Genomic DNA, 57671 nt, shown 5'->3' with positions numbered 1-57671 from the left:
GGTGCTGGCCAGCGCGCTGCCCGAGAAGATCCCGGCGCGCGACGCCGAGACACCCGACGCGGCCGATGCGCCGGTGTCGCTCGCCGCGAACCAGCCCCAGGCCGCGCCACAGCCGGCGGCACGCGCGATCGCCCTGCCGGCACCGCCGGTGCGTCTCGCCACCGGCCGCCCGCACACCCAGCCGGGCATGGTGCGGATGGCCGAGGCCACCTCGCGCTCGAGCGGCATCATCGACCCGACCGCCGCCGAGGACACCGCCGAACCCGAGGCCGCGGACGTCCCGAAGGCACCGGCCGACGCCACCGCCCCCGCCGATTCCGGACATCATGCCAAACCCCCGGTCCGGCCGGTGCAGCTCGCCCGCGTCGCACCCGCCCACCCCGCGGCCGAACCCGCGCGCCCGCTCCTGGCGAGCGCGGCCCGGCGCCCGGCGGCGCACCCCGCCCCCGCCCTCACCCAGGTCGCCTGGCACCCGCGCCCGGCGGCGACACCGGTCGTGCGCACCGTCGCCTGGCACCCCGCCAGCGCACCGGCGACGCCACCGCGCGAGGCGGTCGCCCCGGTCGGGTTCAGCTCCGCCCTCGGCGGCGCCCACACCGCGCTGCCGCCACCGGTGCCACTCGGCGGCTAGGACGCGAGACAGGGCGGCACGGGCACTGATGCCTTGACGCAGACGAGACTTTGAACGACGGGACGGCCGCATGAGCGACCCGCAGGGTAGAGAATCGAACGGCAGAGAGACGGTCCAGGCCGCACCCCAGGGTGCGGCCGCTGCTGCTTTCGGCACCGACGTCAACGTCACCGGCGGCGAGCTGCGCCAGCGCGCCCGGCTGGAGCGCATGCACACCCGCCTGCTCGCCCTGTCGGGCGGGTTCTGCCTGATTTTCGGCGCGGTGGGCGTCAAGCTCGCGCTGGCCACCATGCTCGCCCCGATGGCGCCCGCCGCGCGCCAGATCGCCCCCCAGGTGCCCCCGATCCCGAAGGTCGAGCACGGTGCAGCACTGGCCGGCGACATCGACATCCCGACCGTGCACCGCGCCACCATCACCGACCGCAACGGCCAGATCCTGGCCATCTCGCTGCCGCTGGCCTCGGTCTACGCCAACCCGCAGGAGATGATCGACCCGGCGGAGACGGTCGACAGGCTCGCCTCGGTGCTGCCGAAGCTCAACCGCGCCGAGATGCTGGCCCGGCTGCAGTCGAAGAAGCAGTTCGTCTACCTCGCCCGCGGCATCACCCCCGACCAGGAGCTGCGGATCAACGATCTCGGCATTCCCGGCATCTATTTCGAGCCCAGCGAGAAGCGCCACTACCCGCTCGGCCGCACCGCGACCCAGGTGATGGGCGCGGTGGATATCGACGATCATGGCGTCGCCGGCGTCGAGCGCGCCTTCGACCGCCGGCTGACCGCCGACCGCACGCCGCTGCGCCTGTCGCTCGACATCCGCGTGCAGGCGGTCGCGCGCGAGGAGCTCCAGGCCGCGCTGACCAACTTCAAGGGCATCGGCGCCTGCTCGATCGTGATGGACGTCAACACCGGCGAGATCCTGGCCATGGTCAGCCTGCCGGACTACGACGCCAACGAATTCGGCAAGGCGGACCCGAACGACCGCTTCAACCGCTGTGTCACCGGCATGTACGAGCCCGGCTCGACCTTCAAGCTGCAGACCGCGGCGATGGCGCTGCAGGACAACGTCGTCCATGTCTGGGACCGGTTCAGCTCGCGGCCGATCCATGTCGGGCGGTTCACCATCTCCGACATGAAGACCGACCATTTCGCGCCCTGGCTGTCGCTGCCGGAGGTGCTGGCCTACTCGTCGAACCCGGCCTCGGCGCATATCGCCCTCGACGTCGGCGCGAAGCGCCAGCGCGAGTGGCTCAAGATGATGGGCTTCCTCGACCGCGTGCCGGTCGAGCTGCCGGAGGCCGGGCGCCCGGTTGTGCCGGGGCTGTCGAACTGGGGCCAGGTCGCGGTGATGACGATCGGCTTCGGCCATGGCGTCGCGGAATCGCCGCTGGCCATCGTGCGCGGCACCGCGGCGACCACCAATGGCGGCTTCCTGCTCAAGCCGACCGTGCTGGCCCGGCCGACCCCGCCCGACGGCCTCGCGCCGGCCGCCGTGCAGGCGGTGAGCGACAAGATCGACGACAAGGCGCCCGACGCCTCCGTCCAGCCCGCGATCGACGACACCGCCAGTGCCGCGCAGACCGGCAACGCCGGCATCGGCAATCCCGCCGACGCGCCGGGCGCCGAGCGGGTGATCTCTCCGCAGAACGCCGAGCTGCTGCGGCGCCTGCTGCGCCTCGACGTCACCAAGGGCACCGGCAAGACCTCCGAGGTCGAGGGCTATCTGGTCGGCGGCAAGACCGGCACGGCCGAGAAGGTGGGTGCCAACGGACGCTACCTCAAACACCTCAACATCGCCGCCTTCACCTCGGTGTTCCCGATGAACAGGCCGCGCTACGCCGTCTACGTGATGATCGACAGCCCGGTCGCCACCAAGGAGACGCATGGCTGGACCACGGCCGCGTGGGTCGCCGCCCCCGTCGTGCGCCAGATCATCTCGCGCGCCGCCCCGATGCTGGGCCTGTTTCCGAAGCCGCCCGCCGAAGCCGCCGCGCTCGATGCCGCACTCGCCATCCCGCTGGAGCCGTCGATCCCCAGCGGCACCCGCTCGCTCGGCCCGGGCAACGATCCGGGTGATCCGGGCGAGGGCGCGAGCCCGAAACCGGGCCGCGCCCGCGTCGCCGACACGGCCCCGCGCCCACATCTCGACGCAAAGCTGCGTCATGAAGCCGCCTGGATTCCCGGCCGCACGGCCGCGGACAGCAGCGGAGCCGCGACCCGATGAACCTCGCCACCCTGTGTGACGCCAGCGGCATCGACGCCGTCCCCGCCGAGGCGTCCTCGGTGGAGGTCGCCACCATCACCGCCGACAGCCGCCGCGTCGGACCCGCGACCCTGTTCGCCGCCCTGCCGGGCGCGCGTGCCGATGGCCGCGCCTTCATCGGCGCCGCGGTCGCGGCCGGTGCCCGCGCGGTGCTCGCCCCCGCCGGCACCGAATGGCCCGCCGGCGTGCCGCCGCGCCCCCTGCTGGAGACGGCGAACCCGCGCCGCGCGCTCGCCCTTGCGGCCCGCGCGCTCGCCGAGACCCGGATCGGGCCGGCCCCCGCCCAGGTGGTCGCCGTCACCGGCACCAACGGCAAGACCAGCACGGTCGATTTCCTGCGCCAGATCTGGGCCGCGCGCGGCCATCGCGCCGCCAGCCTCGGCACGCTCGGCCTGCTCGGCGCGCCCGCCGAACTGCTGGCCGGGCCGGTGCTGACCACCCCGGACAGCGTCGCCCTGGCCGAGACGCTGGCGCTGCTCGCCCGCTCCGGCGTGCAGCACGTGGCCCTCGAAGCCTCCTCGCACGGGCTCGACCAGTACCGGCTCGACGGGGTGTCGATCGCGGCCGCCGGCTTCTCCAACCTCACCCGCGACCATCTCGACTATCACGGCAGCGAGGCCGCCTACCGCGCCGCCAAGCTGCGCCTGTTCGCCGAGCTGCTGCCGGCCGGTTCGGTGGCGGCGGCCAATGCCGGCATGGACCCGGCCACGCTCGAGGCCCTGCGCGGCATCGCCGCCAGCCGCCGTCTCGACCTGCGCCTGGTCGGCGAGGCGGGCGATGCGATCCGGCTGCGGTCGGCCGTGCCGCATCCGGGCGGCCAGCACCTCTCGCTCGACGCCTACGGCCGCCATCTCGAGATCGATCTGCCCCTGCCCGGCCGCTTCCAGGCCGACAACGCCCTGCTCGCCGCCGCCCTCGCCGATGCCGGCGGCGAGACCGACGCCCTGACCTTCCTGCCGCATCTGCACGGCGTGCGCGGCCGCATGGAACTCGCCGTGACGCTCGACAACGGCGCGAGCGCCTATGTCGACTACGCCCACACGCCCGACGCGCTGTCGCGCCTGCTGTCGGCCCTGCGCCCGCATGCGACGGGGCGGCTGATCGTGGTGTTCGGCGCCGGCGGCGACCGCGACCGTGGCAAGCGGCCGATGATGGGCGCGATCGCCGCCCGCGAGGCCGACATCGCCATCGTCACCGACGACAACCCGCGCTCCGAGGCGCCGGCCGCGATCCGCGCCGAGATCCTCGCCGCCCTGCCCGGCGGCATCGAGATCGGCGACCGCGCGCGTGCCATCGCCGAAGGCCTGGCGATGCTGCGTCCCGGCGACGTGCTGGCCGTGGCCGGCAAGGGACACGAACAGGGCCAGACCATCGCCGGCACCACCCTGCCCTTCGACGACGCCGACACGATCCGCCGCGCCGCCGGCGCCTCCCTGCGGGTGGCGTCATGACCCGCGCGCCCCTGTGGACCCTGGGCGAGATCGCCCACGCGCTGGGCATCGCCTGCGCGGCCGACCTCGCCGACACGGCGGTCGGCGGCATCTCGATCGACAGCCGCACCCTCGCGCCGGGCGACCTGTTCATCGCCCTGGTCGGCGAGAACAGCGACGGCCACGCCCATGTCGCCGCCGCGCTGGCGAAGGGGGCCGCCGGCGCGCTGGCCCATCGCCCGTTCGACGATCCGCGCGTGCTGCACGTCGCCGACACGCTGGCCGGTCTGACCGCGCTCGGCGCCGCCGGACGGGCGCGTTTCGACGGGAAGCTGGTCGCGGTCAGCGGCAGCGTCGGCAAGACCACCACCAAGGAGATGCTGCGTACCATCCTCGCCGCCTCCGGCCTCACCCATGCCGCCGACGCCTCCTACAACAACCACTGGGGCGTGCCGCTGACGCTGGCGCGGATGCCGCGCGACGCGGCCTTCGCGGTGATCGAGATCGGCATGAACCATCCCGGCGAGATCATCCCGCTCGCCACCCTCGCCCGCCCCGATGTGGCGGTGCTGACCACCGTCGCCTCCGCCCATATCGGCCATATGGGCTCGCTCGAGGCCATCGCCCGCGAGAAGGCGTCGCTCTACGCCGCCCTCGGCGCCGACGGCATCGCCATCGTGCCGGCCGACGCCCCGCACCGCGACATCCTGCTCGCCGGGGCCGCCCATGCGCAGGCCTGGCTGGTCGGCGACGCGGACGCTGCCCGCGCCCGCTTCACCCGCCTGCGCGGCGGTGCCGACGGCAGCGAGTTCGCCGCACTGATCGACGGCACGCCTGTCGCCGCCCATCTGCACGCGCCGGGCGGCCACATGGCGCGCAACGCCCTGCTCGCCCTGGCCGCCGCCGCCGCCCTCGGCGCCAACGTGGTCGCCGGTGCGGCCGCGCTGTCGTCGTTCCGCCCCGGCGCGGGGCGCGGTGCGTGGCGCCTGCTCGCCCTGCCCGAGGGCGGGCGCGCCGTGCTGCTCGACGAGAGCTACAACGCCTCCTCCGCCTCGATGCGGGCCGCCTTCGAGGTCCTGGCCGCTGTACCCGCGCGCCGGCGCCTCGCGGTCCTCGGCGACATGCGCGAGCTCGGCAGTTTTGCCACCGCCGAGCATCTCGGCCTCGCCGAACCGCTCACCCGCGCCGCCGACCTGCTGTGGTGCTGCGGCGAGCACATGGGCGCCCTGTTCGACGCCGTCCCGCAAGCGATGCGCGGCGCCCATACGCCGGACGCCCGCACGCTCGCCCCGCTGCTCTGCGCGGAGCTGCGCGACGGCGATGCGGTGCTGGTGAAGGGAAGCTTCGGCTCGCGGATGCGCGACGTGGCGGCCGCCCTCGATGCGCTGGCCGCGCACAGCCACGCGGAGGGCGTCGGCTGATGCTCTACGACCTCGTCCACGGCCACGAAGACCATTTCGCGCTGTTCAACCTGATGCGCTACATCACCTTCCGCGCGGGGGCCGCCTGCGCCACCGCGCTGCTGGTGAGCCTGCTGCTCGGCGATCCGGTGATCCGCTGGCTCAAGTCCAAGCAGCGCCAGGGCCAGCCGATCCGCACGCTCGGCCCCGAGCGCCACATCACCGAGAAGGCCGGCACGCCGACGATGGGCGGCGTGCTGATCCTGGCCGCCCTATTCATCTCCACCCTGCTGTGGGCCGACCTCACCTCGCCCTTCGTCTGGGCCGCCCTGCTGGTCACCGGCGCATTCGGCTGCGTCGGCTTCTTCGACGATTTCCGCAAGCTGACCAAACGCAGCCACATGGGCCTGAGCAAGCGCGCACGGCTTGGCGCGGAGTTCGGCGCCGCCCTGGCCGGCGCGATCATCATCCAGCTCGCCACCCCCGCCCCGCTGGCCGGCGCGCTGGCGTTCCCGTTCGTCAAGGACTGGCTGCTGCCGTTCGGCTGGTTCTTCCCGCTGTTCGCGATGTTCGTGATGGTCGGCAGCGGCAATGCGGTGAACTTCACCGACGGGCTCGACGGTCTGGCGATCGGCCCGACCATCATCGCCGCCCTGGTGTTCGCGCTGATCGCCTATCTGGTCGGCAACCGCGTCTTCGCCGACTACCTCCAGCTCCATCCCGTCCCCGGCACCGGCGAACTGTGCGTCTTCCTCGCCGCCCTGATCGGCGCCGGGCTGGGCTTCTTGTGGTTCAATGCCCCGCCCGCGCGCGTGTTCATGGGCGATACCGGTTCCCTCGCGCTCGGCGGCGCGCTCGGCACCGTGGCGGTCGCGGTCAAGCACGAGATCGTGCTGTGCCTGGTCGGCGGGCTGTTCGTGGTGGAGACGCTGTCGGTCATCATCCAGGTCGCGTATTTCAAACGCACCGGCAAGCGCTTCTTCCTGATGGCGCCGCTGCATCATCATTTCGAGAAGAAGGGCTGGTCGGAGCCCACCATCGTGATCCGCTTCTGGATCGTCTCCATCATCCTCGGCCTGGCCGGGCTGGCGACGCTGAAGATCCGATGAGCGGCACCTTTCCTCCCACCCTGTTCGCCTCCCGCCGCTACGCCGTGCTCGGCCTCGGCCGCAACGGTGCCGCGGCCGCACGCACGCTCGCCGCGATGGGTGCGCAGGTGCAGGCCTGGGACGACCTCGCCGGCTCGCGCGCCATGCTCGACGACACGCCCGCCGTGCGCGTCGCCGAGTTCACCTCGCTCGACGGCTTCGACGCGCTGGTGCTCTCTCCCGGCATCCCGCACACCCTGCCGAAACCGCATCCCGTCGCCGCCATGGCCCGCGCCGCCGGCGTGCCGATCCTGTCGGACGCGGAGCTGCTGTTCGAGGCCGTGCGCCTGTCCGGCTCGAAGGCCCGCTTCGCCGGCATTACCGGCACCAACGGCAAATCCACCACCACCGCGCTGCTCGCGCATCTGCTCGACAGCACCGGCCACCCGGTCGCCGCCGGCGGCAATCTCGGGACCGCCGCGCTCGCCCTGCCCCTGCTGGGCAATGACGGCACCTACGTGCTGGAGATGTCGTCCTACATGCTGGAGCGTCTGCGCACGCTGCGCTTCGACGTCGCCAGCCTGCTCAACCTCACCCCCGACCATCTCGACCGCCATGGCGACATGGCCGGCTATGCCTCGGCCAAGCTGGAGATCTTCGCCCGCCAGCAGCCCGGCGACACGGCGGTGGTGGCGATCGACGACGCGCATGGTGTCGCACTCGCCGCCCGCCTGCCAGGCTGTGTGACGGTCTCCGGCCGCGACGTGCCGGCCGACATCCGCACGGTCGGCACCGTGCTGACCGACGCCGCCGGCCCGATCGCCGATCTCGCCGGCATCAATACCCTTCTCGGCCAGCACAACGCCCAGAACGCGGCCACCGCGGTGGCCCTCGCGCTCGCCCTCGGCGTCGCGCGCGACGCGCTGCCGGCCGCCCTCGCCTCCTACCCGGGCCTGCCGCACCGCCAGCAGCGCGTCGCCACCATCGACGGCATCGCGTTCATCAACGACAGCAAGGCGACCAACGCCGACGCCGCCGCCTGGGCGCTCGGCTGCTACGACCGCATCGTCTGGATCGCCGGCGGGGTGGCCAAGGCCGGCGGCATCGACACGCTCGCCCCCTTCTTCCCGCGCATCGACACCGCGCTGCTGGTCGGCGAGGCGGCGCCGGCCTTCGCCGAGACGCTCGCCGCGCACGGCGTGGCGCACCGCATCGTCGATCGCCTGCCCCAGGCGGTCGAACAGGGCTTTGAGCTCGCCCGCGCGCACGGGGTCGGCGTCGTGCTGCTCTCTCCGGCCTGCGCGAGCTTCGACCAGTATCCGAACTTCGAGCTGCGCGGCACGCATTTCTCCGCCCTCGCCCGCCTGCTCGAAGCCGAAAGGGCCGTCTGATGTCCGGATACACCCGTCTCGACAACTCGAAGCTGGCGCGCTGGTGGTGGACCGTCGACCGCTGGACGCTGGCCTGCATCTTCATGCTGATCGGGCTCGGCTACGTGCTGATGCTGGCGGCCTCGCCTGCGGTCGCCGCCCGCATCGGCGCCACCCGCGACATGTTCATCTTCAAGCAGGTGGTGTTCCTCGCCATCGCCGGTTCGGTGGTGCTGGCGACCTCGCTGCTGTCTCCCAGGGGGGTGCGCAACCTCGCCTTCATCGGCACCGTGCTCGCGATCGGTGCGACCGCGATGACGCTGGTGCACGGCATCGAGATCAAGGGCGCGCGGCGCTGGATCGCGCTGCCGATGATGTCGGTGCAGCCGAGCGAGTTCCTCAAGCCCTGCTTCGCTGTGCTCACCGCCTGGCTGCTGACCAGGCGGGTCGCCGGACGCGCGCTGCCGGGAATGATCGGCGCCTTCGCCGTCTACGCGGTGATCCTGCTGCTGCTCAAGTCGCAGCCCGATATCGGCATGCTCTCGGTCATCACCACCGTGCTGCTCGCCCAGCTCTTCATCGACGGGCTCAACCTGATGCTGGTCGGCGCCGGCGCGGGCGGCATGGTCGCGGCCTTCATCGGCGCCTATGCGGCGTTCCCGCATGTGCGCTCGCGCGTGCAGCGCTTCCTGCACCCCGACAAGGGCGACCACTACCAGATCGACACCGCGCTCCAGGCCTTCGGCAATGGCGGCCTGACCGGGCGCGGCCCCGGCGAGGGCCGGGTCAAGGACCTGCTGCCCGACGCGCATGCCGATTTCGTGTTCGCGGTGGCCGGCGAGGAGTTCGGCTTCATCCTGTGCGCGATCATCATCTGCATCTTCTGCTTCATCGTGGTGCGCTCGCTGCTCAAGCTGATCGCCGAGGACGACCCGTTCGTCATCATCGCCGCCACCGGGCTGGTGACCGGCTTCGGCCTGCAGGCCTTCGTCAACATGGGCTCGACTTTGCACCTGATCCCGACCAAGGGCATGACGCTGCCGTTCATCTCCTATGGCGGCTCCTCGGCGATCTCGGTCGCACTCACCCTGGGCATGCTGCTCGCCCTCACCCGCCGCCGCACGCGGCCGGTGGTGCGCGCAGGCGCTGCGGTGTACGCATGACCGCGCCGATCGTGATCGCCGCCGGCGGTACCGGCGGGCATTTCTTCCCCGCCGAGGCGCTGGCCGCCGCGCTGATGGCGCGCGGGCATCGCGTGGTGCTGATGACCGACCGCCGCACCGGCGCGCGCACCACCGGCGCCTTCGCCGGCTGCGAACAGCACGTGCTGTCGGGTGCGGGCCTCGCCGGGCGCAGCCTCGCCCGCGCGGCGAAAGGTGCGATGCAGCTCCTCGCCGGCACGCGCGAGGCGCGCAGGCTGATGCGGCGGCTGCGACCTGCGGCGGTGATCGGCTTCGGCGGCTACCCCTGCGTGCCGCCGATGCTGGCCGCCCGCATGCTCGGTCGCGCGCGTCCGCTGCTGGTGCTGCACGAACAGAACGCCGTGCTCGGTCGCGCCAACCGGCTGCTGTGCCGGCTGGCCGACCTCCTCGCCCTCGGCTTCGACGGCACCACGCGCGTGCCCGACGGGGTGCAGACGCGGGTGGTGGGCAATCCGGTGCGCCCCTCGGTGCTCGCCGCCGGCCCCTGGCGCGACCCGGCCGCCGCGCCCGATGCGCGGCTCGATCTGGCGGTGTTCGGCGGCTCGCTGGGCGCCTCCATCCTCGGCGAGGTGGTGCCCCGCGCGGTCGCCCTCCTCCCGCCGGCCCTGCGCGCCCGCCTGCACGTCACCCAGCAATGCCGCGCCACCGATCTCGAGGAGGTGCGCGCGCTCTATGCGGCGGCCGGGGTGGAGGCGCATCTCGCGCCGTTCTTCGACGACATGGCGGCGGTGTTCGGCCCGGCCGCACTGGTCATCAGCCGCGCGGGCGCATCGTCGATCGCCGAGCTGACCGCATTGGGCCGACCCTCGATCCTGGTGCCGCTGCCCCATGCGATCGACGACCACCAGCGCGCCAATGCGCACGCGCTGTCGGAAGCCGGCGGCGGCTGGATGATGACGCAGGACATTTTCACGCCCGCAGCACTGGCCGAACGGCTGGAGCTGCTGCTGTCGCGCGAGCCGGACCTGCTCGCCCAGGCGTCGCGACGCTCCGCGCGACTGGGGCGAGCGGAATCCGCCGACATGTTCGCACAGCTCATCGAACACCGGCTCGCGCGCCGCCTCGATGATGGAAGCGACGTGCCCGATGACGGCAGACCGGCAGAAAACATGAAAAACACGTCACCGGACGAGGCAGCGAATCGCCGAATCGGGAGACAACCGCACCCTGCATCCGTACACTCCGTTTTCGAATCGAGATAGACCCCATGCGCGCCCTGCCCCTCAATATCGGAACGATTCATTTCGTCGGCATCGGCGGCATCGGCATGTCCGGAATCGCGGAGGTGCTGCACACGCTGGGTTATTCCGTGCAGGGCTCGGACATCTCCGAAAGTGCCAATGTCGCAAGGCTGCGCCGCGCCGGCATCAGGGTGTCGATCGGGCACATGGCGGAGAATCTCGGCGCGGCGCAGGTGGTGGTGATCTCCACCGCCGTCAAGCGCGACAATCCCGAAGTGGTCGCCGCACGCTCGCGGCTGATCCCGGTGGTGCGGCGCGCGGAAATGCTCGCCGAGCTGATGCGGCTGCGCTGGTCGATCGCCATCGGCGGCACGCACGGCAAGACCACCACCACCTCGCTGGTCGCCGCCGTGCTCGAATCCGCGCGTCTCGATCCCACCGTCATCAACGGCGGCATCATCGAGGCCTACGGCACCAACACCCGCATGGGCGCGGGCGACTGGATGGTGGTCGAGGCCGACGAGAGCGACGGAAGTTTCCTGCGCCTGCCTGCAACGATCGCGGTCGTCACCAACATCGACCCCGAGCATCTCGATCACTGGGGCACCGCGGAGGCGATGGCCGCGGGCTACGACCAGTTCGTCTCCAACATCCCGTTCTACGGTTTCGCGGTGCTGTGCATCGACCATCCCGGCGTGCAGCAGATGATCCCGCGCCTGTCGGATCACCGCATCATCACCTACGGTTTCTCGCCGCAGGCCGACGTGCGCGCAGAGCGCGTGATCACCGACAAGCGTGGTGCCACCTTCGAGGTTGCCGTCACCGACCGCAACCGCAACCGCACCCGCAGGATGGGTCCGTTCCGCCTGCCGATGCTCGGCCAGCACAACGTGCTCAACGCGCTCGCCGCCGTCGCGGTGGGTGTGGAGATGGAGATTGACGACGCCACCATCCGCAGCGCGTTCGCCGATTTCCGTGGCGTCAAGCGCCGTTTCACCCGCACCGGCGAGATCGGCGGCATCACCATCATCGACGATTACGGCCACCATCCGGTGGAAATCGCCGCCGTGCTGAAGGCCGCGCGTCAGGCTGGCGCGCGCGACGTCATCGCGGTCGTGCAGCCGCATCGCTACTCGCGCCTGCAGACGCTGTTTGCCGATTTCTGCACCCACATGAACGATGCCGGCACCGTCATCGTCGCCGATGTCTACGCCGCCGGCGAATCGCCGATCGAGGGTGTGGACCGCGACGCGCTCGTCGACGGGCTACGCGCCGCCGGCCATCGCTCGGTGGTGCCGCTGCCGGGCCCGGAGCATCTCGCCGAGATGATCGCCGCCATCGCCAAGCCCGGCGATTTCGTGGTCTGCCTCGGCGCGGGCAACATCACCGCCTGGGCGCAGGCGCTGCCCGAACAGCTCGGTGCCCTGCTCAAGCCCCGCAACGGCCATGCGGCATGAACGCGCTGTCGCCCCTGACGGAGCGCGCGATGCAGGGCGGTGAGATCGCGCCCCTGCTGCCGCCCCTGCGCGGCCGCATCTCCCAGCATGCGCCGCTCGGCCCCAGAAGCTGGTTCCGCGTCGGCGGCCCGGCGGAGGTGCTGGTGCAGCCCGCCGATGCCGAGGATCTGGCCGCCTTCCTCGCCGCCCTGCCGCTGGAAGTGCCGGTGCTCACCATCGGCGCGGCGTCGAACCTCATCATCCGCGACGGCGGCATCGCCGGCGTGGTGATCCGGCTGGCGCGCGGCTTCACCGACATCACCGTCGAGGAGGACGGGCTGGTCGCCGGTGCCGCCTGCCTCGACATGACCATAGCCGAGACCGCCGCCGAGGCCGGGCTGGCGGGGCTGGAATTCCTCGCCGGCATCCCCGGCTCGCTGGGCGGCGCGGTGGCGATGAATGCCGGCGCCTATGACAGCGACACCGCCGCGGTGCTCGACTGGGCCGAGATCGTCACCCGCGAGGGCGCGCTGGTGCGGGTCGAGAACGCGAAGCTGCGCTTCGGCTACCGCCACTCCGCACTGCCGCCGGGGGCCGTGGTGGTGCGCGCCCGCCTGCGCGCGATCCCCGCCCCGCGCGAGACGGTCGCCTCCCGCATCGCCGAGATCCGCGCCGCCCGCGAGGCGTCGCAGCCGGTGCGCGCCCGCACGGGTGGCTCCACCTTCCGCAATCCCGATGCGGTGCTGTCGTCGAAGAAGGCCTGGGCGTTGATCGACGAGGCCGGCTGCCGGGGCCTCACCCTCGGCGGCGCGCAGGTCAGCGAGAAACACTGCAATTTCCTGCTCAACACCGGTGCTGCGACCGCCGCCGATCTGGAATCGCTCGGCGAGGAGGTCCGCAGGCGGGTGCGCGCTGCGACCGGCGTGCAGCTCGACTGGGAAATCAAGCGCATCGGCCGCCCCAGCGCCGCAGGGCGCACCGCTCCCGGCGCGGGAGACCCGGCATGAAGCATGTCGCCGTGGTGATGGGCGGAATGTCGTCGGAACGCGAGGTCAGCCTGTCCTCGGGCCGCCAGGTCTGCGGCGCGCTGCGCGCGGCCGGCTACGAGGTCACGCCGATCGACGCCGGACCGGATCTCGCGGCCCTGGTCGGCGCCATCGACGGCGCCGGGGCCGACGGCGCGCGCCCCGACGTGGTGTTCAACGCCCTGCACGGGCCGTTCGGCGAGGACGGCACCATCCAGGGCGTGCTGGACTGGATGGGCATCCCCTACACCCATTCCGGCCTGCGCGCCTCGGCGGTGGCGATGGACAAGCAGGCGGCCCGCGCGGTGTTTGCCGCCGCCGGACTGCCGGTGGCCCCCGGCGGGCTGGTGGAGATCGCGGCCCTCGAGGCCACCGATCCGCTGCCGCTGCCCTATGTCATCAAGCCGGTCAGCGAGGGCTCGTCGGTGGGGGTGGAAATCATCCGCGCCGGCTCCAACCGCCGCGCCGAGATCGCCCGCGGCTGGCGCTTCGGCAGCCACGCCCTGGTCGAGGAGTTCATCCCCGGCCGCGAGCTCACCGTCGGCGTGCTCGACGACCGCGCCCTCACCGTCACCGAGATCGCGCCCACCATCGAAGGGCACGATTTCTACGATTACGAGGCCAAGTACAGCGAGGGCGGCTCGCGCCACGTCCTGCCCGCACCCGTGCATCCCGACGTCATCGCCGATGCCAAGCGCATCGCGCTCGCCGCCCATCGCGCGCTCGGCTGCCGCGGCGCGAGCCGGTCGGATTTCCGCTACGACGATACCGCCGGCGAACCGGGGCGGCTGGTGCTGCTGGAGGTCAACACCCAGCCCGGCCTGACCGCGACCTCGCTGCTGCCCGAGCAGGCCGCCGCCTGCGGGATGGATTTCGCCGCGCTGTGCGCCTGGATGGTGGAGAACGCGACATGCCGCGTGTGAGCCGCTCCCGCGCCCGGCCGATGGACCGGCCCTCGCGGCTGGCGATCCTGCTGCGCCGCAGCCGCCGCCTCGCCGGCCCGGCGGCGGTGGCCGGCGCCTGCCTGGTGCTGCTGGGGGCGGGAAGCTGGACCATCCATGCCTTCGCGCCCGGCCATGTGCTCTCGCCGCTGCGCGCGAGGCTGACGCGCACCGCGCATCTCGAGGTCGCCCACATCGTGGTGAGCGGTCGCGACATGACCTCGCAGGCCTCGCTCGACGCCGCCCTCGGCGCGCGTATCGGCGACGACATCATCGCCTTCTCGCCGCGCGCGGCGCAGGCCAGGATCGACGCGCTGCCCTTCGTCGAGACCGCCTCGGTGGAGCGCCGGCTGCCGGACACCATCGTGGTGCGGCTGGTGGAACGCACCCCGTTCGCGGTCTGGCAGGACCGCGGCAATTTCGTGCTGATCGACCGCGCCGGCAATCCGGTCGCCGGCCAGGGCATGAACGGCAAGGACGCCGAGGCCTTCGCGCGTCTGCCGCTGGTGGTGGGCACGGGGGCGGCCAGGAACGCGGCTGCCCTGCTCGACCTGCTCAAGGCGACACCCGAGGTCAACGCGCATGTCATGGCGGCGGTGCGGGTCGGCGACCGGCGCTGGAACCTCTCCCTGCGCAACGGCACCACCGTGATGCTGCCCGAGGGCGAGGAAGCACCCGCCATCGCCCGGCTGGCGAAATACGAGACCACCATGGCGCTGCTCGACCGGCCCATGGCGGCGATCGACCTGCGCCTCGCCGACCGCATGGTGGTGCGGCCGCTCCCCACCCCGCCGTCCGATCCCGCCGCCGCGCCGTCCACCGGCAAGGCCGCGACGGCGCACGCGACCCCTGCTTCACCCGACACCGACACGGCGAGGAAGCCGGCATGAGCAAGCCCGCACGTCCCCGCCGCGGCCTGCTGCGCCGCCCGGTGGTCAGCCAGGAGCCGGTCGCCCTGCTCGGCTACGACGGCGCCGAGGCGCCTGCCGGCGACGCTGCGGAGGCGGGCGCGCTGGCACTGGCGCACGACCAGCCGATGCGGCGCGAGCCGTCCCCGCCGGGGGTGCCGTCGCTGCCGGGCCTGTTTCGCGACCCGGCCCCCGCCCGTGCGCCCGCATCAGCCCTGGCCCCCGCGCCGCGCCGGCAGGGCGTGCTCGCACTGGCCACCCCCGCCGCCGCAGCAGGGACGGAGACGGCGCTCGCCATCGTGCCGCCGCCGGTGCGTCGCCGCCGGCTCAAGGGCGGCACCTTCGGCGCGCTCGATATCGGCAGCACCAAGATCACCTGCCTGATCGGCCGTGCCGACAGCGCCGGCAACATCAAGGTGATCGGGCATGGCTGGCAGCGCTCCCGGGGGGTGCGGGCCGGCGGCATCGTCGATCTCGACGAGGCGGAGCGCACCATCCGCGCCGCGGTCGGCCAGGCCGAGGAAATGGCCGATCACCGGCTGCGCTCCGTCACCGTGGGCCTGAGCTGCGGCCAGCCGGAAAGCCGCATCTTCAACGTGCGCTGGCCGGTCGGCGGCCAGGTGGTGGGCGATGCGGATGTGCGCCGGGTGGTCAGCGAGGGCCGGCTGCGCGCGCAGACCGAGGGCCGCGACCTGGTGCATGCGCTGCCGCTGACCTTCGCGGTGGACCAGACCACCGGGGTGGACGACCCGCGCGGCCACCATTGCGAACAGCTCACCGCGCGGCTGCACGTGATCGACGCCTCCACCATGGCGCTGCGCAACCTGCGCGCGACCCTGGCGCGCTGCGATCTCGACGTCGCCACCCTGGTCTCCACCCCGCTCGCCTCCGGCCTGTCGGTGCTGACCGAGGACGAGCGCGAGCTGGGCGCCACCGTGGTCGATCTCGGTGGCGGCACCACCCAGATCGCGGTGTTCGGCGAGGGCCAGATGCTGCACACCGCGCTGCTGCCGGTGGGCGGGCTGCATGTCACCAAGGACATCGCCGGCATGCTCTCGACCCGGCTCGAAAGTGCCGAGCGGCTCAAGGTGCTCTACGGCAACGCCGAGCTGAGTGCCGAGGACGAGCGCGAATACCTCCCCGTGCAGCTCATCGCCGGCGAGGACGACCAGTTCGCCCGCGTGCCGCGCAGCATGATCGTCGGCATCATCCGCCCGCGCCTCGAGGAGACGTTCGAGCTGGTGCGCGACCGTCTCGACGGGGCCGGCATCGGGCTCGCCGCCGCCTCGCGGGTGGTGCTGACGGGTGGTGCCAGCCAGCTCGACGGCGTGCCCGAGCTCGCCGCCCGCATCCTCGGCCGGCAGGTGCGCGCCGGCCGGCCGGGACGCATCACCGGCCTGCCGGACAGCGCCTCGGCACCGGCCTTCGCCACCGCCTCGGGCCTGCTGGCCTTCGCCGCCGGCGACGGCCAGGTGCTGCCCGACATCGATTTCAACGAGCCCCGCCCGCCCGGCCTGATGCGCCGGGTGGTGGGCTTCCTGCGGGAGCGCATGTGACGGCCCCGCTCACCGGCCCCGCATAACGCCCCGCTCCCGCACGGATATTTTTTCGGAGACAACGTCCATGACCCTCAACCTCACCATCCCGCAGCAGGCCTACTCCGATTTCTCGCCGCGTATCACGGTGATCGGCGTGGGCGGCGGCGGCACCAACGCCGTCGACAACATGATCCAGCTCAACCTGCAGGGCGTGGAGTTCGTCGTCGCCAACACCGACGCCCAGCAGCTCACCCACAGCCGCGCCGACCGTCGCATCCAGCTCGGCCCGCACCTGACGCAGGGTCTCGGCGCGGGGGCCAAGCCCGAGATCGGCCGCGCGGCCGCCGAGGAGGCTTCCGACGAGCTCTCGCGCCATCTCGACGGCGCGCACATGGTGTTCATCACCGCCGGCATGGGCGGCGGCACCGGCACCGGTGCCGCCCCGGTGATCGCGCGCATGGCGCGCGAGCGCGGCATCCTCACCGTCGGCGTGGTCACCAAGCCCTTCACCTTCGAGGGCGTGCGCCGCGCCAAGGCGGCCGACACCGGCATCGCCGAGCTGCAGCAATATGTCGACACGCTGATCGTGATCCCCAACCAGAACCTCTTCCGCCTCGCCAACGAGCGCACCGGCTGGAAGGAAGCCTTCAAGATGGCCGACCACGTCCTCTACATGGGCGTGCGCGGCGTCACCGACCTGATGGTCGCCCCGGGCCTGGTCAATCTCGACTTCGCCGACATCCGCACCGTGATGGCCGAGATGGGCAAGGCGATGATGGGCACCGGCGAGGCCGACGGCGAGAACCGCGCCATCCGTGCGGCCGAGGCGGCGATCTCCAACCCGCTGCTCGAGGATACCTCGATGGCCGGCGCGCGCGGCCTGCTGATCAACATCACCGGCGGCGAGGACATGACCCTGTTCGAGGTCGACCAGGCCGCCAACCGCATCCGCGAGGAAGTGGCCGAGGACGCCAACATCATCTTCGGCTCGGCGATCGACGAGAACCTCTCCGGCCGGGTGCGCGTCTCTGTGGTCGCCACCGGCATCGACACGCCGATCCTCGCCGAGGCCGCGCGTCCGCGTCTGGTCGCGGTCGGCGGCGGCAGCGAGGAATGGGTGGCCCCCTCCGGCGCCCAGGCCCAGGCCCAGACTCAGGGCCAGCCCCATGCGCAGCCGGGTCTCGCCGCCGCCCAACCGTCGGTCGCCGCCTTCCAGCCCGGCGCGGCGCCAGCTCCGGCCGCCGCCCACGCCGCCCATGCCGTCCACGCCGCGCCGGCCGGCGAGCCGGTCGAGCAGGCCGCCCCCTCGCCGGCCGCAGCACCCCGCCAGGTGCCGCTGTCGCAGCGCGTGCCGGGCGGTCGCGGCCTCTACACCGAGCCGGCGCGCCCGCCGGAGCCGGCGCCGCGCAGCTCCCTGTTCGGCCTCGTCACCGGCGCCCTGCGCCGGTCCGGCAGCCCCGCCCCGGCCCCCGAGCCCGCCCCGCGCGCCGAGCCGCAGGTGCAGCGCGAGGACTCCCGCGCCTCCGTCACCGCCGACGAGGCGGGGCTGGAAATCCCGGCCTTCCTGCGCCGCCAGTCCTCGTGACCGGAGCCTCCCCGGAGGTCTGAAACGAAGCCGAAACGACCGCCCGCCGCCGCAGCCCCGCTGCGGCGGCGGTGTTCGTTGTTGACATAAATATGTCGCAATTTCATGGGCTTAGGTCGAAATACTCGGAAATAAAGCTTGAATGGCACTGGCCAATGGGGCCGGCCTAGTTTGACGCTGACAAAGGGGCTGCATCGGCATGACGCCGGCAGTTCCGATAATGATCTGATGATCCGGGTAATGATGCGGGCCTGCGGCCCGGTCGGGAGGACGGCCTGATGGATGGGTTTGCCGGCGCGCTGGTGATCGATCGTGATGAGATCGAAAGCATCGCGCCCGAGGACCGTCCCGCCGCCGCGCTGCGCACCGGGCTGCCGGCCGGGACCGCCCGCCAGCACACCCTGCGCCAGTCGATCCACTGCCGCGGTGTCGGCCTGCACAGCGGCCGCGAGACCTGGCTGCGCCTGGGTCCGGGCCCCGACGAATCGGGCATCGTGTTCCGCCGCACCGATCTCGGCATCGACCTGCCGGCCCGCTACGATTTCGTCACCGACACCCGCCTGTGCACCCTGCTGGGCGTGACCACGCCCGACGGCCGCCACGCCACGGTCGGCACCGTCGAGCATGTCATGGCGGCCCTCGCCGGTGCGGGGATCGACAATGCGGTGATCGAGCTCGACGGTCCCGAGGTGCCGATCCTCGACGGCTCCGCCGCCCCGTTCAGCTTCCTGATCGCCTGCGCCGGCCGCGTCGCACAGACCGCGCCGCGGTTGACCATCGAGGTGCTGCGGCCGGTGCGCGTCAGCCATGGCGAGGGCGCCGATGCCGCCTGGGCCGAGCTGCGCCCGACCAGCGGACGCGGCCTGGAGCTGTCCATGGAGATCGAATTCGCCTCGCGTGCGATCGGTCGCCAGTCGGCATCGCTGTCGCTGTCGGAGCACAGCTTCGCCGGCCAGATCGCCGACTGCCGCACCTTCACCGAGGCCGCCGAGATCGAGCGCGCCCGCGCCGCCGGTCTCGCCCGCGGCGGCTCGCTCGACAATGCGGTGGTGGTCGATGCCGATTCGGTGCTCAATCCCGGCGGCCTGCGCCGTCCGGACGAGTTCGTCCGTCACAAGCTGCTCGACGCGGTGGGCGACCTCGCGCTTGCCGGACGGCCGCTGCGCGCCGAATTCGTCGGCCACCGTTCGGGCCACGCGCTCAACAACCGCCTGCTGCATGCGCTGCTCGCCGATGCCACCGCCTGGCGTCTGCGGCCTGACTTCCTCCGGTCCGGGAGCATGGTATAAGGCTGCCGAACGAGGGCATCGCGCCCGGCTACTGCAAGACAGGTGTGATGCTGCGCTCCGATCCTTTCCGCCCCCGCAAGCTCGTCGTCTCACTTGCCGCGACGCTGCTGCTGTCGGGCTGCGGTCTGTTCGGCCACGAGAAGCCGCCGATCGACCTGTCCACCCAGCAGCCGGACGTGCTGTACAATCACGGCATCGATTCGATCCACGACAAGAGCTACAGCCAGGCGATCACCCAGTTCGAGGCGATCCAGCAGTTCTACCCCTATTCGCCCTACACGGCGAACGCGCAGCTCATGGAGGGCTACGCCTACTACAAGCGCGACGAGTTCCCCGACGCCATCAGCCAGCTCGACCGCTTCCTCCAGCTCCACCCGACCAGCCCCGACGCGGCCTATGCCTACTATCTGCGCGCGCTGTGCTATTATGAGCAGATCGCCGACATCCAGCGCGACCAGCAGGGCACCGTGCAGGCGATGGCGGCGTTGCAGGAGGTCGTCGCCCGCTTCCCCAACACCGACTACGCCCGCGACGCCGCACTCAAGATCGACCTCTGCCGCGACCACCTCGCCGGCAAGGAGATGCTGATCGGCCGCTACTACGAGCGCCAGCATTTCTACGAGGCGGCGGTCAACCGCTACCAGCGCGTCGTGCAGGACTACCAGACCACCAACCACGTCGCCGAGGCGCTGCAGCGTCTGGTCGAGGTCTATCTCAAGCTCGGCCTGGTCGACCAGGCCCGCAAGACCGCCTCGGTGCTGGCCTACAACTATCCCGGCAGCATCTGGTATTCCTATGCCTATGACCAGCTGCGCCGCACCCATTCGCTCCAGCCGGGCGACCAGATGCCGGCCCCGGCAAAAGGCGGCCTCATCAGCCGCACATGGAACTCGGTGTTTTGAGATTTTCCCGCCTCTGACACGAGAAAATCCAAAACCGCCCCGTTCGCCCCCTATGGGCGTGTACACCCCCGTGTACACATGCTGACCCGCCTCGGCATCCGCGACGTCGTGCTGATCGACCAGCTCGACCTCGACCTCGCCCCCGGCCTGACGGTGCTGACCGGCGAGACCGGCGCGGGCAAGTCGATCCTGCTCGACAGCCTCGGCCTCGCCCTGGGCGAACGCGCCGCCGCCTCGCTGCTGCGCAGCGGCGCCGAGCAGGCCAGCGTCTCCGCCAGCTTCGACCTCGCCCCCTCCCACCCCGCCTTCGCGCTGGCCGCCGAGCAGGGCCTCGCCATCGAGCCGGGCGAGATGCTGGTGCTGCGCCGGGTGGTGCTGCGCGACGGCCGCTCACGCGCCTTCCTCAACGACCAGCCGGTCGGCGTCGCCCTGCTGCGCCAGATCGGCGCCACCCTGGTCGAGATCCAGGGCCAGCACGACCAGATGGGCCTCGCCGACCCCGCCCTGCATCTCGGCCTGCTCGACGCTTTCGGGGTCAAGGCGACGCTGCGCGATGCGGTCGGCGAGGCCTGGCGCCGTCTGGACCGCGCCCGCAGCACGCTGGCCGAAGCCCAGGCCGCACTCGCCGCGGCCGCGAGCGAGGAAGACTGGCTGCGCCACGCCGCCGCCGAGTTGACCGAACTCGCGCCCGAGCCCGACGAGGAACTCGCCCTCGCCGCCCGCCGCCAGGCCCTGCAGCAGGGCGAGCGCCGCGCCGAGGCGGTCGCCGCCGCGATCGGCGAGATCGCCCCCCGCGACCGCCGCAACGGTGGTCCGGCCGCCAGCCTGCGCGCCGCCTCGCGCGCCCTGCAGAAACTCGGCCCACCCCCCGAGGATGCCCCCGCCGGACAGGTCGAGGCCGCCCTCGCCGCCCTCGAGCGCGCCGAGGACGCTTTGGCCGAGGCGGAAACCCTGCTCGGCCGTCTGGCCAATGACTGGGAAGCCGATCCGCGCGGTCTGGAAGCGACCGAGGAGCGGCTGTTCGCGCTCCGTGCCGCCGCCCGCAAGCACACCACCACCGTCGACGCCCTCCCCGCCCTGCTCGCCGGCTTCACCGCCCGCCTCGCCACCATCGACAGCGGCACCGACGCGCTGGTCGCGCTCGAGGCCGAGCTGGACACCGCCCGAGCCGCCTATCTCGCCGCCGCCGAGGCGCTGTCGGCCGCACGCGCCAAGGCCGGCGGCCGGCTCGCCAGCGCCATCGACGCCGAACTCGCCCCCCTGCGTCTGGGCCGGGCCAAATTCTCCGTCGCCCTCGACCGCCTCCCCGAGACCGGCTGGGGGCCGCGCGGCATCGACGCCGCCCAGTTCATGATCGCCGCCAACCCGGGCGAACCCCCCGGCCCGCTCGGCCGCGTCGCCTCGGGCGGCGAACTGTCGCGTCTGATGCTCGCGCTCAAGGTGGTGCTGGCCAGCGTCTCGACCGTGCCGACGCTGGTCTTCGACGAGGTCGATTCCGGCGTCGGCGGTGCGACCGCGGCCGCGGTCGGTGAGCGGCTGGCGGCGGTGGCCAAGGGCGTGCAGACCCTGGTCGTCACCCACTCGCCGCAGGTCGCCGCCCGTGCGGCCGCCCATCTGCGCATCGCCAAGTCGGTCCGCGCCGGCCGCACCACCACCTCCGCCGCCCCGCTTTCGGGCCACGAACGGCGCGAGGAGCTGGCGCGGATGCTGGCCGGCGAGACCGTCACCGACGCCGCCCGCGCCGCCGCCGATGCGCTGCTCGCGCAAGGCGGGTCGCAACTCGGACTCTTCGCCTCATGACCCGCGACATCGACAGCCTCACGCAAGCCGATGCCGCGGACGAACTCGCCGATCTCGCCGCCCGGATCGCCGCGGCCGACACCGCCTATCACGGCGCCGACGCGCCGCTGATCGACGATGCCGCCTATGACGCGCTGCGCCGGCGCGCCCAGGCGATCGAGTGTCGCTTCCCCGCCCTCGCCCGCGCCGACGGCCCGATCACCCGCGTCGGCGCCACCCCCGATGGCCGCTTCCCCAAGCACCGGCACCGCACGCCGATGCTGTCGCTCGACAATGCGTTCGACGCGACCGATTTCGACGAATTCATCGCCCGTATCTGCCGGTTCCTCGGCCTCAAACCCGAAGCCCAGACCGCCCTGCGCATGGTGGCCGAACCCAAGATCGACGGGCTGTCGCTCTCACTGACCTACGAGCACGGCGAACTGCGCACCGCAGCGACGCGCGGCGACGGCCAGACCGGCGAGGACGTCACCGCCAATGTCCGCGTCATCGACGCGATCCCGAAGCGGCTTTCCGGCGACCCTCCCGAGCTGATCGAGATCCGCGGCGAGATCTTCCTCTCCAAGGCCGATTTCCTCGACCTCAACCGCCGCCGCGAGGCCGAGGACGAGCCGGTCTTCGCCAATCCGCGCAACGCCGCCGCCGGCTCCCTGCGCCAGCTCGATGCCTCGATCACCGCCTCACGGCCCCTGTCGTTCTTCGCCTATGCGCAGGGCGAGAGCAGCCAGCCGGTCGCCACCACGCACTGGGACTATCTCGCCCGGCTGCGGGAGTGGGGCTTCGCGGTCAACCCGCTCAACACCCTGATCGACACGCCCGAACAGGCCGCCGCCTTCCGTGAGCGGCTGACCGTCGAACGTGCCGATCTCGCCTATGACATCGACGGCATCGTCTACAAGATCGACGATCTGGCGCTGCAGACCCGTCTCGGTTTCGTCGGCCGCGCGCCGCGCTGGGCGATCGCATGGAAATTCGCCGCCGAGCAGGCGATCACCCGTCTGGAGGACATCCGCATCCAGGTCGGCCGCACCGGCGCGCTCACACCGGTCGCCTGGCTGGAGCCGGTCAATGTCGGCGGCGTCATCGTCACGCGTGCGACCCTGCACAATGCCGACGAGATCGCGCGCAAGGATGTCCGCGTCGGCGATCGGGTGGCGGTGCAGCGCGCCGGCGACGTGATCCCGCAGATCCTCGGCGTGGTCGACGAACCCGGCAGGGATCGCGGCGCGGCTTACGTCTTCCCCGATCACTGCCCGGCCTGCGGATCGCGCGCCGAACGCCCGCCCGGCGAGGTGGTGGTGCGCTGCACTGGCGGTCTGATCTGCCCGGCGCAGGCGGTGGAGCGGCTGATCCATCTCGCCTCGCGCGATGCGTTCGACATCGACGGGCTCGGGGAGAAGACCGTCGTGGAGTTCTTCGAGGCCGGGCTGCTGCGCGCCCCGGCCGACATCTTCCGGCTGCACGAACACGAGGCCGACATCCTCGGCCGGCGCGGCTGGAAGCCGACCTCGGTGCGCAACCTTCTCGGCGGGATCGAGCAGCGCCGCCGCATTCCGCTCGACCGCTTCATCTACGGCCTCGGCATCCGGCGGATCGGCCAGACCAACGCACGGCTGCTCGCGCGTCACTACGGCACCTTCGCCGACTGGCGCGCACAGATGCTGGACGCGACCATAATCGGCTCGGACGCACGGCTCGCATTGGGCAGCATCACCGGCATCGGCACCACCATCGCCGAGGAACTCGCACAGTTCTTCTCCGAGGCGCACAACCGCGCGGCACTCGACGATCTCGCAGCACAGCTGACGATCGAGGCGCTCGAACCCGAATCCGCCTCGGGTGCCCTGTCTGCCCGGACGCTGGTATTTACCGGCACGCTGACCACGATGACCCGCCCCGAGGCGAAGGCGATCGCGCAGCGGATGGGTGCGAAAGTGACCGATTCGGTCTCGAAGAACACCGACCTGGTGATCCTCGGCGCGGAGGCGGGCTCCAAGGCGAGGAAGGCTGCCGAGCTCGGCATCGAGACCACGGACGAGGCGGGCTGGCGCCGGCTCGCCGGGCTGCCGGAGATCGACACACCCTGATCCGGCCAAAAAAACCGCCCTCAAGGGCGGAACAGAGGGAGAAACGAATGAACCGGACCGACCACACACCGTCACGACACGGCGCCGCTGGCAAGATCATCCGCATCGCCTCGGGCAACATGCTTGAGATGTATGATTTCATGATCTTCGGCTTCTATGCGTCAGCGATCGGGGCCGCATTCTTCCCCGGCGGCAGCAAGACCACGCAGCTGCTCTCCGCGCTCGCCACGTTCGGCGCAGCGTTCATGATGCGTCCTCTGGGTGCGGTCCTGCTGGGCGCGTTCATCGACCGACGCGGACGGCGGATCGGCCTGCTGGTCACGCTGGGACTGATGGCGATCGGCACGCTGACGATCGCGCTGACCCCGCCCTATGCGCAGATCGGTCTGCTCGCACCGGCATTGATCGTGTTCGGCCGGCTGGTGCAGGGATTTTCGGCCGGTGCGGAGCTGGGTGGCGTCTCGGTCTATCTGGCCGAGATCGCCCCGCCCGGACAGCGGGGCCTGTATGCCAGCTTCCAGTCCGGCAGCCAGCAGATCGCGGTGATGATTGCCGCCCTGCTGGGTTTCTCGCTGGATGCATGGCTGGCGCCGGCACAGATGAACGCCTGGGGCTGGCGCATCCCGTTCCTGATCGGCTGCCTCGTCATTCCGTTGATCCTGCTGCTGCGTCGGGGGCTGGAGGAAACCGACAGCTTCGAACACGCGCAGCATCCCTCGCTCGGACAGGCGATGCGCATCCTGGGCGACAATATCGGCACCGTGCTGCGCGCGATGATGCTGGTGGTGATGACGACGGTCAGCTTCTACACCATCACCTCCTACACGCCGACCTTCGGCACGCGCGAGCTGCATCTGTCGATGACAACCGCCCTGCTGGTGACGCTTATCGGCGGTATCTGCAATTTCACCATCCTGCCGATCGGCGGCAGCCTGTCGGATCGCATCGGCCGGCGACCGGTGCTGTTCGGTGCTGCGATCGCGATGGCGTGCCTGGCGTGGCCGGCAATGGCCTGGCTGACCACGGCGCCGTCGCTGCCGCGCTTCATGACCGTCGAACTGGTGCTCGCGGTGATCTATGCGACCTATAACGGCGCACTGATCCCCTATCTGGCAGAAACGATGCCGGAGAATCTGCGCGTCACCGGTTTTTCGCTCGCCTACAGCCTGGCGACGGCACTGTTCGGCGGCATGACACCCCTGATCTGCACCGGGATGATCGCGAGAACCCATGATGCGGCGATGCCCGGCCTGTGGTTGACGATCGCCGCGCTGATCGCGCTGCTATCGCTGCTGATCACACCGCGCGCCGCATCCCCGGTCGCCCAGCGCGGGAGGCAGGCGGCCTGACGCGATGATGACCTGGATCCCATGCCGCCGGGTGACCGAAGGCGGTACTGGCGCTTCCATGACGGTCGGCGCACCGGGTCCGGGCCAGCTCCGGCCCGAACGTCGAGCGGGACTGGGCAACCACACGGACACGGCGTCGTTGAACACCTTGCCTTGGCGTTCGCACCGCGGACGCGGGCTCGAAAGGTTGCCTCGATGTTCGGTATCTCCGCCCTCGATCTCGCCCGTTTCCAGTTCGCCTTCACCGTCGGCTTTCACATCCTGTTTCCGGCATTCTCGATCGGACTGGCGGCCTATCTCGCCGTCCTCGAGGGGCTGTGGCTGAAGACCGGTCGGCAGGTCTATCTCGACATCTTCCGTTACTGGCTCAAGATCTTCGCCATCGTGTTCGCGATGGGCGTGGTCTCCGGCATCGTAATGAGCTACGAATTCGGCACCAACTGGGCGCGCTTCGCGCAGAAGGCCGGCCCGATTCTCGGCCCGATGCTGGCCTACGAGGTGCTGACCGCGTTCTTCCTCGAGGCCGGTTTCCTCGGCGTGATGTTGTTCGGGATGAACAAGGTCGGACGTCGGCTGCACTTCGCCGCCACCTGCGCGGTGTCGGTCGGCACGCTGATCTCGATGAGCTGGATCCTGGCGTCGAATTCGTGGATGCAGACGCCGCAGGGCTACGTGATCGACCCGGCGACGGGACGCTTCCTGCCGGCGGACTGGCTGGCGATCATCTTCAACCCGTCATTTCCGTTCCGGCTCGTGCATATGGGGCTGGCGGCGTTCCTCTCCGTCGCCTTCACCGTGGGCGCGGTGGGCGCATGGCATCTGATCCGCGACCGCCGGGCCGGACGGCGAGCAAGCGAGCCGGTGCGGGTGATGTTCTCGATGGCGATGTGGATGGCGGCGCTGGTGGCACCACTCCAGGTGCTGGCCGGCGACGCGCACGGGCTCAACACACTGGCTCACCAGCCGGCGAAGATCGCGGCGATGGAGGGCGACTGGACCAGCGAGGGCCGCGCGCCCGAGCTGCTGTTCGGCATTCCGAACATGAAGGAGGAGCGTACCGACTACAAGGTCGAGATCCCGCTGCTCGGCTCGCTGATCCTGACCCACAGCCTCGATGGCAAGGTTCCGGGGCTGAAGGATTTCCCCGCCGCCGACCGTCCCTATTCGCCGCTGCTGTTCTTCTCGTTCCGCATCATGGTCGGCCTGGCGATGCTGATGGTGCTGCTGGGGCTGTTCAGCCTGTATCTGCGCTGGCGCGGCACGTTCTTCGAGAACCGCTGGCTGCAGCGTTTCGCGCTGGTGATGGCGCCCTCGGGCTTCGTCGCGCTGCTGTGCGGATGGGTCACCACCGAAGTCGGCCGCCAGCCCTATACGGTCTATGGCCTGCTGCGCACCGCCGACAGCGCCTCGCCGATCGCAGCACCCGGCATCGCCGCGTCGCTGATCGCCTTCATCGTGGTGTATTTCATCGTCTATGGCGCCGGCCTGGCCTTCCTGCTCAAGCTGATGGCGCAGCGCCCGGAGAGCGGCGAGCAGGGGCCCTCCCCCGACGAGGTAATCCGCACCGCGGGCATCCATCCCGGACCGGCGCGCCATCACGGCACCGCCGCCGGCGTGGCGGAGTAGACGCGCCATGCTGCACGCCACCCACCTGCTGCCGATCATCTGGGGCTGCATCGCCGCCTTTACCGTCCTGGCCTATATCGTGTTGGACGGGTTCGATCTGGGCCTGGGCATCCTGTTCGCGGTCGAGAACCACCGTGGCGACCGCGACGTGATGGTCAACACCATCGCGCCCGTCTGGGACGGCAACGAGACCTGGCTGGTGCTGGGTGGGGCCGCCCTCTACGGCGTGTTTCCTGTCGCCTACGGCACCATTCTGCCGGCATTGTATCCACCGATCATCGCCATGGTGCTGGCGCTGATCTTCCGCGGCGTCGCCTTCGAATACCGTCCGCGCGCACAGAGCGTTCAGACGCGCAAGGCCTGGGATTTCGCCTTCTTCGCCGGTTCGCTCACGGCCTCCTTCATGCAGGGCGTCATCCTCGGCGCGCTGATCCAGGGCATCCATACAGTGGATGGCGAATATGCTGGCGGCTGGTTCGACTGGCTCAGCGGCTTCTCGATCTTCTGCGGCATCGCGGTGGTGATCGGCTACAGCCTGCTCGGCGCGTGCTATCTGGTGTGGCGCACGCAAGGCGACCTGCAGGCGCGTGCCCGGCGGCATGCGAAGATCCTCGCCGCCATAACGCTGGGGCTGATCGTGGTGGTCAGCCTGTGGACGCCAACGCTGCAACTCCATTACCTGCGCCATTGGAACACCTGGCCGCGCATCGTGTTCGTCGCACCGGTGCCGATCCTCGTCGCAGTGCTCGCTTGGCGGTTCGCGCGCACCATCGACGACGAGGCCCACCACGTCACCCCGCTACTGTGTGCGCTGGGCTGGTTCTTCCTGTGCTTCACCGGGCTGGGCATCAGCCTATGGCCATGGATCGTGCCACCCTCGATCGACATCTGGCAGGCCTCGTCGCCGCCGCAGAGCCAGTGGTTCCTGCTCGCCGGCGCGATCGTCCTGATTCCGATGGTGTCTGCTTACAGCGCGTATTCATACTGGGTGTTCCGCGGCAAGGTCGGCACGGAGACGCACTATCACTGAGCTTCCCCCCGACCCCGCCGCCGCGAGGCCGCTGGGGCGGCGGCTGCTCTGGTTCGTCGCCATCTGGGCCGCCAGTGTGGTCGTGGTCGCCGTGGTGGCGGAGGGGATGAAACGGATGATCCTCGGCTGAGACGCCGGCCGGGACCGGTCGCGGCCACGGTGACCGTCAACCACAAGATGACATCCGAAGGAGAATTATCCGCTTTTTCGGCTTGGTGGTTTCGCCTTCGATAGCTCTCTGACAGGAGCATCGATGCACGCAGACACCATCCTCATCGACCTCATGACGTTTGCGGCCGATGCCCCCATCGCGCCGGTCGGTCCGTTCGGGGACGGGCTCTGCCATGAGCTCTGAGCTTTGTTTCGCCTCCGCGCGGGCGCTGGCGGGCTCGATCGCCAGCGGAGCCCTGCGGGCGACGGAGCTGATGGAGGCAACCCTTCGTCAGGCCGAACGCGTCGAGCCGCAGATCAACGCGCTGGCCCACAGGGCCTTTGACGCGGCCCGCCGGTCGGCGGAAGACGCCGACGGGGCATCTGCCGCAGGCGCCCCTGTGGGGCCGCTGCACGGACTTCCGATCACGGTCAAGGACGGCATCGCGATCAGCGGCCTGCCGAATACCTCCGGCTCGAAAGCCTGCCGGGATGTCATCGCCTCGAGCGACGACATCGTCTGGGCACGACTGCGCAACGCCGGCGCAATCCTGATCGCCAAGACGACCACACCGGAATTCTTCTCCAAGGTGCTCACCGATTCCGCGGCCTTCGGCGTGACCACGAACCCATGGTCGCCGATGCACTCGCCCGGCGGATCCAGCGGCGGCGCGGCGGCGGCGCTGGCCGTCGGTGTCGGCGTGCTGGCTGTCGGATCCGACGGCGGCGGCTCGCTCCGCTGCCCCGCCTCGTGCACGAACACCGTCGCCATCAAGCCCACGCTGGGCCGCATTCCCAACAGCGGCGTGCCGGACACCTTCGCCAATTTCGCCTCCATCGGGCCGATGGCACGACGGATCGACGACCTCGAACTGCTCTATGGCGTGATGACCGGGAGCGATCGCGACGATGCGCAGAGCCTGGGCGCATCGCCCATGGCCCGCCGCCACACGAATGCACCCGTCCGACGCATCGGCTGGCTTGAGGGCACCCATCTCGACGCGTTCGACCCCGATCTCGTCAGGCTCACCCGCGAGGCGACCTTCGCCCTGGCCGGACGCAACACCGACATCGTCCGACTGGACGGAGACTTTCTCGACAAGGTCTTCGACATCTACTCGGTCATCTCCTGCACGGGCCACGCCGCGCGGTGGGCCGGACTGCCCGAGGCCGTCCGGCATGACGTCACGCCCGCCTTCCTCGACATCGTGCGGCAGGGTCTGGGCTACTCGGCCGTCGATTTCAAATGTGCCTCGAACGATCGCACCTCCCTCTTTCGCCGGATCCAGAAGATCTTCGATGACGTCGGCATCCTTGCCATGCCGGCGCTGTCGGCACCCGCGCAGCGGATCGATGCGGGCGGCGCGATCAACAGCCGCCTTTTCGCCGCCTGGGCGCGGAACCTCTATCCGTTCAACCTGACCGGGCATCCCGCCCTGGTGGTTCCGTGCGGCTTCAGCCCTGATGGCCTGCCGGTGGGCCTGCAGCTCGTCGGCCGCTGGCACGAGGAGGCCGCCCTGTTCTCGGTGGGCCGATCGATCGAGGCGGCCGCCTGCCTCACGGAGCGCCATCCATGCCTCTAGATCGGCCCCATGCACCGCCGGGCATCAGGCATGCCCGAAGCGCCTCTGAAGCGCGCAGTCCTGCTCGGAAGTTGTGCAATTCTGCACCCGTAACTTTTTTTGTTGACGGTTTTTCGATGCTCTGGGTAATAAACAGGCAGCGAGTAGAAGCGGTCAGGTGCATGACGCACCCGGGCATTGCTCCCAACGATGTCGGTCTGTCGTTCGGGTGCCGTGCTGTCGCTTGTGGTCTGCTGCAGACCCATCGCACCGCGCACGTCCGGCTGACCGACAGGCAGCCAAGAGGATGTGCTTGACATGACAATCAACTCCGACATGCCCGCCGGCAATGCCGACGGCTACGCGCTCGAGGAACTCCGCCGTGAATCCACCATCGGGGGCATTGGCCAGACGGTCGAGCGCCAGATTCCGCGCATCGACCTCGCGGATTTCGACCGCCGCCGCGCCGAGATCACGCAAGCCCTGTGGGAGGCCGCGACCAGGATCGGCTTCTTCCAGGTCTACAATCACGGCATTCCCGAGACCTTGATCGACGAAACCTTCGATCAAGCCTGGAAGTTCTTCGAACTGCCTACCGAGCAGAAATCGCTCTATCCGCTGCGCCCCGGCACCAATGCGGGCTGGGAGTTCCGCGCTCAGGTGCGGCCGTCCACCGGTACGCCCGACCACAAGGAAAGCTACCAGGTCACCCGCCCGAACATGAGCGGCCTGTGGCCGTCCGAAGAGACGCTGCCGGGCTTCCAGGCGACGATGGCCGAGTTCGAGCGCCACAACTGGACGCTGGGCATGCGGGTGCTGTCCTGCTTCGCGACCGAGCTCGGCTTCGAGGAGGATTTCTTCACCAAGCGACACGATCCCGACGCCTCCGACTACCAGTCGACCGTGCGGCTCATCCACTATCTCGGCATGGAGGATGCCAAGCCGGAGGACTTCAACTCGTGGCGCGCCGGCGCGCATACCGATTTCGACTGTCTGACCCTGTTGCACCAGCGCCCCGGCCAGGGCGGCCTGCAGCTCTGCCCCGGCAAGGAGCTCGACAGCGGCAACTGGACCGACGTGCCTCCCGAAAAGGGTTACGTCACCTGCAACATCGGTGACATGCTGATGCGCTGGAGCGACGATCGACTGCTCTCGACGCTGCATCGCGTGCGCATGCCCCGTCCGGGCGAATACATGGGCAAGCGCCTGTCGGTGCCGTTTTTCTGCCAGGCCAACAAGAGCGCGATCATTGCCGGACCCGAGGGCAAGTATCCGCCGATCAGTGCGGCCGACTACCTGCGCGAACGCCAGAACGCGAATTTCCGCGGCTGATCGGGCACAGATGGCCAGCGCCTCCCTCATCGCCGACACCGCACCTCGCACCGATGTGCCGCCACGTGCCGCGATCCTGATCCCGCAGGCGATCCAGCATGCGCTGGTGATGTATGCGGGCGTGGTCACGGTGCCGCTGCTGATCGGGCGTGGTCTCGGGCTGACGCCCGAACAGATCGTCCAGCTTGTCGATGTCAGCCTGCTGACATCGGGGATCGCGACGCTGATCCAGTCGCTGGGCCTGGGCAATGTCGGCGCGCGGCTGCCCCTGGTGCAGGGAACCTCGTTCGGCTGCGCGATGCCCCTGCTGCAGATCGCGAAAGTGACCGATATTCCGACGATGTTCGGTGCCGCCCTCGGCGCGGGGCTGGTTGCGTGGCTGCTGGCACCGCTGCTGGGCCGGATGATGCGGCTGCTGCCGGAGGTCGCCAATGGCTGCGTGATCGTCGCCATCGGGCTGATGCTGGTGCCGATCGCCGGCAACTGGCTCGGCGGCGGCGCGCAGCTCGACGCGGCACATTTCGCAGCACCGGGTGCGATCGCGCTGGGCCTCGCCACCGCGGTGATCACCATGCTGCTCTATGTCGGCGCGCGGCGCAGCTTCGCCTCGGTCGCGATCCTGGCCGGGATGATCATCGGCTGCGTGCTCGCCATCCTTACCGGCCAGCAGGACATCCGCCACGTCGTGCAGGCACCTCTGTTTGACCTGCCTCCGCTGCTGCCGTTCGGCCGGCCGCAATTCCATCTCGTGCCCATACTGATCATGAGTTTCGCGATGTCGGTCCTGCTGTCGGAGACGATGGGCAACTGCGTCGCCGTGGCCCGGCTGATGGACGTGCCGCTCACCGAGACGCTGCTGGCGCGCGCCTTTCGCGCCGACGGTCTGGCGACCGCGCTCGGCGTGATGTTCGGCGGCTTTCCCTACAATGCCTTCACGCAGAACACCGCGCTGGTGGCGATGAGTTCGGTGCGTTCGCGCTTCATCGTCGCCGGAGCGGGCGCGGTCCTGGTGGTGCTGGGCTTCTGCCCGCGGCTCGGCGCCTGGGTTGCGACGATCCCGGCCTGCGTGCTCGGTGGCGCCGCACTGGTGATGTTCGGCACCATCATGGTCGCCGGTCTGCGCGAGATCGCCCACCACGACCTCTCCTCGCGCCGCAACGCCACGCTGACCGCCGCCGGGCTGATCGCGGCGGCACTGCCGACGGCCTGCCCACGCCTGTTCGCGAATCTTGCGCCACAGGCACGCATCTTTCTCGATAACGGGCTCGTGCTGTGCGCGCTCGTGCTGATCACCCTGCACCTCATCCTTCCACGCGACGCCGCACGCGGCGACTGACCTTCGAGGACCCTGCCAGATGTACCGCACCGCCCTGCTGGCCTCCGCCGCCGGCCTCAGCTTCCTCGTGCTCGACGACCAGGCCATCGCCGCGACGAAGACGAAACACCATACGGCCCGACATGCTTCCGCGGCAGCCTCGGCCGCCACTACTGCGGCCGCTCCGACGGCGACCGCCGCACCGGTGCGCAGCAGGCCCGCACCTGCCGTCGCGGCCGACAATATCGTCGTCACCGGCGCGCGCCGAAACGCCGGCGGGGGCATGATGCGCGTCGAGACCGCGCCGCACGCGGTGCAGACCGTCACCCGCGCCTATATCGACATCCGCAGCCCGACTTCGAGCCCGCTCGACCTGATCCGCAATTTGCCGTCGGTGTCGGTCTCGACCCCCGACCCCGCTGGTATCCAGGGCGGCGCGATCCAGAGCCGAGGCCTGACCGATGGCGACATGGGCCTGCTGGTCGACGGCGCACCGGCTTCGGGTGCGAAGTTCATCGCGCAGAACATCGACGCCGAGGATGTCGGCGCCGTCACGCTGACCCCCGGTTCGTCGGCGATTTCCGTTCCCACCACGTCGGCCGCCGCCGGCGTGCTCGACCAGCAGACCCGCGACCCGTCGACCAAGGCGGGCGGCTTCGTCGATGGCAGCTACGGCACCAATAACACCTCGCGCGAGTATATCCGCCTCGAGAGCGGCCTGATCGGCAACAGCGGCGTGCGCTCCTATGTCAGCTTCTCCAACACCCATGCGCGTTCGTGGATGACCGCGGGCATCAACGACCGCAAGCATGTGGATGTCGGGCTGCTCAAGACCACCGCCGCCGGCTCCTCGGCGAAGCTGTTCTTCGGCTGGAACGAAGCCGACTTCGTCATCAACACCTACCCGACGGAAGCGAAGTTCTTCACCTACAAGCATACCGGCCAGGGATATGGCCGCTCCGCGGATGCCGCCTCGACCAACTACTGGCAGAACTACATCAACCACTGGAACCAGTTCATCTCCACCGCACCGATCCACCTGGTCGGCAACGAGGCCGTCTCGCTCGACATCGATCCGTATTTCATGTTCGGGCATGGCTGGTCGTCGTCGTCGCGCGGCCGCGCGGCGGCGGGCGCCTACACCTACTACGACGGCAGCCCCGTTGCCGCCGGCACCCGGCTGACCGGCTACTACAACGCCCAGCACCAGCGCGACGGCGGCGTGACGGTGAAGGCCAACACCCGGCTCGATGCGCACAACACGCTGACCTTCGGCTGGTGGTACGACAACAACTCCAACCTGGTGAGTTTTCCCGGCAGCGTCACCAAGCCCGACGGCGCGGCGGCGAGCCCGCTCGATCTGACTTACGCCTACTACAACAAGGGCGTGCGTTCGAGCATGGTCGATGTCGGCTACACGCTGAATGCACTGTTCGTCGAGGATGCGGCGAGCTATCTCGGCGGCCGTCTGAAGATCACGCCCGGCTTCAAATACGCGATGTCGAACCAGTTCTATTACGTCAACACCGGCCATGTGGGCGCGAACGTGACCGCGCCGCTGCCGCATCTGTCGATTTCCTACCAGCTCACGCCGCGCGACCAGATCTACGTCAACGCCGAGGGCGATTACCGACAGCCCTCACCCGGCGACACCGGCAACACCGTGTTCGGCAACAAGCTGCCCACCAACCAGTATTCGATCTCCGAGCAGCTCGGCTATCGGCATTCCGGGCGCGTGCTGATCGTCGATGTCTCGGCATTCAACGACAACATCGTCCACCGGCTGCTGTCGCGCTATATCGGTTCGAACCTGTATTCCGTCATCCAGGCCGGCAGCCAGACGATGCGCGGCATCGATGCGATGGTCTCGACCCAGCCGGTGGCGGGCTTCTCGCCCTATGCCTCGGTGGAGTACCTGCACGCGACCCAGGATTCCGATGTCGCCGTGGGTGGCTCGTGGCTGCCGACCAAGGGCAAGCAGGCGGTCGCCGCACCCAGGGTGCTGGCAAATTTCGGCCTGACCTATGACCATGCCGGTTTCTTCGGGAATTTCTCGCTGCACTATTCGGGGCCGCAGTCGGTCACGCTGATGAACGACCAGCGCATGCCCGGTTTCGTCACCGACACGCTGGCGCTGGGCTACCGGTTCCACATGCCGGCCGGTTCGCGCTTCGCACCCGTCATGCGGCTCAATTTCGGCAACCTGACCGGCGCGATCGTGCGCACCGGTCCGATCGGGGTGATCTACAACGCCCGCGCGACGCGGCTGGCCGACGGCACCATCCTCGCCGGCCAGACCACTTCGGATGGGGCGGGCAACTCATTCATCGTCGAGCCGCGCTTCAACATGCTGGCGACGCTCTCGACCAGCTTCTGAGCCGGCGACGTTTTCTCATGCGGCGGACCATGCATAGATGGCCGCCATCATGAGTTCGACCAGCACCATCGCTCGGCATAGCGCCGGAACCTCGCGTCCCCTCGCGGTCTCGCTCGACAGCCGGTCGCACGCGGTCTTCGGCGGCGAGGACCATCGCTATCGCTACCGGCTTTCGCGGATCTGGGACGCGCAGGCGCCGCCGGTGCTCTGGGTGCTGATGAACCCGTCGATCGCCACCGATCTGGTCAACGACCGCACAGTGGCAAGATGCGAGACCTTCGCCCGGGGCTGGGGTCATGGCGGCATCCTGATCGCCAACACCTTCGCCTATCGGGCCACGGATCAGTCGCGCCTGCTGGAGGTCGACGATCCGGTGGGGCCGCAGAACGACGAATACATCCTGCAGATGGCCGCGGAGGCCGCGCTGATCGTGCTGGCCTACGGCTCGCCCAATCATCCATCGCTTCTCGCCCGCGGCCCTGAGGTCGAGGCGATGCTGCACGCGGCAGGGTATCCGCTGCACGTGCTGGCGGTGACCAAGGGGGGGCGCCCGAAACATCCGCTCTATCTGGCGGGTACCCTGTGCCCGATCCGCCGACCAGGAACCTGAGCGCCGCTCAGTGACACCCGCCGCCGTCGCAGTTGCGACAGCCGCCGCAGCTCGACGGACGGGCGGCGTCGCCCGCGGCGGCCACCGGCCGCGTCCGCGGCAGCAGGCGCCGGCCCCAGTAAAGCGCGCAGGCCAGCACGATCAGGCCGACGACGACATATTCGAGCACCAGACCCAGGTTGGTCATCATCCCCCTCCGAGTGCGACCGCGATCTGATAGGTGGCGAGCGAGGCGAGATAGGCAAGGCCGAACAGATAGGCCGCCGTCACCAGCACCCAGCGCACCGATCCGGTCTCGCGACGGATCACCGCCAGTGTCGACAGGCATTGCGGCGCGAACACATACCAGGCGAGCAGCGACAGCGCGGTCGCCATTGACCATTGCGCCGACAGCAGAGGGGCGAGCTTCGCCGCCGCGTCGTCCTCGCTGGCGCCGACCGCATAGACCGTGGCGAGCGCGCTGACCGCGACCTCGCGCGCGGCGAGGCCGGGGATCAGCGACACGCAGATCTGCCAGTTGAAGCCGATCGGGGCGAACACCAGCATCATCGCATGCCCGATCCGGCCGGCGAAGCTGTAGTCGATCGCCGGGCCCGCTGCACCCGGAGGCGGCGCTGGAAAGGTGGACAGCGCCCACAGCAGCACGTTGAGCGTGACGATGATGGTGCCGACGCGGGAGAGGAACATCGTCGCGCGCTGCCACAGCCCGAAGCCGATATTGCGCAGGGCGGGACGGCGGTAGCTCGGCAGCTCCATCAGCAGCGGATGCTCCTCCGCCGCGCGCCCCCGGGTCATCAGCTTGGCCAGCACCATGCCGCTGACGATGGCGAAGGCATACAGGCCGAACAGCACCAGTCCCTGCAGGCCGAAGATGCCGAGCACGCGGTGGGCGGGAATGAAGGCGGCGATCAGCAGCGTGTACACCGGCAGCCGTGCCGAGCAGGTCATCAACGGCGCAATCAGGATGGTGACGAGACGGTCACGCGGGTTGGTGATGGTGCGCGTGGCCATGATGCCGGGGATCGCGCAGGCGAAGCTCGACAGCAGCGGGATGAACGACCGTCCCGACAGCCCGCACGACGCCATGATTCGGTCGAGCAGGAACGCTGCGCGTGGCAGGTAGCCGCTCTCCTCGAGGGCGAGGATCCACAGGAACAGGATCAGGATCTGCGGCAGGTAGACCACCACCGTGCCGGCCCCCGCGATCACCGCATCGACGATCAGGCTGCGCAGGATGCCGTCGGGCAGCAACTGGCCGACGAGCGCGCCGAGCTGGTTCATCGCCGCCTGCAGCCCGTCCATCGCCGGCTGCGCCCAGGAGAACACGGTCTGGAACATCACGAACAGCACCGCGAGCAGGATCGCCGGACCGAGCACGGGATGCAGGAAGACACGGTCAAGCCGGTCGCCGACATGCTGGCGGGTGCCGTCCGTTCGGCGCAGATGGGCGGCGAGCAGGCGGCGCACCTCGGCGTGCAGGTCGATGCCGTCCGGCAGCGGTAACGGCGCGGGTGGCAAGGGCCGATCGAAGCTGTCGCGCAGCGCATCCGCACCGCCTCGGCGCACGCCGACCGCGCCCACCACCGGCATGGTCAGGGCCGCGGACAGGCCAGGCATGTCGATCACCAGCCCCTGCCGCTCCGCCTCGTCCATCATGTTGAGCACCAGCAGCATCGGCAGGCCGAGCTGGCGCAGTTCGAGCGCGAAACGCAGGTGCAGACGCAGATTGGTCGCGTCCACCACGCAGACCAGCAGCTCCGGCCGCGGCTCGGAACGGTGCCGGCCGAGCACCACGTCGCGCGTGACCGCCTCGTCCGGGCTGGTGGCGTCGAGCGAGTAGGCCCCCGGCAGATCGAGCAGGCGGATCACGCGCCCCTCGGGCGAGACGACGCGGCCCTCCTTGCGCTCGACGGTCACGCCCGCGTAGTTGGCGACCTTCTGCCGGCTGCCGGTGAGCAGGTTGAACAGCGCGGTCTTGCCGCAGTTCGGGTTGCCGACCAGGGCCGCGCGCAGCGCCGATGGCGGCGCGGGTGGGGCCTCGTCGGGCCGTGCGACGGCCGGATCGACGACACGTTCGGCGAGCAGCGTATCGGCCATCAGCTTCGCTCCACCCGCACCCGCGCGGCTTCCGCCCGGCGCAGCGCGAAGCGGGTGCCGCCGAGGCGGACCGCCAGCGGATCTGCGCCGAAGGGTCCGTGCGCGATCATCTGCACCGTCTCGCCGGGCACGAAGCCGAGCTCCACCAGACGGCGCGCCACCGGATCGTCCGCGGTGCGGAAATCCACCGACTCGATCACGGCGATCGCACCACGCGGCAGGGCGTCGAGCAGGACCACACCCGCATCATCGCTCACCGCCATCTCGTCATGTGGAAAACGCGCACCGCCCAGCCTGTCCCGTCACTCTCTCGAGTCTGCAAAGTAGTAAGAACGACTCGCAATCTCAATGGCCGGGCAGGATTGCTCAGTAGTCGTAACGAAGCGCGCCGAGAAAGCTGCGCGGCTGGGCGTAGAAGGCCTGCCCGTATTCGAGCGTGCCGAGATATTTCGTGTTGCCGATGTTCCGCACGTTGAGGCTGGCATGCAGATGCGGCGCGACACGGATCGCGGCCAGCAGGTCGACCACCACGTAACCGGGCTGGCGGATCGGGATGTCATTGCCCGCGGAGTCGAGGATGCCGGAGGTGGTGCGGATGCCGCTCTGGTAGCGGAACTGCGCGCCGAGCCTGAGATCGCGCCACGTGGGGATCTGGTAGGTCGCCGAGAGCTTGAGGCTGTTGCGCGGGATGAAGGTGCGCGCGGCATGGCCGTCGGGATCGTGCAGCGAGAGGTGGGTGAAGCCGCCGGCGAGCATCCAGTGATCGGTGACGCGGCCGGAAACCTCCACCTCCTCGCCCTCGGCGATGGTGTCGAGCCCGGTATAGTAGCTGGTGCCGACCGGACCGGCATCGTCGCCCGCACCGAAGGTGCCGGCATAGGTGGCGAGCCCGTTCTGGCGGGCATGGAACCAGTCCGCGCTGGCATAGAGGCGGCCGCCGAGCCATTCGCCCTTCAGCCCCGCCTCGATCGAGCTGCCCTTGGCCGGATCGAGGCGGCGGTCGGTGGCGTCGACCTCGGTCTGCGGATTGAAGATGGTCAGATAGCTGCCATAGGCGGTGATGTGGCGGGTGAGGTCGAACAGCAGCCCGGCATAGGGGCTGACCTTGCTGGCATCGCGCGCCTGGTCGACGCCGTAGGAATAGCCGGTGGTGGTCAGCCACATCGCCGAGGCGCCGACCAGGCCGTGCAGCCGGTCGGTGAAATTGAGGTGGGCCGCGCCATAGAGGCGGATCAGCCGATCGTTGATGTCGGCCTGCTTGACCAGATCGGCGAAATCCGGCTCGGCGGGATCGAAATGCGCGAGCTGGCGGATGTCGCCGTAATCGATGACGCTCTCGCCAACGCCCTCGTACTGGACGTTCTTCGACCAGCCGCTGGCGACCCCGAAGGCGAGCTGGTGGCGACGGCCGAACGCCATGACGCTGCCGGAGGCATAGGCATCGGCCATGTATTGCCGGTAGCGCGACGGGTACACACCCGCGGTGCCCGTCACGCCGAGACCGGTGGAAGGGTCCGGCGCGCCATAGGCGTAGAGCAGGCGGGCATCGGAATCGAGCTGGTGGTAGGTGTACACACCGCGCACCGACCAGTCGCCCGGCAGGCGCCAGACCAGCTCGGAAAAGGCGGTCTGGTCGAGATTGTTCCAGTAGGTCCAGGGGGCGGTGGTGGAGGCGGAACGGGCATAGGGGATGCGGCTGCCGTCGGAATAGACCAGCGGCAGCGCGCCCCACAGCACGCCGCGCGCCTGGTTGTCTGCGCGCGCATAGCCCAGGGTGGCGGTCAGGTTCGGGGTGATGTCCCAGGCCAGCAGGGCGGCGCCGACCTCCCGATCGGTGTGGTTGTGGTCGAGCCAGGAGCCGTAATCGTCGCGCGCCCCGATCAGCCGGCCGCGCAGCGTGCCCGACGCGTTCAGCGCCCCGGAGACGTCGCCCTCGCCGCGATACTCGCCGAACGAGCCGGCCTCGATGGTGATCTCGCCTTGGGTCTTCGCCGTCGGGCGCTTGCGCACGTAATCGACCGTGGCAGACGGATTGCCGATGCCGGTCATGATCGCGTTCGCACCCCGCACCACCTCGACGCGGTCGTAAAGCACGGTGTCGAGCGCGCCGTTCTGGATGCTGTAGAACAGCGGCAGGCCGATGCTGTCGACCTGGAAGTTGGTGATGTCGAAGCCGCGCGAGGTGTATTCCGTGCGGTCGGTCTCCTCACGCTCGACGGTCACGCCGGCGACGGTGCTGAGCAGGTCGTTGACGTTGGTAAGCTGGAAATCGGTGATGCGCTGCCGGTCGATCACGCTCACCGATTGCGGGGTCTCCTTCAGCGACAGGTCGATCCCGGTGGCCGATCCGCTCTGGTTCAGCGCGGCCGCCCCCACGCGCGCACCGGTGACGATGATGTCGCTGCTGCCGCCCGCCTCCTGGGCGCGGGCGACGGGCAGCATTGTGCCAGCGAGGCAGGCGAGGGTCGCAAGCGGCAAAAGACGTTTGGGATCGGACATCGAAGCGGACTCACATGCTGGTCACGCGTCATGACGGCAGTTGCGTCTGATAGTCAATCGCAACAACGAGCATGCTTGTCATGCGCCGGCCGGTTCGGGTTCATGCTGTCTGCGACATTTTCCTGGAGGAGCGGATGCTTGCGCGCGTGTTGGGCTGTGCATTGCTCGTGTCGCTGCCGGCCGGCGGCGCCAGTTGCAGGGCCGCGCCGGCGATGGAGACCATCTCCTACGGTCCCGCCCCTGCCCAGCAGGCCGATCTGCGTCTGCCGACGGGCAAGGCGCCGTTTCCGGTCGCGATCCTCATCCATGGCGGCTGCTGGCGCGCCGCGGTCAGCCGCAGCGACACGGATGCGCTGGCCGCGGCCTTGACCCGAAGGGGGATCGCCACGCTCAACATCGAATACCGCCGCGTCGGCGATCCCGGCGGCGGCTGGCCCGGCACGTTCGCCGATATCGCCGCGGCGAGCGACCACCTGGCCGCGATCGCCGCGGCGCAGCATCTCGATCTGCGTCGGGTGACGATCATCGGCCATTCGTCCGGCGCGCATCTCGCCCTGTGGGAGGCCTCACGGCCGCGCCTGCCGGCGCCCTGGTCGGCGGTCGCGCTGCATCCGGTGAGCGTGGTGGCGATCGACGGCCCGGCGACCCTCGCGCCCTTCGTCGGGCGAGACGCCCAGGCCTGCGGCGGTCCGGCGATCGTGCCGCTGATGGGCGGCACGCCGACGCAGAAACCTCGGGACTACCGGCTCGCCTCGGCCGCCGACCATCTGCCGCTGGGCGTTCGGCAGCTTCTGATCGAAGCCGTCTTCGCACCGATCATGCAGCCCTATGCCGCGCAGGCGCGGGCCAGCGGCGACACGGTCGATGTCCTCACGCCGCCTGGTGCGACACATCACGACATCATCGAACCCGGCACGCCGAATGGCGCGGCGGTGGTGGACTTCATCGTCTCGAAGGCCTTCCCGCCGCCCGGTCGCTGAACTGCCGGGCCGTCAGCCGCCGAGCAGCATGCGCCGGGTGAGGTCGACGAGCCGGCCATAAGGCGGCCGCACCAGGCGCGGCAGGTCGAGTCGACCCTGCGCGAAGATGCCCTTCGCGTGGCTCATCGAGCGGAATCCCTCGATGCCGTGATAGGCGCCCATGCCGCTCGGACCGATACCGCCGAACGGCAGGTCGTCCTGGGCGACATGCAGCAGGGTGGTGTTGATGCCGACGCCGCCGGACGTGGTCCGCCGCAGCACCGCCGCGCGATCGGCATCGTCGGGGCCGAAATGATACAGCGCCAGCGGGCGCGGACGCGCGTTGATGTAGGCGATCGCGTCGTCGATCCGGCGATAGGCGCGTATCGGCAGGATGGGGCCGAAGATCTCGTCGCACATCACGCCGGCGTCGTCCGGCGCGTCCAGCACCAGCAGCGGCGTCATCTTGCGGGTGTTCGACGCGCCCTGCCGCGGTGCACCGATCTCGATCACCCGTGCGCCGCGGCGCCGCGCCTCGTCGGCCAGACCCGAGAGACGGGCGAGATGCGCGTCGTTGATGATCGCGGTGTAGTCATCGGAGTCCGGCCCGGCCGGATACAGCCTGCGCACCGCCGCATCGTAGCGGGCGGCGAAGGCGTCGATCTCGTCCTCGTGCACCAACGCGTAGTCGGGGGCGACGCAGGTCTGGCCACCATTGGCGAGCTTGCCATAGGCGATCGCCGCGACCGTCCTGTCATCCACCGCCCCGGGTGCGACGACCACCGGCGACTTGCCGCCCAGTTCCAGCGTCACCGGCACCAGGTTCTCGCTCGCCGCCCGCATCACGTGGCGGCCGACGGAGGTGCTGCCGGTGAACAGCAGGTGATCGAAGGCGAGTCCGCTGAAGGCTGCACCGATCCGGGCATCGCCCGACACCACCGCCACCTCCTCGGCTGCGAACGTCGTGCCACACAGCGCCTCGATCGCCGCCGTGGTGCGCGGCGTGTGCTCCGACGGTTTCAGCATCGCCCGGTTGCCGGCGGCGAGTGCGGTCGCGAGCGGGATCATGGTCAGCGAGAACGGGTAGTTCCACGGTGCCATGATGCCGATCACGCCTTTCGGCTGATGGACGACCCTGGCCTGGCCGAGCCGGTAGGTGGCCGCGACATGCCGGCGCTCGGGGCGCATGAAGCGCGCGAGCCGATGGCGCAGGTAATCGATCGCCTGCAGGGTCGGGACAATCTCCAGCAGGTCGGTCTCGGGCGCGGCGCGATGGCCGAAATCGGCGCTGATCGCCTCGACCAGCGCTGCGCGGTTCGACAGCACCGCCGCCCGCAGCCGCGCGAGTGCGGTACGGCGGGCGCGCAGGTCCGGCGGCCCGTCGCGCAGGAAGGCGGCACGCTGCCGGTCGAGCAGGCTGGCCATGGCGCCAGCCTGCGGGTCGACATGGATGCCGTCAGCCACGGATGAAGGCGAGGATGTCGGCGTTGATGGTGTCGGCATGGGTGGTGTGCATGCCGTGTGGGTAGCCGTCGTAGATCTTGATCTGGCTATTGGCCAGCAGTTCATGCTGCTTCAGCGCAGCCTCTTTGTAAGGCACGACCTGGTCGTCATCGCCCTGCATCACCAGCACCGGGACGGTGATCGCCTTGAGGTCCGCGGTCTGGTCGGTCTCGGAGAAGGCCTTGATGCCCTCGTACTGCGCCTTGGCGCTACCCATCATGCCCTGCCGCCACCAGTTGCGGATGGTGCCCTCGGAGGATTTCTTCAGCAGCCGATTGAAGCCGTAGAACGGCCCGCTCGGCACATCGAGATAGAACTGGGCGCGGTTGGCGGCGAGCTGGGCGCGGAAATCGTCGAATACCGACATCGGCACGCCATCGGGATGCGACGGCGTCTGCACCATCAGCGGCGGCACCGAGCTGACCAGCACCGCCTTGGCCACCCGCCCCTGGGGCTGGCCGAACTGCGCCACGTAGCGAGCGACCTGGCCGCCGCCGGTGGAGTGGCCGACATGCACGACGTTGCGGAGGTCGAGATGTTCGACCACGGCGGAGGCGTCGGCGGCGTAATGGTCCATGTCGTGACCGTCGCTCACCTGGGTGGAGCGGCCATGGCCGCGGCGGTCATGGGCGACGACGCGGAAACCCTGGCCGATGAAGAACAGCATCTGCGCGTCCCAGTCATCGGCCGACAACGGCCAGCCGTGATGGAAGTGGATCGGCTGCGCGTCCTTCGGGCCCCAGTCCTTGTAGAAGATCTCGGTCCCATCGGCGGTCGTCACGAACGGCATCTTGCGTCTCCTTGTCTTTCAGAAGCTGGCGTTGGCTTCGAGCGGCACCGGCATGTCGAGCACCGACTGCCCGTCGCGGGTGACGTCGAACCGCAGCATGGTGGAAGCGCCCAGGGCATCGAGCAGTTCGCTCATCGGGCCGCCATGCCGGGTCAGGGTGACATCGCGCGGCAGCAGACGCTGCGCCGAGCAGAGCGGGTTCGACCGCACCTCGGTACGGTGCCAGCGTCCGTCGACGCGATGGATCATGGTGCTGCGGCTCAGCTGCGACTGCGAGGGACAGTCCAGACAGTGCGGTGCCGGCGCGGTCAGGGTCAGATCGGGCGTGCCGTCGCGGTTGGCGATGCGGGCATGCACGCCGCCGTCGAGGCCGAGCGCGATCGGGGTCAGCCATTTCGGCAGCTGATAGGCCTGTACGCCGCGCGTCCGGGCGATCTCGGTGGTCACCGGCAGGGCGAGCACATGAGCGAAGACGTTGCGCCGCCGCAGCTGGCGCAGCAGCTCGGCACCATCGCGTCCGCGCGCGCCGGGACGGCGGATGACGACGGCGATCGACACCTCGTCATAGGGATCGTTGTCGCACACGGCATAGGAGAAGAAGCTCAGCGCGACCAGTCCCCGTCCCGGCAGGGCGGCGAGCGGGGACAGTTCCGCCGGCAGCATCGCGCGCAGCCGCGACATCGGCGCCGCCATCAGCAACTGTGCCGAGCGGACACGATAGTAGAAGTTCGGCGCCCAGACTCGGCCGACGCGGGAGGCGACGCGCTGGCGGGGGATGCGGCGGAAGAAATCCAACCGCCCGACGCCCGGCTCATCGGCCACCGCGTCGAGATCGGGGCGGGCATGGAAGCGGTCGTAGAAGCCACCCTTTGGCACCTGTACGGTTTCGTCGCCGAACACGACCGACACCGTCTCCCCGTTCATCGCCGTCGTCTGCGCCATGTCCGCGACGCTAGGGTTGAAGCCGGGTTGAAGGTCAAGCATGGCGCGCCGCCATCCACGCGCGATACGCGCGTGTCTGGCGCTTCGCCGTCAGCTGGGCTGCGATCAGCGCGAACAGCGGCGGGACGCCAGGCCGGGGTCGGCGGCCTCGACTGACCCGGGCGAGCTGGTAGCGCACCGCCGACATCAGCGCCGTCGACGCGAGCGGCTTGTTCTTCCAGGTAACGGGACGCAGCGCAGGGGCATCGTCTGTCCCGCGGCGCCAGCGTTCGGGCAGGTCGGGGGCAATCGCCAGCGCGGTGGCGAGGCCGGCGACCGCGACGCCGCTGGCGATCACCTTCTCGGCGACCGCGCGCCGCCGGATGCCACCTGTGACCATCAGAGGCATGGTCGCGACGGCGGCAATGTCACGGGCGAACTCGAGGAAATAGGCCTCGCGGGCCAGGGTGCGTTCGTCGCGCGCCGAGCCCATCATCGCCGGCGCCTCGTAGCTGCCACCCGAGAGTTCGACGAGGTCCACGCCCAGCGGCGACAGCATCGCCACCACCGCCTTCGCGTCGTCGGGCGAGAAGCCGCCGCGCTGGAAATCGGCCGAATTGAGCTTCACGGCGACAGCAAAGTCGGGCGGAACCGCCGCGCGCACGTCGCGAACGATGTCGAGCAGCAGGCGGGCGCGGTTTTCCAGGCTGCCGCCCCAGCGGTCAGTGCGGCGATTGGCGAGCGGGGAGAGGAACTGGCTCAGCAGGTAGCCATGGGCGGCGTGGATCTCGACGCCGCTGAAGCCGGCCTGTGCGGCGAGGCCGGCGGCGGTGACGAAGCGACGACGTACATCGTCGATCTCGGCCTCGGTCATCTCGCGCGGCGGCGCGAACACGCGCGACTGGCGCCCGAGATCGAGTGCGACCGCCGAGGGCGCGAGCGTCGGCTGGCCCAGCGCGGCCGGCATCTGCCGGCCGGGATGGTTGATCTGCATCCACAGTTGCGCGCCCCCGGCGCGGCCGGCCCGCGCCCAGTCGCGGAAGCGGTCGAGATGGCTCGGCTCCTCCAGCACCACGCCGGCGGGTCCGGTCATCGCGCGCGCATCGACCATCACGTTGCCGGTGATGATCAGGCCCGACCCTCCCCTGCCCCAGGCCTCATAGAGCCGGATCAGCGACGCGGAGGGCGCATGGTCGGCATCGGCCATGTTCTCCTCCATCGCCGCCTTGGCGATGCGGTTGGGCAGGATCGCCCCGTTGGGCAGGGTGAGCGGCGAGAACAGCGACACGGGTGGTCTCCAGACAATCGTTGCATCATGTTTAACCTTTGAGTTAAGTTTAATCTCAAGCAATAATTCTCAAGACAATGAGCACGACGGCAATGAAGATCGGAGAGCTGGCCAGACGCACCGGGCTGACGGCGTCGCGGATCCGTTTCTACGAGAGCATCGGCCTGCTCGGCGAGGTCGGGCGACGGGCGAACGGCTACCGCACCTATCCGTCTGAGGCGGCTGTGACGCTCGAACTGATCAACGCCGCCCAGAAGGCCGGTTTCAGCCTCGACGAGATCCGCACCCTGCTACCGGGAGAGCTGGGCCGCTGGGACCATGACGCGCTGCTCGGCACACTGCGCCGCAAGGTCGCTGAAATCGAGGCGCTCGAGGCGAAGCTCGCGGCGAGCCGCGCCGGTCTGCTGACCGTGATCGGACAGATCGAGACCAGACCCGAAGACATCGACTGCACGGCGAATGCACGCCGGGTGCTGGGCAGCATCCTCGGCGGGCTGGACGAGACCTAAAGCAGCGTGAGCACGCGTTCGGCGGTCGCCTTCGCCGAGAATGGGTTCTGACCGCTCACCAGACGTCCGTCGGCGACGACGTGGCTGACGAACGGCACCAGCGCCTTGCGATACAGCGCCCCGCGCCGCTTCATCTCCGCTTCGGCATTGTAGGGCATCAGTTTCGCCACCCCGGCCAGCACCTCCTCGCTCCAGGAGAACCCGGTGATCCGCCGTCCCGCGACCAGCAGCGTGCCGTCCGACAGCCGCGTGTTCAGCAGGCCGCAATAGCCGTGACAGACCGCCGAGACCACGCCGCCGCGCTCCCACACCGCGCGGGTCAGAGCCTGCAGCCCAGGACTGTCGGGAAAGTCCCACATCACCGCGTGTCCACCGGTGAAGTAGAGTGCATCGACACCGGCGGGATCGATCTCCTCCGGGGAAGCAGTCGCCTGCAGCAACGCCATACGGGCGGGATCGCCGAGCCAGGCGCGGGCCGACGCATCGAGCAGCGGCCAATTCAGCGCACGGGGCTCGAGCGGCGAGACGCCACCGCGCGGACTGACCAGCCGCTGCGAGAAGCCCCGGGCGGCGAAGATGTCCCAGGCATGGGTCAGCTCCGACAGCCACAGCCCGGTCGGATGTGACGGGTCGTCGTAATGGGCGACGTTGCTGACCACATGGACGATATGCCTGCTCATGCGGGCAGCGTAACCCTCAGCCCCGCTCGAGGGTCAAGCCGGTCGGATCGGCGGCAGGATGCGCCCGGCGATCTGCCGTTCGATCGCCGCGATCAGCGCGGCGACCGGATCGACATCGTGGCTGAAGCCGGCGAGGCGGATCTTGGTCATGTCGGAGACCACGTCGAAGGCCGATCCGAACACGAAGTCACCGAAGCCCCAGCCCACCGCCCGGCCGTAGTCGGGCTGCACGAGGCCCGAGGCGAGGCGGTCCCAGACCGGCTCCAGCAGAGGCATGTGGCCGGCGAGCGAGAACGGGATCGGCGTGCCGATATCGAGCTGGAAATGCCCCGCCACCCGCTCCCACACACGGCGCCAGCGGAACGGCGGGTGGACGTAGTTGAATGCCTGTCCCGCCGCGGCCCCGGCGGTCGCCGCCCACAGGCTGGCGCGGGCCAGCGCGTGCGCGTCGGTGAACTGCGCGAGCACGCGGTCATAGGTGTCGGCGCTGCCGGGAAAGCGGAAGGCAGCACCATCGGCCCTGGTCAGCGCTGCGTAGGCGCCGATCACGGTGGCGATGTTCATCGCATTGCCACCGGCATCGCCGACCATCACGTCGGGGCGCAGGATGGCGAAGGAGGGCCCGCCCGAAGCGGCGCGGCGGCGCAGTTCGTCTTCCTGGGTGAAGTAGAAATTCGGGCCGATCGGGCGGGGATTGTCGTCCTCGTAGAAGGGCGAGGCGACCGGCCCGAGATGCACGCCATAGACCTTGGCACCCTGATACAGCACCACACGCTGCACAGGCGCGCCGACCGCGGCAAGACCGTCGAGCAGATGACGCAACATCGCCGAATTGACGCGCTCCTCGCCGTCGAACCCGCCACCCGTGCCATAGGCCGCGTAGAAGACATGTGTGGTGTCGGCAGCATCCTTCAGTGCCGCACGTGTGGCGGCGGCGTCGGAGAGATCGGCGGCGATACCGCCCGTGCCGCTGCGCGACAGGGCGCGCGCCGTCCAGCCCTCGGTCCGCGCGAGTTCCTCCAGCAGCGCCTTGCCGATGATGCCGGTGGCACCGGCGACGAGTGCGGTGTTCATCGCCGCACCGCCTTCACACCGAGTGCGAGGCTGTAGAGCACGATGGGCGGGCGCACGACGGAGGTTCCGTCATGCAGCCCGGCGGTACGGTTGAGTTGTGAGGCGGGCATCAGCAGGTTCCCATGATCGTCGATCCACATCGCGTCCACCCAGACCAGCCGCGGATCGGCGATCAGGGTCGCGATGCGGCCGGTGGGCGAGATGGTGAGGATGCGACTGCGGTCGGTGTCGGACAGATAGATGGTTCCGTTGGCGTCGATGGCGGTGCCGCCGGTCGAGGGCGTGTCGGCAAAGCGTTCGACATGGCGGCCGAGTTCGGCATCCGACAGGGCGGGATCATCGAGAAACCGGGTCTCGATGCGCGACAGACGGCCGTTGGAGGGTTGGTAATAGAACCATCGCCCGTCGGGAGAAATCTCGAGCTGGTCTGCATGAATGACGACAGGGTCGCCCTTCGCATCGCGCAGCGGGCGACCTTCGGCAACCAGCGGCGTCTGCGCGACCGTGGAGGGATGGCCCTGCAACACCCGCCTGCCGCGGCCGCTGTCGAGATCGAGCACGATCAGGCCCGGATCGCCGGCGTCAGTGAGATAGGCGCGACGACCGTTGAAACGCACGTCATCGACGAAGCTCCACGGCAGCGTCACCGCGCCGAGATCGTAGCTGCGCGCCAGCCGAGCGCTGGCGATGTCGAAGCGCAGCAGCTTGGGCCCGTGCGGTGCGAGCGGCTTGCCGATCCCCGGTCCGCCACGATCGACCACCCACAGGTCTCCGTCCGGACCGATGCGCAGCGCGTTGACGCCGACGAAGCGGTCCGCTCCGTCCATGCCCGGCCGCCAGCCGTTCCAGTGCGCGTCCGATCAGGCGACGGGCTGGCCGGCGCGCACCTCGACCACCTGAGCCGACTCGCCCGGGGCGGCAGGCTGCACCGGCAGGAACAGACGTCCGTCGCGGCTGGTGGCGACGCCGTTGATGACGAGGCCGGAGGCGAAGACCTCCGTGAGTGCAGGCGCTGCGCGCGCCGTTGCAGAGGCGAGCGCGGTTCCTGCCAGGCCCAGCAACACGGCGCGTCGATCCGGTGTCAGCATCGTCTCGGTCTCCGATCTTGGTTGGGCACCGGGCCCATCTGCTGGAGAACGGTCGAATTGTCCCCCAGATGCCCGTTGCCGGTCGTGTGCTTCTCTGCCGGCGGCTGCCAGCCGATCAGGCGATCGTGCCGCCGCCGTCGACGGTCACGGTGGTGCCGGTGACGAACGGGTTGGCGGCGACGAACAGCACCGCCTGAGCGACATCGTCCGGTTTGCCGATGCGCCGGGCGGGCAGACGCCGGGCCGTGCTGTCGAACATCGCCGAGCGCGCCTCGTCTGCCATGCCGGCCCAGAGCGGCGTGTCGATCAGTCCGGGCGAGACCGTGTTGACGCGGAGCGGTGCGCGTTCGAGGGCAAGGCCGCGTCCGAGAGCCTCGAGGGCGGCGTTGATCGCGCCCTGCAGCACGGAGGCGGCACTCGGACGGTGCGACAGGAAACCGGAGATGAAGGTCAGCGAACCGCCATCGGCGATCCTGGCCGCGCGCGCGACGCGGTAGGCGCCCCAGAACTTGCTCTGCATCGAGCTGTAGGCATCCTCGAGCGGCAGGCGGCCGACCGGTCCCGAGACCGTCGCCGCCGCCGCGATGACGACGTGATCGAATGCCGTCTCGGCGGCGAAGAGCGCCTCGATTGCGTCGTTGTCGAGCAGGTCGAGCCGCGCCGTGTGCGCAGCACCCGTCGCCGCGAGCTTCGCGGCATCGCGGCCCGCGGCCACGACATGCGCGCCAGCGGTGGCGAAGGCGCGCGCAGTGGCGGCGCCAATGCCACCTGTCGCACCGATGACGAGCACACGGCTGTTGGAAAGGGCCGTGGTCGTGGACTCGCTCATGAGGTCTCCTGCTGCTGTGATCTTCGGATACAGCGAGGATGGCTCCTTGCTACGGATGATATAATTGGCGTGAAATGAGATGATCTGTTGCGTCTGGTTTGATAATCGGTGTTGGACGACCTCAACGAGCTCAGGACATTTCGCGCCATCTTGGCCGAGGGCAGCCTGTCGGCGGCGGCCCGAAGGCTCGGGGTGACGCTGGCGGTGGTCAGCCGGCGGCTGGCCGTGCTGGAGCGCCGGGTGGGCATGCGGCTGATCCACCGCACCACACGGGCGCTGTCGCCGACCCAGGACGGTGCGCGCCTGCTCGATGCGATCGAGGCCGCGCTGGACGGGCTGGACCAGGCCGAACTGCGGCTGGCCGGAGCGCGGGACGAGCCTTCCGGCCTGTTGCGGGTCAGCGCGCCGGTCTCGTTCGGCCGCCGTTTCGTCGCCCCTCTGCTCGGAGGGCTCGCGGCGCTGCATCCGCGGCTGAGCGTGCAGCTGGCGCTGAGCGACCGGGTGGTGGATCTGGTCGGCGAGGGGTTCGACGTGGCGGTGCGGATCGGCCGGCCGGCCGACAGTTCGGCGGTGATGCGCCGGCTTGCCGACAACCAGCGCATCCTGGTCGCCGCACCCGCCTATCTCGACACGGCCGGCCGGCCGGATGCGCCAGAGCAGCTCCGCGGACACGCGTTCCTGCGCTATGGCGGCGCGGCCGCGCCGTGGCGCCTGCACGGTGCCGACGGGCGCACCGCCGAACTCGACGCGCCGGCGCGGCTGCACGCGGACAGCGGCGATGCGGTGCATGACTGGGCGCTGTCGGGTTTCGGCATCATGCTGAAATCCGCCATCGACGTAGCCGACGATCTCGCCAGCCGGCGGCTCGAACGCGTGCTGCCCGGGTGGCATGGCGGCGATGCGCCAGTGGTGGCACTGCATCCGAGCGCACGGCACCTGCCGCTCAAGACGCGCGTGCTGCTCGATGCACTGGTGGCGCGCTTCGCCCCGTCGGCGACGGAGGCGGGAAACCCGGCTTTGCGTCAGGCGTAACGCGCTCTGCGCACGCCGCACGGGCGCTGCTTGCCCTGCCGGGGCGGCGGCGCACGACGGGAGATCACGGTCTTGGCGAACGCGAACGCACAGTCGGACGGGCAACAGGACCGGCAGATGCGGCGAGCGCAGCGTGGGCTCCTGGCGCTGAATTTCTTCATGGCCGACATGCAGTCCGGCATCGGCCCGTTTCTCGGGGTGTTCCTGCTGGCTCATGGCTGGAGCACCGGGCCGATCGGCTCGGTGCTGACCCTGGGCGGCGTCGCCGGGATGCTGATGACCGCCCCGGCTGGCGCGTTCATCGACCACACGCATCGCAAGCGGCTGGTCGTGGTGGTCACGGGAAGCTGCACCGTTCTGGCCTCCTGTCTGGTGCTGGTCTCGCAGTCGGGCTGGGTGGTGGCGCTGAGCCAGGTGGCAAGCGCGGTGGCGGGGGCGGCGATCGGGCCGGCGGTGACCGGCCTCACCCTCGGCGTGGTGCGGCAGGCCGGATTCATCGGACAGAACGGCCGCAACCAGATGTTCAACCATGCCGGCAACGTGCTCGGCGCCGGACTGTCGGGCTGGCTGGGCTGGCAATTCGGCATGGTGGCGATCTTCTGGCTCGCCGCGCTGTTCGCGGTGCTGTCGATCGTCTCCGTGCTGTCGATCCCGGCCGCGGCGATCGACCATCGCGCGGCGCGCGGGCTGGAGGGGAACGCGGCCGATGACGGCGATGAGGGACAGGCCGAGGGCTTCCGCGAGCTGTTGCGCAACCGCCCGATGCTGCTGCTGGCGGTATGTCTGGCCTGTTTCCATCTCGGCAACGGCGCGATGCTGCCGCTCTACGGCATGGCGGTGGTCTCGTCGCGCCATGCCGATGCGGCGATGTTCACCGCCGAGACGGTGATGGTCGCGCAGGGGGTGATGATCGTCGCGGCCTTCGTGGCGACCCGCATGGCCCGGCGCACCGGCGGCTACTGGCTGGCGCTGCTGGTCTCTTTCGCCGTGCTGCCGCTGCGCGGCGTGATCGCCGGGCATCTGATCACCCATTGGGGCGTGTGGCCGGTGCAGATGCTCGACGGGATCGCTGCGGGTCTGCAGAGCGTCGCGGTGCCCGGGCTGGTGGCACGGCTGCTCGACGGCACCGGGCGGGTCAATGTCGGCCAGGGAGCGGTGATCACGGTGCAGAATGTCGGTGCGAGCCTGTCGCCGGCGCTGGGCGGCTGGCTGGCGCAGATGCTGGGCTATCCGCGCGCCTTCATGCTGCTTGGCGGCTTTGCGCTGATCTCGGTCGCGCTGTGGGCCGGCGGCGCGTCTGTGCTGCGCAGGCAAGGCGGACGACGGGCGCGAGGCCGGGCCCTTGCATGAGTGTCTTGCTCATCTGGGCGATCTGCGCCGTCGCCACCGCCTGCGTGATCCTGCGCCCGCTGGGCTGGCCGGAATGGATCTGGGCGGTCGTCGGCGCCACGCTGCTGGTCGCGACCGGCAGGGTGCCGGTCGGAGCGGCGATCGGCGCGATCGGCAGGGGCGGCGATGTCTATCTGTTCCTCGCCGGGATGATGCTGCTCAGCGAGGCGGCGCGCGCGCAGGGACTGTTCGACTGGGTGGCCGCCTGTGCGGCCCGGCTTGCCGGCGGGTCGCGCCCGCGCCTCTTCACGCTGGTGTTCGGCACCGGGGCGATCGTCACCGTGCTGATGTCGAACGATGCCACCGCCGTGGTCCTCACCCCGGCGGTGTTTGCCGCCGCACGCCATGCCGAGGCGGACGCACTGCCGCTGCTGCTGGCCTGCGCGCTGATCGCCAACGCGGCGAGCTTCGTGCTGCCGATCTCCAATCCGGCCAACCTGGTCATGTATGGCGGTCACATGCCGCCGCTCGGCGCCTGGCTCGACTCGTTCACTCTCCCCTCGCTCGCCGCGATCGGGGCGACCTACGCCGTGCTGCGGCTGCTGTATCGACGACGCATCGGCGGGCGCTGCACGGTGCCCGAAGAGACGCCCCGACTGTCGCGCGGTGGCGTGATGGCGCTGGTAGGCATCGGCCTGACGGCGCTGCTGCTGGTCGTCATCTCCGCCCTGGACCGCCCGCTCGGCGCTCCCACCGCGCTTGCCGGCACGCTGACCGCGCTCGGCGTCTGCGCGCTGACCCGCAACTCCCCGCTCAGGCTCGTCCGGAGCGTGTCCTGGGGCCTGCTGCCGCTGGTCGCCGGGCTGTTCGTGCTGGTGGAGGCGCTGAAGCTGACCGGGGTGACCGGCCATATGGCCGACCTCCTGCGCACACCAATGGCTGATCCCCGCCAGCAGGCCGCCCTTGCCGGCAGCGTGCTCGCACTCGCCTGCAACCTGGTCAACAACCTGCCCGCCGGGCTGGTCGCAAGTTCGGCGATCGCGCAGGCGCAGCCTCCTGATACGATCGTGGATGCGCTGCTGATCGGCGTCGATCTTGGCCCCAACCTCTCGGTGACCGGCTCGCTGGCCACCATTCTGTGGCTCCAGGCGATCCGCCGCGAGGGCGAGGCGGTCGGGTTCTGGACGTTCCTGCGCTGCGGCGCGGTGGCGATGCCGACCGCGCTGGCGGCTGCCCTCGCCGCTCGCCTGATCCCCTGAACCGAACGCAGACCGCCATGAATGCCGCCTGGGCCATCCCTCGCGCGTCTGAAATCCGCCGCTGGCCGGATCCGCTACTGTCGTCCGGGAATGCGATGGCGAAACGCCAGCGCCTCGGCCACATGCATGCGCTGGGTGGATTCGATACCGGCGAGATCGGCGATGCTGCGCGCGACGCGGAGCAGGCGCGTATAACCGCGCGCCGAGAGGCGCATGTGCTCGGCGGCCTCCTCGGCGAGCGTTCGCGCCTCATCCGCCATCGGAAGCTGCTCGATCTGCGCCGCGGCATTGCGAACGCCCGGATGCCTCGCCTGCTGGATGGCCCGTGCAGACGCCACCCGGGCCGCCACCACAGCACTGCTCTCGCCACGCGGCGCCCGAGCGAGTTCGATCGGCGCGACCGGTGCGACCTGCACACTGAGATCGATACGATCGAGCATCGGACCGCTGATCCTGGCCAGATACTCCTCTCCGCAACGCGGTGCCTTTCGGCACTCCCGGTCCGCGTCGCCAAGATAACCGCATCGGCACGGATTCATCGCCGTCACCAGCTGAAACCGTGCAGGATAGGTCACATGCGCCGCGGCCCGCGCCACGGTGGTGGAACCGGTCTCGATCGGTTGCCGCAGCGTCTCGATCGCCTGACGCGGAAACTCGGGCAACTCGTCCAGAAAAAGAACGCCGTTATGCGCGAGACTGATTTCCCCCGGCTTCGCCCGCGGCCCTCCCCCCGACATCGCCGCGGCAGAGGCCGAATGGTGCGGTTCCCTGAAAGGTGGCCGGCGCTGCGGACGACCCTCGAATGTTCCGGCCACGCTGTGCACAATACTGACTTCGAGCGCCTCCAGCGGCGTCAGATCGGGCAGCAAGCCCGGCAGACGCGCCGCAAGCATCGATTTTCCGGCCCCGGGAGGCCCGATCAGCAACAGGTGATGCCCGCCACAAGCCGCAATTTCCAGCGCCCGTCGAGCCGTCTCCATCCCACGGATATCGGCGAGATCCGGTTGCACCGGCTCCTCGGCCGCGACACCCGGAGCCGGTGGCGACAATACCTGGTCACCGCGGAAGTGATTGAGCAATGACACCAGATCCGGCGCTGCCAGAATGCGCAATTCTCCGGCCCAACCAGCCTCCGAACCCTGGCGCGCCGGGCAGATCAGCCCGAGCCCGTCGCCATAGGCGGCCATCGCTGCCGGCAGCACGCCATTGACCGGGGCGATTGCGCCGTTGAGCGCCAGTTCGCCGAGTGCGGCATACTCGGCAAGCTCGCTCCGCGGCAGCATCTCCATCGCCGCCAGCACGCCAAGCGCGATCGGCAGATCGAAGTGCGAACCCTCCTTTTGGAGGTCCGCGGGGGCGAGATTGACCAGGATGCGCTTCGGCGGCAACGACAGGCTCATTGCCGAAAACGCCGCCCGCACCCGCTCGCGCGCTTCGGCAACCGCCTTGTCCGGCAAACCGACGATGAGAAAGGCCGGCAAGCCATTCGAGATCTGAACCTGCACATCGACCGCCATCGCGTCGACACCGAGGAAGGCAAAGCTCCGGATACTGGCAAAACTCATGACCCGGCCACACCTCCTCCGCCTCGCCGCCCGGCGGGAGCGGACGCAACGTCACCCCCTTGAATAACATTTTGCAAGTGGAACCGAAAGCACCCCTCAGATCAGATACGCTTATGGATCGCCATCGCCCGAGAAGCCCCATCGCCCTGGCTATACCCGCCCCGGGCCCCGTAGGCGGTTCCCATCGGAGCGTCCGATCGGGCCGCCTGCGCGAGCAGGCTCATGATTCGCGACTGGACCTGCATCGCGCGCTGCAAAAGCAAGCGGTTTTCCTCCAGGGCACGCTCGAGACGCACCACGCCATCAGCCAGCAATCCATGCGCTTCAGACGTCTGCTGGCGCGCCGCGACCAGGGCATCGATGCACGCCTGCTTGTGCGGCAAGATCTGCCCCGCCGTCCTGAAATCAACGTCCCTCAGCGCCTGGTTCTCGATGACCAGGATGTCGTACAGCTTCCTCGCGAGGTCACTCAGCGACGCCATCGTCATTTACGCTCCTGCGCCTGTAGCATCTGCCTGTAGATGATGTCTGAAAGACCAAGCCCTCCTGCAGCCTCAACCGAGCCGGCGATCTGCTCGACGATCATCGGACGGAACATCTTCTCGCCCGCTCCGCCACCAAACGGACCGTCTGCATTGTCGGCGGTCTCGAAAATCGGCTTCAGCATCTCCCCGATCGCCATCGTCTCGAACGCTCCAGCCGCCTTGCGCAGTCGCTCGGCCTGCCCGGACGGCAATTGGGCATCAGGCAGGGGCGCAGCGGCCGCACCGCCCGAAACCGGCCGCGTCATCGAACCACCATATTGGCTTGCAACGCTCCGGCTGCCTTGATCGTCTGCAGGATGCTGATCATGTCGCGCGGGCCGACACCAAGTGCGTTCATTCCGCTGACCAGATCGCGCAGGGTGGGGCCCGACGGCAGGATGCCGAGCTTGTGTCCCGCATCGGTACTGACCTTGACGTTGGTGCGCGGAACGACCGCGGTCTGCCCGTTGCCGAACGGCGCCGGCTGTGACACCAGCGGCGCCTCCGTGACCTGCACGGTCAGGTTCCCCTGGGCGATCGCCACTGTACTGATCCGCACGTTGTCGCCCATCACGATCGTGCCGCTCGCCTCGTCCACCACCACCATGGCCTCGGTATCGGGGACCACCATCAGATCCTCGATGCGCGCGAGCGTCTCGATCACGTCACGGCCGCTGAGATTGAGGCTGATCGTGCGGGGATCCTCGACCTCGGCAACCGGGCTGCCAAGGTCGCGATTGATGGTCAGCGCCACACGACGCCCGGTCGTGAGATCCGGATTGCGCAGCGACAGATGCAGCAGGGGCCGCTCACGCAGATCGACCGGCACCTCGCGTTCCACGATTGCCCCGTTGGCGATCCGGGCCGAGGTTGGGATATTGCGTGTGACGGAGGCGGCGGCGCCCTTCGCCGAGAAGGCACTGCTGACCACCGAGCCCTGTGCAACGGCATAGACGTCGCCATTGGCGGCCATCAGGGGGGTGACGAGCAACGTGCCACCCGAAAGATCGGTCGCATCGCCGGTCGCCGACACCGTGACGTCAATGCGGGACCCTCCATGTGCGAAGGCCGGCAGGTCGGCGGTCACCATGACCGCAGCGATATCGCGCGTCTGAAGCTGCGCCTGCTGGGCCCGAACGTTGACGCCGAGCCGCTCGAGCATGCTGATCAGCGATTCGCGGGTGAACAGGGCATTGTTCAGCCGGTCGCCGGTCTGATTGAGGCCGACCACCAGGCCGTAACCGATCAATTGGTTGGACCGCACGCCCTCCACATCGACGATGTCCTTGATCCGGACCTCCTCGGCCGCCGCCCCGCAGACGGGGAGCAGCATCGACAGGGCGAGCATGCAGGCAGCAGCGACTCGAAAACCAGGCACGGCGTTTGCCAATCATCAATCTTTACCGGCCAAGATTAGGCATCGATTTACGAATAAATCGTCAACGTGAGTGCCGCCGACATGACGATCTATGGACTCCCCCCCATTCGCCGCGACGAAGGCACTCGCAGATCGCGGCCGGGCGCCGGTTGCGCGTTCGCCCGCGCCCTCGGCCCGGAGACGAGCAATGATCCTGTCACCGTGGCCCAGCCTCCCCCGCCTTTGCACAGCCTGCTCGGACTCCAGGAAATCGATGCTGGTCCTCCCGTCGCCCTGTCGCGCACGGGGCTCAAGGAGGCGAGCGAAGACCTGTTATCGACACTTGTCCACCTCCAGCGCAGCCTGTTGTCAGGTACCGACCCGGCTGCCACCCTCGGAGATCTCACGCGGCAACTCGAAGCTCTCCCCCCACCTTCCGACGACGCCCAGGCCGGGCTGATCAGCCTGCTGCGTCTTCGGGTCGCAGTCGAGTTGGCCCGCCATTCGCCCAAAGGGGCCTTGTGACAGGGTGATGACGGCCGGATTCTTTGCTTGGCGACACGCCCCGGCGTGGCTATAAGCCGCGAAATCTGGGTGTCGAGACCGCGAACCGCCGCGGCGACTGAGGAACTTCGCTGTATGATTACGCTTCCGCCCGATTACCGCCCGACCGACAGCGAAGAGTTCATGAACTCGTTACAGGTCGAGTATTTCCGGCAGAAGCTGCTGCGCTGGAAGTCGGACTTGTTGCGCGAGGCCGGCGGTACGCTGGCCAGCCTCTCCGAGGGCGGCATCCACGAGGCGGACATCACCGATCGAGCCAGCGTCGAGACCGACCGTGCCCTCGAACTTCGCACCCGAGATCGAGCCCGCAAGCTGGTCGGCAAGATCGATCTTGCTTTGCAACGCATCGAACTGGGTACCTACGGCTACTGCGAGGACAC

Annotated in this window: 51 protein-coding genes (2 of these 51 only partly in view); 34 read left to right on the top strand and 17 right to left on the bottom strand. The window is 69.7% G+C overall.

Annotated elements, in window-relative coordinates; all coding sequences use genetic code 11:
• The 27 genes from ftsL to FHR90_RS08670 form a co-directional block, all read left to right on the top strand.
• Nucleotides 1-631 carry the 3' portion of a cell division protein FtsL gene (ftsL, locus tag FHR90_RS08800; RefSeq protein WP_183275066.1) on the top strand. The gene continues 383 nt to the left of window position 1, outside the view, so the window shows 631 of its 1014 coding nt (coding positions 384-1014); the start codon falls outside the window, past its left edge; the stop codon is at nt 629-631.
• A 70-nt stretch (nt 632-701) separates the two neighbouring features.
• Nucleotides 702-2852 (top strand): peptidoglycan D,D-transpeptidase FtsI family protein, encoded by a 2151-nt coding sequence (locus FHR90_RS08795; protein ID WP_183275065.1) that lies wholly within the window; start codon nt 702-704, stop codon nt 2850-2852.
• Nucleotides 2849-4342: a UDP-N-acetylmuramoyl-L-alanyl-D-glutamate--2,6-diaminopimelate ligase gene (locus tag FHR90_RS08790; protein ID WP_183275064.1), complete on the top strand. Its 1494-nt coding sequence runs from the start codon at nt 2849-2851 to the stop codon at nt 4340-4342. Before FHR90_RS08795 ends, FHR90_RS08790 begins: the two co-directional genes overlap by 4 nt.
• Nucleotides 4339-5742: a UDP-N-acetylmuramoyl-tripeptide--D-alanyl-D-alanine ligase gene (locus FHR90_RS08785; RefSeq protein WP_183275063.1), complete on the top strand. Its 1404-nt coding sequence runs from the start codon at nt 4339-4341 to the stop codon at nt 5740-5742. Before FHR90_RS08790 ends, FHR90_RS08785 begins: the two co-directional genes overlap by 4 nt.
• A complete protein-coding gene (gene mraY / locus FHR90_RS08780; RefSeq protein WP_176626543.1) occupies nt 5742-6830 on the top strand; it encodes a phospho-N-acetylmuramoyl-pentapeptide-transferase in 1089 nt (362 codons plus the stop codon). The genes FHR90_RS08785 and mraY overlap by 1 nt, the downstream gene beginning before the upstream one ends.
• A complete protein-coding gene (murD, locus tag FHR90_RS08775; RefSeq protein WP_183275062.1) occupies nt 6827-8200 on the top strand; it encodes a UDP-N-acetylmuramoyl-L-alanine--D-glutamate ligase in 1374 nt (457 codons plus the stop codon). The genes mraY and murD overlap by 4 nt, the downstream gene beginning before the upstream one ends.
• A complete protein-coding gene (locus FHR90_RS08770; protein ID WP_176626503.1) occupies nt 8200-9342 on the top strand; it encodes an FtsW/RodA/SpoVE family cell cycle protein in 1143 nt (380 codons plus the stop codon). Before murD ends, FHR90_RS08770 begins: the two co-directional genes overlap by 1 nt.
• On the top strand, nt 9339-10583 hold the full coding sequence (murG, locus tag FHR90_RS08765) for an undecaprenyldiphospho-muramoylpentapeptide beta-N-acetylglucosaminyltransferase (RefSeq protein WP_183275061.1): 1245 nt from the start codon (nt 9339-9341) through the stop codon (nt 10581-10583). Before FHR90_RS08770 ends, murG begins: the two co-directional genes overlap by 4 nt.
• Nucleotides 10584-10588: 5 nt before the next feature.
• Complete coding sequence (gene murC / locus FHR90_RS08760) at nt 10589-12019, top strand: UDP-N-acetylmuramate--L-alanine ligase (RefSeq protein WP_176626059.1); 1431 nt, start codon at nt 10589-10591, stop codon at nt 12017-12019.
• A 29-nt stretch (nt 12020-12048) separates the two neighbouring features.
• Nucleotides 12049-13005, top strand: coding sequence for a UDP-N-acetylmuramate dehydrogenase (gene murB, locus FHR90_RS08755; RefSeq protein WP_246330154.1), 957 nt, complete (start codon nt 12049-12051; stop codon nt 13003-13005).
• Entirely contained in the window at nt 13002-13946 is a 945-nt protein-coding gene (locus tag FHR90_RS08750) for a D-alanine--D-alanine ligase (RefSeq protein WP_176626643.1), read from the top strand. The genes murB and FHR90_RS08750 overlap by 4 nt, the downstream gene beginning before the upstream one ends.
• Nucleotides 13934-14854, top strand: a complete 921-nt coding sequence (locus FHR90_RS08745) for a cell division protein FtsQ/DivIB (RefSeq protein WP_246330133.1) — start codon at nt 13934-13936, stop codon at nt 14852-14854. Before FHR90_RS08750 ends, FHR90_RS08745 begins: the two co-directional genes overlap by 13 nt.
• A gap of 146 nt (nt 14855-15000) precedes the next feature.
• Entirely contained in the window at nt 15001-16428 is a 1428-nt protein-coding gene (ftsA, locus tag FHR90_RS08740; protein ID WP_408871432.1) for a cell division protein FtsA, read from the top strand.
• A gap of 67 nt (nt 16429-16495) precedes the next feature.
• On the top strand, nt 16496-17995 hold the full coding sequence (gene ftsZ, locus FHR90_RS08735) for a cell division protein FtsZ (RefSeq protein WP_183275059.1): 1500 nt from the start codon (nt 16496-16498) through the stop codon (nt 17993-17995).
• Nucleotides 17996-18273: 278 nt separating this feature from the next.
• Entirely contained in the window at nt 18274-19284 is a 1011-nt protein-coding gene (gene lpxC / locus FHR90_RS08730) for a UDP-3-O-acyl-N-acetylglucosamine deacetylase (RefSeq protein WP_176625838.1), read from the top strand.
• A gap of 47 nt (nt 19285-19331) precedes the next feature.
• On the top strand, nt 19332-20186 hold the full coding sequence (locus FHR90_RS08725; RefSeq protein ID WP_176625841.1) for an outer membrane protein assembly factor BamD: 855 nt from the start codon (nt 19332-19334) through the stop codon (nt 20184-20186).
• A 78-nt stretch (nt 20187-20264) separates the two neighbouring features.
• Nucleotides 20265-21986: a DNA repair protein RecN gene (gene recN, locus FHR90_RS08720; RefSeq protein ID WP_183275058.1), complete on the top strand. Its 1722-nt coding sequence runs from the start codon at nt 20265-20267 to the stop codon at nt 21984-21986.
• Nucleotides 21983-24073 (top strand): NAD-dependent DNA ligase LigA, encoded by a 2091-nt coding sequence (gene ligA, locus FHR90_RS08715; protein ID WP_183275057.1) that lies wholly within the window; start codon nt 21983-21985, stop codon nt 24071-24073. The genes recN and ligA overlap by 4 nt, the downstream gene beginning before the upstream one ends.
• 47 nt (nt 24074-24120) lie before the next feature.
• Nucleotides 24121-25422 (top strand): tricarballylate/proton symporter TcuC, encoded by a 1302-nt coding sequence (gene tcuC / locus FHR90_RS08710; protein WP_176622193.1) that lies wholly within the window; start codon nt 24121-24123, stop codon nt 25420-25422.
• A 195-nt stretch (nt 25423-25617) separates the two neighbouring features.
• A complete protein-coding gene (locus tag FHR90_RS08705; RefSeq protein WP_176622194.1) occupies nt 25618-27048 on the top strand; it encodes a cytochrome ubiquinol oxidase subunit I in 1431 nt (476 codons plus the stop codon).
• 7 nt (nt 27049-27055) lie between these two features.
• Nucleotides 27056-28078 carry a cytochrome d ubiquinol oxidase subunit II gene (gene cydB / locus FHR90_RS08700; protein ID WP_176622195.1) on the top strand — a complete coding sequence of 341 codons (1023 nt, stop codon included), beginning with the start codon at nt 27056-27058 and terminating at the stop codon, nt 28076-28078.
• Nucleotides 28011-28208 carry a DUF2474 family protein gene (locus FHR90_RS17795; protein ID WP_218061937.1) on the top strand — a complete coding sequence of 66 codons (198 nt, stop codon included), beginning with the start codon at nt 28011-28013 and terminating at the stop codon, nt 28206-28208. The genes cydB and FHR90_RS17795 overlap by 68 nt, the downstream gene beginning before the upstream one ends.
• Nucleotides 28209-28422: 214 nt before the next feature.
• Nucleotides 28423-29811, top strand: coding sequence for an amidase (locus tag FHR90_RS08690; protein ID WP_176622196.1), 1389 nt, complete (start codon nt 28423-28425; stop codon nt 29809-29811).
• Between the two features lie 297 nt (nt 29812-30108).
• Nucleotides 30109-31122 carry an isopenicillin N synthase family dioxygenase gene (locus FHR90_RS08685; protein ID WP_246330131.1) on the top strand — a complete coding sequence of 338 codons (1014 nt, stop codon included), beginning with the start codon at nt 30109-30111 and terminating at the stop codon, nt 31120-31122.
• A gap of 10 nt (nt 31123-31132) precedes the next feature.
• Nucleotides 31133-32458, top strand: a complete 1326-nt coding sequence (locus FHR90_RS08680; RefSeq protein ID WP_176622198.1) for a uracil-xanthine permease family protein — start codon at nt 31133-31135, stop codon at nt 32456-32458.
• A gap of 19 nt (nt 32459-32477) precedes the next feature.
• Nucleotides 32478-34814, top strand: coding sequence for a TonB-dependent receptor (locus FHR90_RS08675; protein ID WP_176622200.1), 2337 nt, complete (start codon nt 32478-32480; stop codon nt 34812-34814).
• Nucleotides 34815-34851: 37 nt separating this feature from the next.
• Nucleotides 34852-35424 carry a DUF1643 domain-containing protein gene (locus FHR90_RS08670; RefSeq protein ID WP_246330130.1) on the top strand — a complete coding sequence of 191 codons (573 nt, stop codon included), beginning with the start codon at nt 34852-34854 and terminating at the stop codon, nt 35422-35424.
• A gap of 7 nt (nt 35425-35431) precedes the next feature.
• On the opposite strand, the gene FHR90_RS08665 is transcribed toward FHR90_RS08670, so the two are convergent.
• The 4 genes from FHR90_RS08665 to FHR90_RS08650 all read right to left on the bottom strand — a co-directional run bounded on the left by FHR90_RS08665 (nt 35432) and on the right by FHR90_RS08650 (nt 40020).
• Nucleotides 35432-35611 carry a DUF6587 family protein gene (locus FHR90_RS08665; protein WP_183275056.1) on the bottom strand — a complete coding sequence of 60 codons (180 nt, stop codon included), beginning with the start codon at nt 35609-35611 and terminating at the stop codon, nt 35432-35434.
• Complete coding sequence (gene feoB, locus FHR90_RS08660) at nt 35611-37521, bottom strand: ferrous iron transporter B (RefSeq protein WP_183275055.1); 1911 nt, start codon at nt 37519-37521, stop codon at nt 35611-35613. The genes FHR90_RS08665 and feoB overlap by 1 nt, the downstream gene beginning before the upstream one ends.
• Nucleotides 37521-37778, bottom strand: a complete 258-nt coding sequence (locus FHR90_RS08655; protein ID WP_266152827.1) for a FeoA domain-containing protein — start codon at nt 37776-37778, stop codon at nt 37521-37523. The genes feoB and FHR90_RS08655 overlap by 1 nt, the downstream gene beginning before the upstream one ends.
• A 109-nt stretch (nt 37779-37887) precedes the next feature.
• On the bottom strand, nt 37888-40020 hold the full coding sequence (locus FHR90_RS08650) for a TonB-dependent siderophore receptor (RefSeq protein ID WP_176625530.1): 2133 nt from the start codon (nt 40018-40020) through the stop codon (nt 37888-37890).
• Nucleotides 40021-40154: 134 nt separating this feature from the next.
• Between FHR90_RS08650 and FHR90_RS08645 the strand changes: the two genes are divergently transcribed.
• Nucleotides 40155-41000: an alpha/beta hydrolase family protein gene (locus tag FHR90_RS08645; RefSeq protein WP_183275053.1), complete on the top strand. Its 846-nt coding sequence runs from the start codon at nt 40155-40157 to the stop codon at nt 40998-41000.
• A 12-nt stretch (nt 41001-41012) separates the two neighbouring features.
• On the opposite strand, the gene FHR90_RS08640 is transcribed toward FHR90_RS08645, so the two are convergent.
• From FHR90_RS08640 to FHR90_RS08625, 4 genes are read right to left on the bottom strand one after another with little or no spacing between them, the layout of a single operon-like run.
• Nucleotides 41013-42482 (bottom strand): coniferyl aldehyde dehydrogenase, encoded by a 1470-nt coding sequence (locus FHR90_RS08640; protein ID WP_408871431.1) that lies wholly within the window; start codon nt 42480-42482, stop codon nt 41013-41015.
• Nucleotides 42436-43272 carry an alpha/beta fold hydrolase gene (locus tag FHR90_RS08635; protein ID WP_176623544.1) on the bottom strand — a complete coding sequence of 279 codons (837 nt, stop codon included), beginning with the start codon at nt 43270-43272 and terminating at the stop codon, nt 42436-42438. The genes FHR90_RS08640 and FHR90_RS08635 overlap by 47 nt, the downstream gene beginning before the upstream one ends.
• 18 nt (nt 43273-43290) lie before the next feature.
• A complete protein-coding gene (locus FHR90_RS08630; RefSeq protein WP_246330129.1) occupies nt 43291-44256 on the bottom strand; it encodes an acetoacetate decarboxylase in 966 nt (321 codons plus the stop codon).
• The gene (locus FHR90_RS08625) at nt 44249-45481 is read right to left on the bottom strand and encodes an NADH:flavin oxidoreductase/NADH oxidase family protein (RefSeq protein WP_176623546.1); all 1233 of its coding nucleotides are present in this window, start codon (nt 45479-45481) and stop codon (nt 44249-44251) included. Before FHR90_RS08625 ends, FHR90_RS08630 begins: the two co-directional genes overlap by 8 nt.
• A gap of 77 nt (nt 45482-45558) precedes the next feature.
• Between FHR90_RS08625 and FHR90_RS08620 the strand changes: the two genes are divergently transcribed.
• Nucleotides 45559-45990, top strand: a complete 432-nt coding sequence (locus FHR90_RS08620; protein WP_246330128.1) for a MerR family transcriptional regulator — start codon at nt 45559-45561, stop codon at nt 45988-45990.
• Here FHR90_RS08620 and FHR90_RS08615 read toward each other — a convergent pair.
• From FHR90_RS08615 to FHR90_RS08600, 5 genes are all read right to left on the bottom strand, one after another.
• Nucleotides 45987-46670, bottom strand: coding sequence for a type 1 glutamine amidotransferase domain-containing protein (locus FHR90_RS08615; RefSeq protein ID WP_176623548.1), 684 nt, complete (start codon nt 46668-46670; stop codon nt 45987-45989). The genes FHR90_RS08620 and FHR90_RS08615 overlap by 4 nt on opposite strands.
• 33 nt (nt 46671-46703) lie before the next feature.
• Complete coding sequence (locus FHR90_RS08610; protein WP_176623550.1) at nt 46704-47744, bottom strand: NAD-dependent epimerase/dehydratase family protein; 1041 nt, start codon at nt 47742-47744, stop codon at nt 46704-46706.
• Complete coding sequence (locus tag FHR90_RS08605) at nt 47741-48571, bottom strand: L-dopachrome tautomerase-related protein (RefSeq protein WP_218062010.1); 831 nt, start codon at nt 48569-48571, stop codon at nt 47741-47743. Before FHR90_RS08605 ends, FHR90_RS08610 begins: the two co-directional genes overlap by 4 nt.
• 33 nt (nt 48572-48604) lie before the next feature.
• Entirely contained in the window at nt 48605-48832 is a 228-nt protein-coding gene (locus tag FHR90_RS17235; RefSeq protein ID WP_218062011.1) for a hypothetical protein, read from the bottom strand.
• Nucleotides 48833-48947: 115 nt separating this feature from the next.
• Nucleotides 48948-49661 (bottom strand): SDR family oxidoreductase, encoded by a 714-nt coding sequence (locus FHR90_RS08600; protein WP_183275052.1) that lies wholly within the window; start codon nt 49659-49661, stop codon nt 48948-48950.
• Nucleotides 49662-49772: 111 nt separating this feature from the next.
• On the opposite strand from FHR90_RS08600, the gene FHR90_RS08595 reads away from it, so the two are divergent.
• From FHR90_RS08595 to FHR90_RS08585, 3 genes are all read left to right on the top strand, one after another.
• On the top strand, nt 49773-50693 hold the full coding sequence (locus FHR90_RS08595) for a LysR family transcriptional regulator (RefSeq protein ID WP_221188237.1): 921 nt from the start codon (nt 49773-49775) through the stop codon (nt 50691-50693).
• A 117-nt stretch (nt 50694-50810) separates the two neighbouring features.
• Nucleotides 50811-52043, top strand: coding sequence for an MFS transporter (locus tag FHR90_RS08590; RefSeq protein ID WP_218062152.1), 1233 nt, complete (start codon nt 50811-50813; stop codon nt 52041-52043).
• Entirely contained in the window at nt 52040-53281 is a 1242-nt protein-coding gene (locus tag FHR90_RS08585; RefSeq protein ID WP_183275050.1) for an arsenic transporter, read from the top strand. Before FHR90_RS08590 ends, FHR90_RS08585 begins: the two co-directional genes overlap by 4 nt.
• A gap of 74 nt (nt 53282-53355) precedes the next feature.
• Here FHR90_RS08585 and FHR90_RS08580 read toward each other — a convergent pair whose 3' ends face one another.
• The 4 genes from FHR90_RS08580 to FHR90_RS08565 form a co-directional block, all read right to left on the bottom strand.
• Complete coding sequence (locus FHR90_RS08580) at nt 53356-54846, bottom strand: YifB family Mg chelatase-like AAA ATPase (protein WP_176622018.1); 1491 nt, start codon at nt 54844-54846, stop codon at nt 53356-53358.
• Between the two features lie 101 nt (nt 54847-54947).
• Nucleotides 54948-55334 (bottom strand): hypothetical protein, encoded by a 387-nt coding sequence (locus FHR90_RS08575; protein ID WP_176622019.1) that lies wholly within the window; start codon nt 55332-55334, stop codon nt 54948-54950.
• Nucleotides 55331-55636: a rod-binding protein gene (locus tag FHR90_RS08570; RefSeq protein WP_176622020.1), complete on the bottom strand. Its 306-nt coding sequence runs from the start codon at nt 55634-55636 to the stop codon at nt 55331-55333. Before FHR90_RS08570 ends, FHR90_RS08575 begins: the two co-directional genes overlap by 4 nt.
• Nucleotides 55633-56718 (bottom strand): flagellar basal body P-ring protein FlgI, encoded by a 1086-nt coding sequence (locus tag FHR90_RS08565; RefSeq protein ID WP_176622021.1) that lies wholly within the window; start codon nt 56716-56718, stop codon nt 55633-55635. The genes FHR90_RS08570 and FHR90_RS08565 overlap by 4 nt, the downstream gene beginning before the upstream one ends.
• A 96-nt stretch (nt 56719-56814) precedes the next feature.
• Between FHR90_RS08565 and FHR90_RS08560 the strand changes: the two genes are divergently transcribed.
• Together FHR90_RS08560 and dksA are read left to right on the top strand one after the other, a co-directional pair.
• Complete coding sequence (locus tag FHR90_RS08560; protein WP_176622022.1) at nt 56815-57252, top strand: flagellar assembly protein FliX; 438 nt, start codon at nt 56815-56817, stop codon at nt 57250-57252.
• A gap of 114 nt (nt 57253-57366) precedes the next feature.
• Nucleotides 57367-57671 carry the 5' portion of an RNA polymerase-binding protein DksA gene (gene dksA / locus FHR90_RS08555; RefSeq protein WP_176622023.1) on the top strand. 109 nt of this gene lie beyond the right edge of the window, so the window shows 305 of its 414 coding nt (coding positions 1-305); the start codon lies at nt 57367-57369; its stop codon lies beyond the right edge, outside the window.

Origin of the sequence: Endobacter medicaginis (genome assembly GCF_014192375.1) — a bacterium.
Taxonomy (GTDB): Bacteria; Pseudomonadota; Alphaproteobacteria; order Acetobacterales; family Acetobacteraceae; genus Endobacter; species Endobacter medicaginis.
This window is presented reverse-complemented; position numbering and strand designations above follow the sequence as displayed.

Coding starts and splice junctions, on each gene's coding strand:
- FHR90_RS08570 (WP_176622020.1), bottom strand. CDS start 55,636: ATGACGCGGCCGGTTTCGGGCGGTGCGGCCGCTGCGCCCCTGCCTGAT.
- FHR90_RS08790 (WP_183275064.1), top strand. CDS start 2,849: ATGAACCTCGCCACCCTGTGTGACGCCAGCGGCATCGACGCCGTCCCC.
- FHR90_RS08745 (WP_246330133.1), top strand. CDS start 13,934: ATGCCGCGTGTGAGCCGCTCCCGCGCCCGGCCGATGGACCGGCCCTCG.
- FHR90_RS08630 (WP_246330129.1), bottom strand. CDS start 44,256: ATGCTTGACCTTCAACCCGGCTTCAACCCTAGCGTCGCGGACATGGCG.
- FHR90_RS17235 (WP_218062011.1), bottom strand. CDS start 48,832: ATGCTGACACCGGATCGACGCGCCGTGTTGCTGGGCCTGGCAGGAACC.
- FHR90_RS08685 (WP_246330131.1), top strand. CDS start 30,109: ATGACAATCAACTCCGACATGCCCGCCGGCAATGCCGACGGCTACGCG.
- FHR90_RS08590 (WP_218062152.1), top strand. CDS start 50,811: ATGCGGCGAGCGCAGCGTGGGCTCCTGGCGCTGAATTTCTTCATGGCC.
- murB (WP_246330154.1), top strand. CDS start 12,049: ATGCAGGGCGGTGAGATCGCGCCCCTGCTGCCGCCCCTGCGCGGCCGC.
- FHR90_RS08705 (WP_176622194.1), top strand. CDS start 25,618: ATGTTCGGTATCTCCGCCCTCGATCTCGCCCGTTTCCAGTTCGCCTTC.
- FHR90_RS08635 (WP_176623544.1), bottom strand. CDS start 43,272: ATGCCGTTCGTGACGACCGCCGATGGGACCGAGATCTTCTACAAGGAC.
- FHR90_RS08610 (WP_176623550.1), bottom strand. CDS start 47,744: ATGAACACCGCACTCGTCGCCGGTGCCACCGGCATCATCGGCAAGGCG.
- feoB (WP_183275055.1), bottom strand. CDS start 37,521: ATGGCCGATACGCTGCTCGCCGAACGTGTCGTCGATCCGGCCGTCGCA.
- FHR90_RS08670 (WP_246330130.1), top strand. CDS start 34,852: ATGGCCGCCATCATGAGTTCGACCAGCACCATCGCTCGGCATAGCGCC.
- FHR90_RS08605 (WP_218062010.1), bottom strand. CDS start 48,571: ATGGACGGAGCGGACCGCTTCGTCGGCGTCAACGCGCTGCGCATCGGT.
- FHR90_RS08600 (WP_183275052.1), bottom strand. CDS start 49,661: ATGAGCGAGTCCACGACCACGGCCCTTTCCAACAGCCGTGTGCTCGTC.
- FHR90_RS08565 (WP_176622021.1), bottom strand. CDS start 56,718: ATGCTCGCCCTGTCGATGCTGCTCCCCGTCTGCGGGGCGGCGGCCGAG.
- FHR90_RS08665 (WP_183275056.1), bottom strand. CDS start 35,611: ATGACCAACCTGGGTCTGGTGCTCGAATATGTCGTCGTCGGCCTGATC.
- FHR90_RS08795 (WP_183275065.1), top strand. CDS start 702: ATGAGCGACCCGCAGGGTAGAGAATCGAACGGCAGAGAGACGGTCCAG.
- ftsA (WP_408871432.1), top strand. CDS start 15,001: ATGCGGCGCGAGCCGTCCCCGCCGGGGGTGCCGTCGCTGCCGGGCCTG.
- cydB (WP_176622195.1), top strand. CDS start 27,056: ATGCTGCACGCCACCCACCTGCTGCCGATCATCTGGGGCTGCATCGCC.
- FHR90_RS08680 (WP_176622198.1), top strand. CDS start 31,133: ATGGCCAGCGCCTCCCTCATCGCCGACACCGCACCTCGCACCGATGTG.
- FHR90_RS08770 (WP_176626503.1), top strand. CDS start 8,200: ATGTCCGGATACACCCGTCTCGACAACTCGAAGCTGGCGCGCTGGTGG.
- FHR90_RS08580 (WP_176622018.1), bottom strand. CDS start 54,846: ATGAGTTTTGCCAGTATCCGGAGCTTTGCCTTCCTCGGTGTCGACGCG.
- FHR90_RS08690 (WP_176622196.1), top strand. CDS start 28,423: ATGAGCTCTGAGCTTTGTTTCGCCTCCGCGCGGGCGCTGGCGGGCTCG.
- murC (WP_176626059.1), top strand. CDS start 10,589: ATGCGCGCCCTGCCCCTCAATATCGGAACGATTCATTTCGTCGGCATC.
- ftsZ (WP_183275059.1), top strand. CDS start 16,496: ATGACCCTCAACCTCACCATCCCGCAGCAGGCCTACTCCGATTTCTCG.
- FHR90_RS08575 (WP_176622019.1), bottom strand. CDS start 55,334: ATGACGATGGCGTCGCTGAGTGACCTCGCGAGGAAGCTGTACGACATC.
- ligA (WP_183275057.1), top strand. CDS start 21,983: ATGACCCGCGACATCGACAGCCTCACGCAAGCCGATGCCGCGGACGAA.
- FHR90_RS08785 (WP_183275063.1), top strand. CDS start 4,339: ATGACCCGCGCGCCCCTGTGGACCCTGGGCGAGATCGCCCACGCGCTG.
- FHR90_RS08585 (WP_183275050.1), top strand. CDS start 52,040: ATGAGTGTCTTGCTCATCTGGGCGATCTGCGCCGTCGCCACCGCCTGC.
- murD (WP_183275062.1), top strand. CDS start 6,827: ATGAGCGGCACCTTTCCTCCCACCCTGTTCGCCTCCCGCCGCTACGCC.
- FHR90_RS08675 (WP_176622200.1), top strand. CDS start 32,478: ATGTACCGCACCGCCCTGCTGGCCTCCGCCGCCGGCCTCAGCTTCCTC.
- FHR90_RS08640 (WP_408871431.1), bottom strand. CDS start 42,482: ATGCCGACACCATCAACGCCGACATCCTCGCCTTCATCCGTGGCTGAC.
- FHR90_RS08750 (WP_176626643.1), top strand. CDS start 13,002: ATGAAGCATGTCGCCGTGGTGATGGGCGGAATGTCGTCGGAACGCGAG.
- mraY (WP_176626543.1), top strand. CDS start 5,742: ATGCTCTACGACCTCGTCCACGGCCACGAAGACCATTTCGCGCTGTTC.
- FHR90_RS08725 (WP_176625841.1), top strand. CDS start 19,332: ATGCTGCGCTCCGATCCTTTCCGCCCCCGCAAGCTCGTCGTCTCACTT.
- FHR90_RS08645 (WP_183275053.1), top strand. CDS start 40,155: ATGCTTGCGCGCGTGTTGGGCTGTGCATTGCTCGTGTCGCTGCCGGCC.
- lpxC (WP_176625838.1), top strand. CDS start 18,274: ATGGATGGGTTTGCCGGCGCGCTGGTGATCGATCGTGATGAGATCGAA.
- FHR90_RS08650 (WP_176625530.1), bottom strand. CDS start 40,020: ATGTCCGATCCCAAACGTCTTTTGCCGCTTGCGACCCTCGCCTGCCTC.
- recN (WP_183275058.1), top strand. CDS start 20,265: ATGCTGACCCGCCTCGGCATCCGCGACGTCGTGCTGATCGACCAGCTC.
- murG (WP_183275061.1), top strand. CDS start 9,339: ATGACCGCGCCGATCGTGATCGCCGCCGGCGGTACCGGCGGGCATTTC.
- FHR90_RS08620 (WP_246330128.1), top strand. CDS start 45,559: ATGAGCACGACGGCAATGAAGATCGGAGAGCTGGCCAGACGCACCGGG.
- tcuC (WP_176622193.1), top strand. CDS start 24,121: ATGAACCGGACCGACCACACACCGTCACGACACGGCGCCGCTGGCAAG.
- FHR90_RS08615 (WP_176623548.1), bottom strand. CDS start 46,670: ATGAGCAGGCATATCGTCCATGTGGTCAGCAACGTCGCCCATTACGAC.